Genomic DNA, 43,937 nt, shown 5'->3' on the forward strand with positions numbered 1-43,937 from the left:
ATTCTGGGCGAGGTAAAAAAATGACATTTTCCCCTACATAACGCCGACATGGCCAGAGGTCTGCAAACCCTTTCGTACCAAGGGTTTGAGACCTCTGTTTCTGACTATAACTGCAAAAGATGGGATTATATCCCTTTCGGTGATTTCCAGCAAGTGCTCTTTATCGGTTCAAGGCGGACCGGAAAATGCTTACGTCCCTTGGGAAAAGAAGCGGCCCGCAGCCACTGCATAATCCCCTAATCGGGCGCACACTCTAAAGAAGAGATACGGAGCGCAAGGAGTGTGATCCCTTTGACCATTGGGTTAATTATTTTGTTTGGTGTGGCGGTCCTCATCTATTTCGGCTTGTTACATCGGGTGTTGGACCGGATGCGGCTAGATGACCGCCAGGCCCTGCTAATCATTGGGCTGATGGTGGTGACCAGTTTTGTGACCCTTCCTCTGTACCGGCGGGGTTTGCAGGTGAGCTTGAATGTGGGTGGTGCCCTCGTCCCTGTGGCGGTGGCCATCTATTTGTTGGTCAAGGCCGACGAGCGCAGGGAATGGATCCGGGCCCTGTTGGCTACGGTTGCTACGGTGGTGGTTCTGACCATCGTCACCAATCTAACGGACTTTGATCCACCCGATGCGGACTTTATGGATCCCCTCTGGTTCTTTGGTTTGGTGGCGGGGGTTTCCGGGTACCTTGCGGGTCGATCCCGTCGTTCCGCCTTCATTGCCGCCACCTTAGGGATTGTGGCCCTGGACGTGATCCACCTGATTCGGGCGGTGGTGGAAGGGGTACCGGCCACGGTGAACCTAGGTGGGGCCGGTGTCTATGATGCCACGGTGCTGGCGGGAGTCATTGCGGTGGGACTGGCGGAACTGGTGGGTGAGGTCCGGGAGCGACTACAGGGGGGACCGGCGGAACGGGAGGATGCGCCCTTGCCCCTGCGCAATGAGGACTTTGCCCAGGAGGTTGCAAAGGAGGATGAACCCGATGCCTAGGTGGCTGCTTGTGTGCTTAGTGTTGGTCTTTGTGCTTTGTCCCTGTGGAGTGGAAGCAACTTCCCCTGGGGATAATGAAGGGATGGAGTTTGTGGGTCGATATTGGCAGCTGGTGGACGAGGAGGGCAATCCCCTGACTTTGACGGCGCGGTTGCCGGTGGAAGGGGACCAGTACATCGCCGCGGATAACCGGATGTACGAAGTGGTGGAGGTGGGGGAGGATGTGGCCTATTGCAAATACATTGAGACCATCGAGTTACCGGATGTCGCTTCCCTCACCACCGTGGGTGGCACCACCTTCTTCCAGGATGTCTTTGCGGCCTTGTCCGGTCGATGGGCGGCCAGCATGGGGACCAGTGGGCCCGTCGCCCTGTACCACACCCATAGTGACGAATCCTTCGTGCCCACCAGTGGTGTGTACACCAAGGATGTGGGGGATATTTACCAAGTGGGACGGACCTTCCGGGATGCCCTGGAGGAGCTGGGCTATAAAGCCATCTGGTCCCAGAACAACCACAACCCCCACGACGGCCAGGCTTACATGCGCTCACGTCGCACCGCCATGGAACTGATGAAGGCCAGCCCCTCTACTTTGATCGACGTTCACCGGGACGCGTTACCGCCGGAGGTTTACGCGACAGAGATAGACGGCACTCCCGCAAGTAAGGTGCGGATTGTGGTGGGCCGACAGAATCCAAATATGGCCACCAATTTGGAGTATGCCAAACGGATCAAGGCGGTGGCCGATGAGAAATACCCGGGGATTATCGAGGGTATCTTTATGGCTCAGGGGAACTATAACCAAGACCTGGGTCCGAAGGCCATCCTTTTGGAGATGGGCACCCACACCATTTCCCTGGAACGGGCCCAAAACGCTGCCAGGTTCTTCTCAGAGGTGATCCCGGTGGCTGCTGGGCTTACTGCCACGGGTCGGCCTAGTGTTCTGCGGCGCATAGGCAGTGCTGCTTTGGCCACGACGCTGTTTCTGGCGATCCTGTTGGTGGTGGGCCTGGTAGCCTTTACGGCCCTAAACTGCGGGTCTGTGGACGAGTTTAAGGAGAAAGTAGGGCAAATGTTTAGAGGCGATTTTCACGGGGTGCTGGAAGATGCAGGTCTACGGTTGGGTCCTAAGCGAGATTAGTCCCATGGACTTTTTGGTCTCCATACCCTTAGCCACCCTGATGGGGACCCTGGCCCGGCTGTACATGCTCCGGATCGATTACCGCCAGTATCCCAGCTATCCCCAAGGGTATATCATTCATCTGTCCCTGGGATTCATCGCCGCCTTTCTAGGGGCCATGGCTGTGCCCGCCGTGCTCAGCGAGGACTATGCCGCGGCTACCTTTCTGGCCCTGGCTGCCACCCAATTTCGGGATGTGCGGGAGATGGAGCGTAGGACCTTGCTAAATTTGGAGGAGACGGAGCTGGTGCGGCGGGGTACCGCCTATATCGAAGGGATCGCGCGGGTCTTTGAGGCCCGGAACTACTTGGCTATCTTTGTATCCCTCTTGGTAAGCCTAGGATATTTGGGGACTGGCTTCCTTTTGGAACCGGCCTGGCGGTTTACCCTGGCGGTTTTGGTGGGGATGTTAAGTGCGTATATGCTAAACAAACTTATGCGGGGCAAGGTGATCGGGGACATTGCCGAGGTGCGGCCGGGTAAGATCAGTTTTGACGGTCCGATGCTGAAGGTGGACAACATTGTGATCATGAACGTGGGGCTAAAGGAGTCCCGGGAACGGTACCTCGCCCATGGGCAGGGGGTGATCATCACCCCGCGGGACCCTAACGCCAAGGCTACCCTGGCCAACCCCGGCCAGATGCAGGCCATCATCCATGACCTTTCGGTGGTACTGGGACTGCGGTTGGACCTTGGGGAACCGGAGTTTCTACCCTTAGCCCGGCGGGACGCCCAAACCGGTGCCATCGGCATTGCCATTATTCCCTCTAGCCCCAGTGAAAGGGCCATGATCCAAGCGGCCCTGAGGGTACCGGTCCTGGAGGCATCGGTCCGCAGACCCCTTGATGCCAAGGCCGGGTTAATGGTGGATTAGAAAAGGGGTATTGTGATGTCTGGAGACGTCCGGATGACGAAACAAATCATCGCCATTGTGACTTTGCATAGGGACCGGGTGGGAGGCAGTGCGCCCATCTTCTATGCCAAAGACCCCGCGGCCTTGGAGGAAATTGCCCGGTACATCAGTCGGGTATCCGGGGGGATGGTCCATGAACTTGAGGAAGGCACCTACTTCATCGTCCTACACTGAGGAGGAGGGCTATGGTTGAAGATTATCTATTGTTGTTTTGGCGGTGCCCACTCCTCTCCTGTGGCCGCCGCCATTCACCTGGGGATCTTGCCAGCGGACCGCCTCCCCACCAGACAGGAGCTTCTGCAACTGCCCCTCTTTGATCGTAACGACCAGCAGGGTACCCTTCACTGCATGGGCAAAGATGAAAGGGGACATGAGGTTTACGTGTTGGGACGGGGCAGAGGGGGGAAAATCGCTGAGACCACCCTGATTAACGGATACAACCTGGCCGGAGGACAGGCGGACAGGGAGCTGGTCATCGTGGATACCTTAAAGTGCGTGAACCTGATCATGCGGATCGGTGGATACCTGTCCCGGCGGTTGCGCCTGGTCTTCCTGGGACGTCCCCTGGTTTTGGTGGGCACCCAACGGGCCTTTCGATGTCTTGTGGCGGTGGTGGAGGCGGTGAAGGCAGAGGTTAGATAGGTTTGCCTTCGTATACAGCTTATGGTATAATTCTCTCGCAAATACCCCGTGGTGGTGGTCCAAAAACAAAGTGGCAGGGAAGATTAAAGAGATCGCACCCGGTTCCTTGGCTGAGGAGCTGGGCCTGGAACCAATGGATGAACTGGTGGCCATTAACGGTCATCAGTTGCGGGATATCCTTGACTATTACTACTACTCCAATGTATCCGATCTGGTCTTGACGGTGCGCAAACAGGAAGAAACGTGGGTGATCGAGACGGAGAAAGACCCCGATGAACCACTGGGTATTACCTTCACCGATGTCCTTTTCGATCGGGTCAAGACCTGTGCCAACCGTTGTCTGTTTTGCTTTGAGGATCAGATGCCCGCCGGGATGCGTGCCTCGTTAAGGGAAAAGGACGATGACTACCGGCTATCTTTTCTCTATGGCAACTTCATTACCTTGACGAACCTGAAGAAGTCCGATTGGGAGCGGATCGCCACCCAAAGGCTGAGTCCCTTATATGTGTCGGTCCATGCGACGGATCCCAAGGTGCGGGCGCGGCTTTTGCGGAATCCCAAAGCCGCTTTGATTCGTGAACATTTGACCTGGCTGCGGGAACACAATATCCAAGTACATTGCCAGATTGTACTGTGTCCGGGGGAGAACGACGGTGAGATCCTGGACAGAACCATAGAAGATTTGCGCAGATTTTGGCCGACGGTGCTATCCGTGGCCGTGGTCCCAGTGGGCTTAACGCGATTCCGTACCCATTTGTCCCCGTTGCGGTCTGTTCGCCCACCGGAGGCAAGGCAGCTGATTGCCGCCTGTGCAAAGGTGCAAGACCGGTGTCTGGAGGAATTCGGTACCCGGTTCCTGTGGCTATCCGACGAGTTTTACTACCTGGCCCAGGCTCCTGTCCCTAGGGGAGACTTTTACGAGGAGTTTGCCCAGCTGGAAAATGGTGTGGGGATGGTGGCCGCCTTCCGGGAGGAGCTGGCCCAGTGCACTTGGCCCCGACGTCTGGGGCGGGAGAAGTCGGTGACTATCGCTACGGGCAAGATGGGTGCCTATTTTCTTCAGGATTTCTTTGTACTTTTGTCCGGCATTGGCAACCTCCGGTGTAATGTGGTGGTGGTGGAGAACCGGTTCTTCGGTTCCTTGGTTACTGCCACGGGTCTCATCACGGGAGAGGATTTGGTGGCGGCCTTGCGGGAGCAGGAGCTGGGAGATTATCTTGTCCTGCCCCGGGTGATGGTGAACCAGGACCTGTTCTTCCTGGACGATTGGCATCTAGATGATGTGGCGAAGCGGTTGAACGTGCCGATTCGGCTGGTGGATGGGGCCGCAGAAATGGCTGGATTCATTGAAGAATTAGCCGCGGAGTAAGGAGGAAATCCCATGGGAAAACCGGTTGTGGCCATTGTGGGTCGGCCGAACGTGGGAAAGTCCGCGTTGTTTAACCGGCTGATTGAACGCAGAGTGGCGATTGTGGAGTCAGAACCGGGCATTACCCGGGATCGGCTGTACCATGAATGTAATTGGTTGGGGCGCAGCTTCATTCTGGTGGATACGGGCGGTATAGATTTCTCCGATGATGACGATTTTGCTGCCAGCGTCCGCAAACAGGCCCAAATGGCCATCGAGGAGGCCGATTTGGTGCTGATGGTGGTGGATGGGCAAGCCGGTCCCCAAGAGTTGGACCAGGATGTGGCCGAACTTTTGCGCCGGCAGAACAAGCCTGTACTCCTGGTGGTGAACAAGGCAGATAATTCCGAGCTGGAACTGCATGCGGTGGAGTTTTATGCCCTGGGTTTGGGGGACCCCATCGCGGTGTCTGCTATGCACAATCGGAATATTGGGGATCTATTGGACCTGGTGATGGAGCAACTTCCCCCCGCGGAGGAGGAGCCCGCGGATGAAAGCAATGTACGCATCGCGATCGTGGGCCGACCAAACGTGGGAAAATCTTCTTTGGTGAACAAACTCCTAGGTGAAGAGCGTACTATCGTCAGCGACATCGCCGGCACCACCCGCGAGGCTATTGATATCCTCCTGGAACGGGAGGGGAAAAAGTATCTCCTGGTAGATACCGCAGGGATGCGGCGCCGATCCAAAGTGGAGAAACCGGTGGAGCGCTACGGGGTCATCCGGAGCCTGCGGGCGATCGATCGTTGTGATGTAGCAGTATTATTGATGGATGCCACCGAGGTGGCCACGGATCAGGATGCGAAGATCGCCAGTTACATCCACGAGGTGGGCAAAGGCCTCATTTTGGCCGTGAACAAATGGGACTTGGTGGTAAAGGACCACCGGACCATGCGGGAATTTGAGGAGTTGATCCGGTATCGCTTTGCCTTTGTAAGCTATGCACCTTTGGTGTTCATCTCCGCCGCCACCGGGCAGCGGGTCCATGAGGTGTTGGAAGTGGCCGAGTATGTTCACGAGCAGGCTTCGCTCCGGATTACCACCGGTAGACTCAACGATCTGCTAAATGAGATTACCTCCCGGGTGCAGCCGCCCAGCCGAAAAGGCAAGCGGCTAAAGATCTACTATGCAGTGCAGGTGGGAGTACGACCGCCGAGATTCTTGTTTTACGTCAATGATCCCCGTTTGATGCATTTTTCCTACGCACGGTACCTGGAGAATCAATTGCGGGAGCACTACGGTTTCCACGGAGTGCCGGTGGTCATTGAGACCAGGGGGCGAGGGGAAGTTTAGGAGGTCAGAAGTATGGCGACAGTGGTCTCGCTACTCGTTATTCTCGGAAGTTATTTAATGGGAAATATCCTCACCGGGCCTTTGGTGGCTCGGTATCGGACGGGGATCGATCTCCGTCAGGTGGGCAGTCGCAATGTGGGGGCCACCAATGTGGCGAGGAGTCTTGGGATCCGATTGGGTTTTTTGGTGTTATTTCTGGATGCTTTAAAAGGTTTCATTCCTCTTTTTGTGGCGAGACTGTTGAACCAAAGTGATGTGGTGCTGGCGATTGCGGCGGTGGCAGTGGTTCTGGGGCATGACTGGCCCGTCTTCGCCCGTCTTCAGGGAGGCAAAGGGGTGGCCACCTCCCTGGGGGTGCTGGTGGCCATTGCCCCAAAGGTGGCTTTGGTTCTCACTTTGATTTGGCTTTTGGTGGTCTACTTCAGCCGTTTTGTGTCCCTAGGTTCCCTTGTGGTCGCGGTTTTGTTACCCTTCACCATGTTGGTGTTCCGTATGTCCACCGCCTATGTGGTGGCGGGAGCCATCCTGGGGATCATGGCTATCGTGCGTCACTGGAGCAATATTCAGCGGCTGCGCGATGGCTCGGAATTGAAGTTCAAATTGGGTCAGCGGCAATGAGGAAGGCTGTTTTCAAAGAGGAAAAAGCGCGGCTTGGGCCGCGCTTTTTTTGTTCCCCGGTTATATTCAAAGGTCCAAGCTAATATAGATATATTGAATGTGGTCAAGGATATCCAGTGACTGGGATCTTTGGGTATTAGGACGGTGAGGAGGGGACCTACCGATGGAAAAGTTCGATATCTTCCAGGACATCACGGAACGAACCGGCGGCAGCATTTACATAGGGGTGGTAGGGCCGGTTCGTACTGGTAAGTCGACGTTTATTAAGAGGTTCATGGACCTTATGGTGCTACCTAGAATAGAGGATGTCCATGAAAAGGAACGTACCATTGATGAATTGCCCCAAAGTGGGGCTGGTAGAACCATCATGACTACGGAACCGAAATTCGTGCCCGACGAGGCAGTGGAGATCGGTCTTACGAACAATATCAAGTGCAGGGTACGCTTGGTGGATTGCGTGGGGTACACCGTGGAAGGGGCGAAGGGTTACGAAGAGGAGACCGGGCCCCGGATGGTGCGCACCCCCTGGTTTGATCATGAAATTCCCTTCCAAGAGGCCGCAGAGATCGGCACCCGAAAGGTGATCGCAGAACACTCCACCTTGGGTCTGGTGGTGACCACCGACGGTTCCATCACCGAGATTCCCCGGGAGAATTACGTGGCCGCAGAAGAACGGGTGATCAGTGAACTGGAGGAATTGGGTAAGCCATTCCTGGTGGTGCTTAATTCCATCACCCCCGAGAAGGAAGAAACCAAGGCCCTGGCCCGGTCCTTGGAGGAGAAGTATAATGTGGCGGTTATTCCCATGGACTGCTTGCGCATGACCCAGGAGGATATCATGGAACTCATGCATCGGGTTCTGTATGAGTTCCCGGTCCGGGAGATCGTGATCCGCCTACCCCAGTGGGTGGACGAATTGGCCGAGGATCACAAGCTAAGCAAGCGCTTCGGTGCGGCGGTCTTTGAGACCGTGGAGAACATCCATAAACTGCGAGACGTTACCACGGCGGTGGAGGCTTTCCGGCAGTACGAATCGGTGCAGAGTGTGAAGCTGGCCACCATGGATTTGGGTTCCGGCAAGGCGGTTATTGACCTATTCGTGGACGGCAGCCTCTTCTACCAAGTGCTCCAGGAGATGACAGGCTTTGCGGTGGAGGGCGACCATCACCTGATGCGCTTGATGCAGGAACTGTCGGCCGCGAAGAAGGAGTACGACTTGATTGCCCAGGCCTTTGCCGATGTGCGGGAACGGGGCTATGGGATAGTCAGTCCGCGTCTTGAGGACATTACCTTCGATGAGCCGGAGCTCATCAAGAAAGGTAACCGTTTTGGGGTCCGCCTTACCGCCAGTGCTCCGTCCTTCCACTTGATCCGGGCCAATATTGTCACCGAGGTCACTCCCTTTGTGGGGACGGAAAAACAGGGGGAGGAGATGGTGCGGTACCTCACCGAGGAGTTTGAGGCCGATCCCAGCAAGATCTGGTCCTCGGATTTCCTGGGGAAATCCCTCTATGAACTGATTCAGGAGGGGATCTCCAGCAAGCTGCACCGGATGCCCGAACACGCCCAGGAGAAACTGCAGGAGACCTTGAGCAAGATTATTAATGAAGGCAGCGGGGGTTTGATTTGTATCATCCTCTAAACAGCCGATATCTGGGAAGGAAAGAAAAGGACGTAGATTTGGTATCTCCGTCCTTTTTCTTCGTTATACCGTCTTGGTTTTGCTATAGGAGCGGGCGTACAGATGTGGGTCGTAAGGGGCCCGCCGGCCAGGGCAGTTCTCCCGAGGGCAGAGCATGCAGTTTTCGTAGTCCACGGTGGTGGAAAAACGAATTCCCGACAGGGACTTGATAGGCAGCATCAGGAAGGAATCGGTCAGTCTCAGTCCGATGGTTGCTTCCGTATCTCCCAGCAGTTGAAATAGAGGCTTTTGTTCGCTGATAGGCCAGTCCTCTAGGGAACCTGGGCTCATGTGGGCGGTCTTGCCCATGTGGAAAGTGGTTTCCAGATGGCGGTTCAGGTATTCCACCGCCTGTCTTAGGACCAGTTCATTGATCCGCTCTGCATAGTATTGCATCAAGAGATCGGGAATCTCCTGGGCCCAGGTTTCCAGCTCCTGTCCGCAGGTGACCACATAGGCGATAAACCGGTGGGCGTTTTGCAAGTTGACCGCCAGCACCCGGCTACGGAAGGTAATGCCCTCGGCCACGATGCTTTCGTCGGTGCGTGTCTCGATATACGCTTCTTTGTACAGGGCCTTAGGACGGGCAATGGTCTGGGCCTGTTTCACCAGTTCCGCGATGGACGGCGCTTCAGGATGGTCTTCGGTCATCTTTATGTATTTTAGGACTTTGGATAATTCCAATTCTACTGGTATCTGGTCTAACACCGTGGTGCTCATGACTGATCGCCTCCTGCGTTGAGTATACACCGAGTAGGTTGCTAAGATCAATCATTGCTATCAAATCCTGACAAGACCGGAAATGAACCTCATTAGCTGCGAAATTCTCGGAAATTCTTGTTAGGCAAGCAGGATATTAAGCCGATTGGTAGAATATACATCAGTAGACGAGGGAGAGCCGGAAAGCCCATGGTTATTTGGGTTGAGACTTATAATGTCCCTTTTGGGTGGACAACCTATCAAAGGAAAGCGTGGAACTACGAGGGTTAGATTAGCGTGTAACAAGGGAGGTGAACTGAGATGACCAAAGCCGAATTGGTGGATCGGGTGGCAGAGAGTACCGGGTTGACGAAGAAGATGGCCAGCGGTTCGGTGGATGCGGTGTTTGCCGCGATCACCGAGGCGTTAGCCCGTGGCGAGAAGGTACAATTAGTTGGTTTTGGCAGCTTTGAAGTTCGGCAGCGGGCGGCAAGGAAAGGTCGTAATCCCCGCACCGGAGAAGAGATCGAGATCGATTCGCGGCAAGTTCCCGTCTTTAAGGCCGGAAAAGCCCTAAAGGATGCCGTAAGATAAGGAACTCTTGAGTTGCCAGGTTTCAAAAAGGAGAAGACATTCGATGTCTTCTCTTTTTTTTGTGGGTTTTCTTAGATGCCGGAAACTGTTATAATATGTACTTGAATGTTGATGGAAGAGGTGTACCCATGGCTGTCCGTGTGAAAGTGCCTGCGACCACTGCCAACCTCGGTTCAGGTTTTGATTGTCTAGGGCTTGCCCTCGGTCTTTACAACGTCTTCACTGTGGAGGAAGGGGAAGAGGGCCTGCACGTGGAGGTGCGGGGAGAATCCCAGGGCATTGCTACCACCAAAGAGAACCTGTTTGTGCAGGCCATGGAGCAGGTCTTTGTGCGGGTAGGGTATCAACCTCGGGGCTTGCGGGTCGTGGCGGAGAACAACGTTCCCCTGGGCAGGGGCTTGGGCAGCAGCGCCACTGCCATCGTAGGCGGCTTGGTGGCGGCAAACAGTCTCAGTGGTAATCGCCTGGGGGAAGGGGAGCTGGTGGCTTTGGCTTCGGAGCTGGAAGGCCATCCGGATAACGTGACGCCGGCCCTTTTAGGCGGTTTCGTCACTGTTTTCACCGACGCTTCTGGCAAGGCCCATTATCAGCGGATTGTGCCTACGGTCCCCTTGAAGATCTGTCTGGCCATTCCTGATTTCGTTCTCAGCACCCGACGGGCCCGGGAAGTGTTGCCCCGGGAAGTGCCCCTGAAGGATGCGGTGTTTAACCTGGGGCGGGTGGCGGTGCTGGTGGCAGCCCTTTGTCAAGGGAACCTGGAGATGCTGAGAAATCCGGAGTTGTGGGATGATCGTTTGCACCAGGGTTACCGAGCGGGTCTGATCCCCGGGTTCGATGATGTGATGGCGGCCGCAAAGGAGGCTGGCGCCTATGGAGTGGCCCTCAGTGGGGCTGGCCCCACGGTGGTGGCCTTTGCCGGTGAAGAGGGTGACGATGTTTCGCAGGCGATGGCCAAGGCTTTCGCAAGGCATGGGGTGGCCTGTCGGTCTTTGGTTACCGAGGTCTCTGTTCATGGTGCGCTGACATCAACGGAGTTCATTTGAGCGGAAGGTGGAAGAGATGGAAATCGTAGTACAGAAGTACGGTGGTAGCTCAGTTGCTAATCCGGAATTGATCAAGAATGTGGCGCGGCGGGTTATTGCCACAAAACAGGCGGGTAACAAAGTGGTTGTTGTCGTCTCTGCGATGGGGGACACCACGGACGATCTGATCGCCCTCGCAGGAAAACTGAGCAATAATCCTCCTAAACGCGAAATGGACATGTTGATGTCTACTGGCGAACAGATTACCATTTCCCTGCTGGCCATGACTTTGCAGGCCATGGGGCATTCGGCAATCTCCTTAACCGGGCCCCAAGCGGGGATCTACACCAATCGGATGTTCAGCAAGGCGAAGATCCAGGAGGTCAACCCTGAGCGGGTGCTCGAGGAACTGGAGAAGGACAATATTGTGGTGGTGGCTGGCTTCCAGGGCAAGACTTATGATGGAGAGATCACTACCCTCGGACGTGGTGGTTCCGATACAACAGCGGTGGCCTTGGCCGCAGCCTTGAAGGCCAAGGTGTGTGAGATTTATACTGATGTAGATGGGGTATACAGTGCCGACCCGAGGATTGTTCCCAATGCCCGGAAGTGGCGGGAGATCTCCTACGGGGAGATGTTGGAGATGGCCAGTCTGGGAGCAGTCGTCCTGCAACCCCGGGCTGTTGAATATGCAGCTATCCATGGGGTAGTTATTCATGTGCGGTCCTCCTTCAAACAGATAGAAGGGACCTTTGTGAGGAGTGAAGCTGACTTGGAAAAAGATGTATTGGTTACCGCAGTGACAAAAGACGAAGATACCGTGCGGGTCGTCGTGGTGGATGTGGATGACAAACCGGGGATTGCGGCCCGACTGTTCTCTGCCTTGGCGGATCAGGGTGTGAACGTGGATATGATCGTTCAGACCTATACGCGTGGTGGGAAGACCGATATGCTCTTCACCGTGTCCCGGTCGGATCTTAATCTGACCCTCGAGGTAGTGAAGGGGATCAAGGAAGAACTGGGGGCCAGTGATGTGCTCTACGACGACACGGTGGCCAAGGTTTCCATTGTTGGGGCCGGTATGGTGAGCAATCCCGGTGTGGCTGCAAAGATGTTCAAGGCTTTGTACGATGCGGGAATTAACATCCAGGCCATCAGTACTTCTGAGATTAAGGTATCTTGCCTGATTGACCAGAAGTATACCTTGGATGCAGTGCGTGCAATCCACAAAGAGTTCGAATTAGACCTTTCCGCGGAGCAGAGCGCGTAAAATCACGGCAAAACGGGGTTGCACATCGGGAGCAATTGTGGTAGTATAACTGGTGTCGGGCTGTGGCGCAGCTTGGCTAGCGCGCTTGACTGGGGGTCAAGAGGTCGCAGGTTCAAATCCTGTCAGCCCGACCAGTTTTGAACATAGTTAACCACGGAGCTTTTGAGCTACCGTGGTTTTTTTGTTTGTCCCGCGGTCAACCTCACACTTGGGCAAAATGGGGCAAATCCGAGTCTGGGGGCAGATGCTCCTGAAGGCACTTGGCCACCGCAAGGAGGCACTGAGTCAAGTATCGGGATACAATACTCGTATGGTCCTGGGTTGCCCGGCCAGTTATTCGAGTATAGGCAACGGTATGCCCAGGGTATTAAGCAGGCTAATATGGATAGTAAACAAGTTCGTCGGAGCGTGTATTGTACATCGGCGCCGCCCGCGTGTAGTTCCAAAGCCGCTTCGCCAGAACATGACAGCCACTTTCGGTGAAACTCGTACTCAATCAGGCAGGGATTCGTGCTCTTCGGTGTCGAACTATTGTTCATCAGAGAGGTGCTTCCTTTGGGGAGGCGAGGGGTCGTAGCCCTCGTAGACAATTCCCCCTGGGGAGGCGCTTTTCCCTCATTTTGCGCTGTTTTTCAGCTTTCGACTCCTGAGCGATCTTGAAAAGGGAACCTGGGAGAAAAAGATGCTCGATTGGAGCGCGTAAGATGATGGACTTTGAGCGTATCGTGTCAATTCAAGAATGCGATTTGCCTGCGGCGTCAAAAGAGCGTTGAGTGGAAACGACATTGCTCAACTCGTAGATTGGTTAGCATCAAAGAATGAGGATGTGCGCTATCAGGCATTTCTCCTGCTCCAGCACCGGTCGGCGCTTTTTGACGACGTTTACCCGTTTTGGGACACTTTTTACGAAAAGCTGAAAAGTCTAAACTCCTATCAACGAAGTATTGGTTTGATGCTCATAGCGGAAAATGTCAGATGGGATACGGAAAACCGGATGGAGGAGATCCTTGACGGGTATCTGGTGCTTCTGAACGACGCGAAACCCAACGTAGTACGACAGTGTATCCAATCGCTGGGGAAAATTGTCTCTGCAAAACCGAGTCTGAGTGATATCGTCGCCTCTAGGCTGATCTCCTTTGATATCATGGCCATGAAAGAGACCATGCGAAAATCCATACTGCTTGATATCCTGAACCTATTGCTTATCATTCGCGAAGAACAGACGACAGCTGAGGTTGAAAGCTTTATCTCGAATGCGCTTTCCGGTGAGATATTAGATAAGAAAACAAGCAAACAAATCGAGAATCTTTTGGGTTAGAGACGAGCGGAATTCTCCGGATGTAGTTGTTTTCCGTTGCCATCTGTGCCGGCTTTGCTGAGGTATATGGATCCATCGCCGATGGGGTCAGGGAAACCAGGATAACACGCAGCAGGTTCGGAGCAAGCCTAGTGATGTTGTGACCTGCGGCATAGGCTTCCCGGCATAACCAATAGGGCCAAACCCGCCGGCGAAGAGGATTTGGGCGCACCCGACCCACTGAAGGTTGTCCGTCCGCGACGTCAAGAACGGCCGATTTCTAAATAGGGGGTGAAAGACGATTGTCCACGTATTTATCAAGATGGACAGGAAGAGACTGACCCACGGAACCATATGCTGTTTCATATTGTAGTCTCACTGGATATATTGATTGATTTACCCAAGTTAGCCCAGACCGGAGCCACACGTCTTTGAACAACCGACAGAACAACATGCCGAAACCCAGTGGAAACGGGTACTTGATGACCTTAGCGTCTTTTCCCAGCGCGTCTGTCCATTTCGCGGGCTACTGCGCTGGCCAATGCCTTCCTTTTGGATACTACTCTGCACCCCGCAGGGGCAAGGAGAAACTGACCCATTCGAACATACACAACGGCAATCGGTATCCCGACGATCGTTAGAAAGTAGAGGATGGCCAAGGTGAAGTAGACCAGAGTCAAAGCCAGGCCAATGGGGAACCAGATTATGTTAAGGACGGTATTGACAATTCTCCAAACCCAACATATGTTCTCTTTTCCTTTCAGTTCGGTTTCCCGGATGATCTCCTTTCCGTAGGGAAAGGCTGATAGTTTCGCAAACTCCAAACACGCCCTGCCAATGGGTATCCCCACTATGGTCAGGTAAAAGAGGATTCCGATCACCAGCCACAATAGAGCCAAGGCACCTCCGCCCAAGACGAACCAGATAAGATTTCCTAACGTTGTCATCGTACTCCCTCCGGACTTTTCTTTTCAGAACACGTGGACAATACGGTCCGTTTCCCTGTGGATCTGATTTCAATGGTCTTGGTTTCCCGCCCAGATGAAGCTCACCCTATAGTGTTCCGTATTTCAACTCCATCCCACAGCCCCTTGGTGGGTACTGAGGAATAAACGACAGTATGACCTCTCGAAGCCCCTCTGGTCCGGGAATCCGTGTGGTTAACGAAGATACTAGCTTGATCCCAACTCCATAGGGCGACATCGAATATCTGTACCATGTTTGTTCTTATTCTTCTTGGGTGCTCACTGGTTTCGGCCATTGCTCGGTAGGGGTGGTTGCCCCCTGTGGATTCCCCCTTAACCCCTAAGGGCGTGGAGTGTGTCGGAATCCCTGATTTCAAGAATATTATACCATGACACGGGGAGTCGGACCCGAATGGGTCTACCCTTCGGCGGGGTTTGTTACCGATGACCCTGAGGAACAAAGCGTTAAGGATAGCCTTCGGAAAGTCGCTAAGGAGATAAGAAGTCATGTCGTCTAAGGTCCGGGGAATGATCACGTTAGGGTGATGGTGGTTACAATCGCTGTTTTGCCGTCGCTATCGATACAAAGAACCAATTGTCCTTCGTCGAATAGTGGCAATTGGCTATACTGAGGGGGTATGTGTTGTGGCTGATGCATTGGCTAAGACCTAGATCTTTTTTATCGAGGTTCCTATCCCTGATTAGCTGAGAGATATGCTGACAGAACAGGAGGAGCCTTTGTTTGCGGTCAAGACTTTTCGAGATGCGGCAGTATTCACGGACAAGAGGATTCAGATTGCCGATAGACAGGGGCTGACCGGCAAGAAAACCGAGTATTGCACCATACCGTACAAGTCGATTGTCGCCTATGCCATGGAGACGGCCCGGATGCTTGACTTGGATAGTGAGATCAAGCTTATCCTGTCCGGGGGCATCAGGGTCGAGTTACAATTCCTGAAGGACAAACGCATGTCTGAATTGCTTTTCAAGGTATACGACACTATTACGAGATTTGTGTTGGGGTAGGGTTCTCCATAGGAGTAAGGTGCTAAACGGGAATTAGCCAAGGGCTTCGGTGGCTATGCTTTGCGCAAGTCCGATGGCTTAATAGGGAATGGTCCCACCCGAAAGTTGTTTGCCTCGGCGATCTCGCGGATCCTCAGGGTTAGAATTGTGGATGTTCTCGGTGTTCATCAGGGAAGGGGTGGAAAGAAAAATCCCGTTTAGACTTGCGATATCCCTCTGGGTCAGCGACGACATCTGTCTTTCTCCCCTTGGACGTTGGCGGTTGCCCTTCCGCTGTTTACCGCGACACAGGATGATAGATCACGCAGTATTGCTGCAATTCCAACGGGGATATGAGTTTCATCTGGGTCTTCCGTCTGTTAGCCGCTAGGACTTGGGGCCCAAAGGAGGAAACGCGACTTTGGTGGGGAAGATCAAGGGGAAGACAGTTCCGGAGCAAACTGACGATAACGTACGTCTAATCTACAGGGGCCCGTTACTGGAGCCTGTGGGTGAGTCTTTGAGACGAAAGTCATGCCCGTATACGCGGGGATTCTCCTGGTCCCGGGTGGCACAGCAAGACCAGGACACATAAGGGAGTGGCGGTTTTGCGAGTAATGGCAGGCATTTTGGGCGTGCTTGTGGTGGTGGCACTTGCTGTGTTGATCTACCTATCCTGTGGTTTGAGGCAAGGGGCGATCCTTGCCATTTCCAATGTCGATTTCAGTGCTTTGCCCGATGGGATCTACCGCGGCACCTACCAGGGCGGCCGCTGGACCAACACCGTGGAAGTAGCGGTGCTTAGTGGGATGATCCGGTCTATCCGGGTGATCAAAGATGTCCAGTTCCAGTTGGATCATGTACGGGAACAGGTGCTTGAACGTATTGTCGAAGAACAATCGACGGTGGTGGATGCGGTTTCCGGTGCCACGGTGACCTCCAAGGCCTACATGAAGGCGGTGGAAAACGCGCTTACTCCCCAGGAATGAGCGGAGCGGCGCATCTTTGCCGCTGGATTTCGTAAAGAAAGATCGAGGCGGCACAGGCAATGTTCAACGAACTGGTGGAACCGAAGATGGGAATCTTAGCGATTTCATCGCAGATTTCCCGGAAGTTGTGGCTGAGTCCGCTGGTTTCATTGCCTAGGATTAGCGCGGTGGGACGGGTGAAGTCCACTTGGGTGATTTTTTTGGTGGCTTTGGCGCTAGAGCCGATGATCTGAAAATCGGGATAGCGCTCCCTGATCCGGGCAAACCAAGGCAGCAATTCCTGGTAGGAAGGCACCCGGACCGTCGGCAGGGCAAACAAGGAACTGATGCTGCTGCGTACCGCCTGCGGATCATAAAGATCGGCGCTGTGTCCGGTGATGACTAGGCCCGCAGCCTGGAAGCTGTCGCAGGAACGGATGATCGTCCCGATATTCCCCGGATTGCTGGGTCGATCCAGGACCACCATAAGGAAGCCTTTCCTGATAGGAATCCTTGCCAGGTCATCGGGCGGGATCGCGGCCAGGGCCAATAATTCCGAAGTCTCTTCCCGGTCGCTGAGTTCTTCCATGAGCCTAGGATTCAACTCATAGTGCACCGGTGCCCTAGAATTCTGCAGGATGTCCTGGGCCCAACGTGAAAGCTCCACCTGCGCAGGGTAGATGAAAGCCTGGATATCCCACCGATACTGGAGGGCCGCATTGATCCCCTTTACGGTCTCTACGAGGAAGACACCGTAACGGTGCCTTTTTCGTCGGTTTCTGGAGATTACCTCCAGATACTGGAAGTTGTTGTCTGCTTTCGTCACCCGGATCACCCTCGGTTTTGCCACCAGCAACCACCTTCTCAACCTAGTCTTGACTTGAAACCAGAATAGGATTCGTCATTTCTTGCCCGAATCCCTTTGCGGGAGAGGTAATCTTCCGGATTTGTCGAATGCATCATCTATTTAGTGGAGAAAACCCCCAGAGGGAGGTATCATGGTGGACGTACTGATCACATATAACACCCCAGTGAACCGAGCCGATGAACATTACCTGGCCCACGCCGGGGTGATGCAGGAAGTTAGGGACGTGGGGCGGGCTTGCTTGGAATTGGGATACCGCTTTAAGGTCTTGGGTATTGGCAGGAATCTCCCCGAAGAGCTAAAGCGCCTTGCGGATACCAACGCGGATGTGGTGTTTAACCTCTGTGAGAGTATCAGGGAAAGTAGCAAGGCCCAGGCCCTTTTTACCGGGTACTTAGAACTACTGGGGTTCAAATTCACCGGTTCAGACAGTGTGGGTATGTTCAATGCCGTAAACAAGCAGGTTTCCTATGCACTTTTGCAAAACGCTGGTCTGCCCGTCCCCAAGACCTGGCCCTTGGACCGGTGGCAGGCGGTAGACTGCTTCCCAGTCCTGGTTAAGCCTGTGGCCGAAGATGGCAGTATCGGCATCACCCAGGATAGCATCGCCACTAATCCGGAAGAACTAAAGGCCATTGTTATGAAGAGGAAAGACCCGGTGAAGTGGTTGATTCAGCAATATGTGGAGGGCAGGGAGTTTTATGTCAGCATCCTGGAGGATGAACATCTGCGGACCTTAGCCTTGGCTGAAGCAACCTTCCAAGATCTGCCACCGGGGTACCGGCGGATCCTCTCCTATGATGCTAAATGGATTGAGGGGTCTGTAGAGCAGGCGGCCTATCGGCGGATTTGCCCTGCGCCTGTTGGGGCCGAAGAGGCTAAGTTGTATGAAAAGCTGGCCTGCCGGGCCTTTCAGTTGATCGGTCTGCGGCATTATGGGCGGGTGGACCTGCGGGTGGATCAACAGGGACAGCCTTACATTATCGATGTGAACGCCAATCCGGACATTACGAAAGGGCAGGGTTTTCCCTTCGCCGCGGAGGCGGCGGGTATTACCTACCCTGAGTTAATCGATAGCATCCTGAAGCTAGCTTTAGCCGATAAACAGCGGGGTCCCTGGTCCTAGCTATTCCGCCCGGTAATTGGGGCAGGGATGTAACCAGTCCTTCATTTTCCCGTATTTCACGAACTTGTCGAACATGTCCAGTTCCTGTAGCAAAAGATCTTGGAAGATATGCCGAATCCGATCATTGACCAAGGTGTGGGTGGCTGCTTCCGCGTGGATCTGCATGGCCCCTTGCAACCCTGCCAAGATGCTCCGATAGATCTTATCATCGTCGATTACCTCCGAGCTGCTAGGGGTGATGAAGACCTCCGCAGGTCGCTTGGGCAGGGTTATACCAAATGTCTTGCACTCTTTTTCTAGCACTTCCACTTGTTTGGCCAGTTTGTCCAGTCCGCGCTCCAGGATGATGCGAAAGTCTCCATCGTGGACCACCTCCCGGAAGACCTTGGTTAACCAGATGTTGTCATATCGGAAGGTGAGGTGATCCCACAGCTTGCCCACCGCGGTGACGTCGATGATCTCCGTGACATCGGGAGGAGTGCTCGGGTACAGGGGTGGGGTTGCCAGCCAGCCCTTCAGTTTTAGGTAATTCACCAAGAGCTCCACGTGGTCGAGTTCTGGTTTGATCATCTTGAGCAAGACTTTGCGGACCCTATCGTTATTAATACAGACCCGAATGGCCCGCAACATGCCATGGACCCGGCTCTGAAGCTGGGTCAGACTGTTTAGTGCAATGAACTCATCCCGCAAGGCCTCCGGATTGCCGGCCCAGTTGGAAGGTCCCCGGTACTGATCGGGACCGGGTATGGAGAACTCCTTCATGATCTTTTCCAGGCTCTCCTTATGCTGGTTAAAGGTTTCAATCAGCCGGCCCAAAATGAATTTGAGATCCGCATCATGGGCGAAGGTTTGGTACATTTCATTCAGTTCTAGGGCATCATACTTGCCCTTCAACAGATCCCAGAGGACGAAGGCTTCCTGGACACTAAGCTGCCGTTGCCTGGCCTCTTTCTTCATTGATCTGATGGTTAACACCATATTTTTCACCCCGCCCTTAGTATGAGAGCGAGGACGGCGGTTATGCGGAAGAACACTGGCAAATGTCGGTGGGGTTGGCAGTCTGTATTGTAGTTACCGACATTGTTCTCATCAGGGCATGGGAGCGTAAAGATACAATAAGCAGGCTTGGTATGGGTGTGTTACTGCCCTGAAGCGAAGCCGAAAAAGGGTCAGAGTCAACTGGACCATGGCTTGGTTCGCGATAGTGATGGGGTTCGACCTCTCTTTGTCAGTCGCAATACCAATGTATCAATTAACTAGCCTACTAGCCACATGATATTACTATCCCACTTCCCCCCTCACCGGGTCTTGGCTGATTAAGCGTAGGTCGAAGGATCTGGAGATATCGGTGAGTAACCCAGATACTAGCGAGGCCCAGCCAGTGAGGCGGTGTCGTGCGGACAAGTTTCGCTCCCTGGGAACCCAAAGTTAATTGTAGGAACCGACTAGAGTGGCCAAGTCGTAGGCTGGGATTTCCCGCCAGGTGGATGCCCGGAGAGGATATGTCTGTGACCACCAGGCCGTGGATCCAGGGGTCTACGCAAAGAGCCTTTAGGCTTGGAAGCTTGCTATAGCCCCAAGGGTTCTCTTGGAAAGGTGAAGGGGGAAGACAGTGATTGTAACCCAAGTGTACTTACCGATGATCCCTTGGTCGGTTCCCAATTACCTTGATGGTCCTTCGAAGGAAGGCTATCCCACGGGTTCGGGGGGAGATGGGGGTCCCACCTCCCGGCGCCGTGAGAAAAGGGGGATCTACTCCAAACCCTTTAAGATCTCTACCACCATGGAGTAGCGACCAAGGGGAGGCATGAAGTACACACCCTGCACCAGTTCCCTAGCCTGGACTAGGAATTCCCGGGCAATTTCCACGCCCATCTGGGCCTGACGATCCGGTGGGGCTTGATACATCCGGGCCTGGACCCCTTCGGGGATGACAATTCCCGGTACCTCATTGTGTAAAAACTCCATGTTTCGCACACTGACTAAGGGTAGTACTCCCACCAGGACTGGGATCTCGATGGATCGGGACCGCAGACAATCCAAGAAGCGTTCCAGGAGCTTAATGTCATAGATGGGTTGAGTCTGCACGAAGTGGGCTCCTGCCTCGATTTTTCCTTCTAGCCGTTGCATCTCCAAATCTAGATTCGCCGCGGCGGGGTTGGCGGCCACGCCGATGCAGAAATTGGTCTTCTGGTCCAAGGGATTGCCCGCCAGATCGGTCCCATTGTTCAGCGCGGCAATGATCCGCACTAGACCCAGGGAATCCACATCGAAGACACCACTGGCCTCGGGATGATCACCGATGGTGGGCGGATCCCCAGTCAAGGCCAGAATGTTCCTCAATCCCAGTGCGTGGGCCCCCAACAACTCCGATTGGATCCCCAGGATGTTGCGGTCCCGGCAGGTGAAATGAAGGATGGACTCGGTGTTTACTTCCTCTAGTAACCGATGGCCAATCGCGATAGGACTTAGGCGGACCCGGGCCATGGGACTGTCGGAGATGTTGATGGCATCGACGCCCACATCCAGCAGCATTTTGACTCCGGCGAAGACCTTGTCTAGATTGGTGCCTTTGGGAGGATCGATCTCCACGGTTGTAAGAAACTGGTTACCCAGCATCCGGGCAAAGCGGGACTCCCGTGGGGTGGGTAGTGCTTCCGGTTCGGTGGATGGGGTTGGGACACGCTCCGTCACCACCGTTACCGGCCGCAGGGCCCGTAGGGCCTTGGCCATGGCACCGATGTGTTCGGGTCTTGTGCCGCAACAGCCCCCGATCAACCGGGCGCCGCCCGCCACAAATTCGGGCACTTTACTGGCGAAATAGGCCGGGGAGGAGTAGTAGTATGTGCGACGGTTCACAATTTCCGGTAATCCGGCATTGGGTTGAATCGACAGGGGCAATTGGGTCAAGGAGTGTAGGGCATGTAATACATCGATCAGTGCTTGCACCCCGGCCCCGCAATTTACCCCCAAAACATCCACGCCCGCCTTTTCCAGCTCTTCCACCATCGTCTGGGGAGCAATTCCCATCGCAGTCTTCCCGTCCCGCAGGAAAGACATCTGACAAACGATAGGGATGTCAGCATCTAGCTGGCGGGCTGCTTGTACCGCCGCCAGGGCTTCCTCGGTCTGGGAGATGGTCTCAATGATCAGCAGATCTACGCCCGCGGCCAATAAGGCCTTGATTTGCTGGGAGTAGATCTCCGTCGCCTCCCTTTGGGATAAAGACCCGAAGGGACGCAGCAGTTTCCCCGTGGGGCCCACGGATCCTGCTACAAACACATCCGTACCCGCAGCCTTCCGGGCAATTTTCACCGCTTCGCGATTGATCTGTTCTGTCTTGTGGTGTAACCCGTACCGGGACAGTTTCCCCGCATTGGCCCCGAAGGTGTGGGTCTGGATCACTTGGGCTCCTTGCTTGATGTATTGTTCATGAATGCTTTGTACCAAAGTGGGGTTAGTCAACACCACTTCTTCTAAACAGCTGCCCGCGGGAACTCCGGCTTCTATGAGCATCGTGCCCATGGCACCATCGGCTAGTAGGACCTGTTCTTTGATTATCTCCAGAAACTCTTTGGACATGAAACCCCCCCTGTGTTGGCAATTTATAAAAAGTCTAAGGTAAAGGGCAAGCTTTGTCAACGTTCCGATCCGGCAAAGTACCATGTTTACGATAACAAGCACCTGCTTTGGCACAGGAAATGGGGAAGAGAGTGATGCGTAACGTCGTGAGGGTTATAGAACATCTACTCCAGTGAGATACTAAACCCGCACTTCATGGAAGGATGGGCGTGGCGGGATGAAACTACTACTTCCCCTACTGGTGGTTTTACTTGTGAACGGGACCGCGGCAAGCTCCCTTGTAAGTATTTACGACGAAACGGGTAATCTCCTATTCGAAACCGGTCTGGAGGTGGCAGTGGGGGATTACTTCCTTGATCCGGACAACCGGAAGTATATTATCTTCGAGGTGCAGGAGGCAACTGCCCGAGCTAGATATCTGGAGACGGTTTCTCTGGAGGAACGATTCCCAAAGGACACTTTCCAGCGGGGCTTGCTCGGTGCCGCAGCCGATGTGGTACGGTTCGACCGGATCGGACTGTACCACACCCATGATGCGGAGGCCTATCTGCCCACCAGTGGGGTCCAGGCCAAAGAAGAAGGGGATATTCTGCAGGTGGGCCGAACCATGGCCCAGTGTCTGGAAGAGGAGGGTGTCCAGGTGTTGCACAGGGATACCAGCCACGCGCCCATCGACGGCTTAGCTTACCAACGGTCCCGTCGGACCGCTACGGAATTGACTCAACAGAAGGTGGACGCGCTTTTCGATATCCACCGGGACTCTCCTCCGGCCCACGTCTATGCCCACCGGTTGGCCGGGGAGGATCTCACTAAGATTTTACTGGTTATTGGAGCCGGCAATCCCATGATGTCGCTGAACGAGGAATTCGCCCTGGCCTTGAAGCATTATGCGGATCAAGAATACCCCGGACTCATCCGGGGCATCTACTATAGCCGGGGCAGTTTCAACCAGGACTTGCATCCTCGGGCCCTCCTACTGGAGGTGGGAACGGTCCACAGTAATCTCGAGGAGGCCCAAAGGGGCGCCCAGCTGATGGCCCAGGTGGTTACCACCGTTCTTTACGGGGCCGGGGTGGGGCTTTTATCCGAGGCCCAAAACACCTCGGCCGCCTGGTTGGTCATCTTGGTCCTGATCCTCGTATCGATCGCATTGCTGCTGGATAGAGAACGTTACCAGCGGTTTAACCAATGGGTGCGCCGACTCCGGGACCGACTTTTCAGGCCGAGAGTTTAGTCTCAAAATCAGCACTATCGCGGGGATTTTCAAACTTTAGGACCTTGGCCGGGCAATTGGCTATACATAGTCCACAGCGAATGCAGCGGGGATCCGTGAGTTGCTCCTGGGGAGGAAGGTTGATCCCCATGGGACAGACCCGGGCGCAGATCCCACAATTCCTGCAGGCTGCCAGGTTTACCGGTGTCACCCGCTGGTCTGTCCGGTGATTGAGACCGGTTTTGTTGCCGAGCCAGTGGATCGCCTGTTGCATGGTACCCATCGGACAGATCCAGCACCAGGCCCGGCGTCCTACGGTGAGGGCCAGCAAGATGCCCACCAGGGTAGGGATTAAGTAGTTGATGGCCAAAAGCAACCCAAGTTGATCCCAGAAGGAAAGGGTGCCAAACAAGGGGAGGACTTTGATGACTCTGCGGATGAACATGGCCATGTAAAAGACGAAAAGGCCCAGACGCAAGGTTTGGGAACCGATCAACTTGACTGAGGTCTTCGGTGGTGCAAAGGGCCTCAGGATGACATCAAAGAGGCTACCATGGGGGCAGAGCTTTCCACACCAATACTTTCCTCTAAAGAATCCCAACAGGATCAAGGTCAACATAATAGGCAAGAGAAGTAGTCCCAGTTTGTGATAGTATAACCCCCCGAAGGCGATGATCGGCACCAGGATCCATGCAGATCGCTGCCAGAAACTCATAGGCATTTTTACTTTCATCTGTACCCCTCCAATACCCGTACTGGTATGGGTATATTATGGACCGGTAGGGGTTGTCCTGTCAAGTGCTAAAAGGGTCTTGTATTTAATGTCACTTGTGATGAAAATTATCTATATAGTATAATGTATAATACATAATACACATCATTCAAAAATATACGTACGATACCGGCCATTGATGCCCCCCAACATCAAACCTGGAGGGAAACCACATGGTGATTTATCATAATTCTCACGATCCTCTTTACCGTACACCCTTTGGGGCGGTCTCCGAAGGGACTGAGATCACCCTTCGGTTGAAGGTAAAGACGAAAAGACCTGTCCAACAGGTTTTTCTGCGTCTTTGGATCGATGAGGGGGAGCAACTAATTCCCATGGAACTTAACTCCCAAGGCCTCTATGAGGCCAAGTACCGCCCCGATAGGACAGGGCTAATCTGGTATTATTTCATCCTTCATACAGACGAACAAACCCTCTTCTATTGCAACAATCCACTGCAGCAGGGTGGGGTGGGGAGGGTGGTTGATCATCCGAGCAATTCCTATCAGATCACGGTGTATCGACGGGACTTCACTACTCCTGCTTGGTTCAAGGATGCAGTGGTTTACCAGATCTTCGTGGATCGTTTCTGTAACGGCACCGAGGACGGTTCCATTTTAAATCCCAAGGAGGACGTGGTTATTCACAGGGAATGGGACGAAAAGCCCTACTACTGGGACAAAAGGAATAACGATTTTTTCGGCGGTAATCTGCTGGGCATCATCAAGAAGCTACCTTATCTCAAGAAACTGGGCATCACTGCCCTTTATCTCAATCCGATCTTCGAGGCTTACTCCAATCACAAATACGACACCGGAGATTATTACAAAATCGATCAAATGTTTGGGGACAATGATCTGTTCCAGGAGCTTTGCACCCAGGCGGAGGCGCTGGGGATACGGGTGATCTTGGACGGTGTCTTTAGTCATACTGGTAGCGACAGCATTTACTTTAACAAAGAGGGGCGTTATCCTAGCATCGGGGCTTACCAGGGGCGCCATTCGCCCTATCATTCCTGGTACCGATTTTACAACTACCCCGACCACTACGACTGCTGGTGGGGCTTTTCTCATCTACCCAATGTGAATGAGCTGGAGCCCTCTTTTCTGGAGTTTGTTTTGCATGGCGAAGACAGTGTGGTGAAATATTGGTTGAGGCGAGGGGCCGCCGGTTGGCGCATTGATGTGGCCGATGAACTGCCCGATGAATTCTTGAAGCAACTGCGGAAAGTGGTGAAGGAGGAAAAACCCGACGGGGTCCTCATCGGCGAGGTGTGGGATGATGCCTCCAATAAGAAGGGGCCCGATGGTAGGTTTAGGGAATACCTATTGGGTGAGCAATTTGACTCGGTGATGAATTATCCCTTCCGAGGTCTTGTCCTGGATTTTCTCTGTGAACGGATCGATGGTCAACAGCTGCACCAGGGACTGATGAGCCTTTATGAAAACTACCCTAGGGAGAGTTTCTACGCCATGCTGAACTTGATTGGCAGCCACGACGTGGTCCGGGCCCTGACCATCTTGCAGGGAGCGCCGGATCCGGAGACCATGACCATGGATGAACAAGCGGCGTATCATCCTGCGGAGGAGCAGCGGATCCTGGGGAAGCGGCGGATGAGATTGGCGGTGCTGTTGCAAATGACCTTCCCTGGTGTACCCAGCATCTATTACGGCGATGAAGCGGGTATGGAGGGCTACAAGGACCCCTTGAACCGGTGCACCTATCCCTGGGGCCGGGAGGATCAGGAACTTCTGGAGTGGCATCGGAAACTGATTCACCTGCGACATCGTTATCCCTGCCTGCGCACAGGTCACTGGAAGACGGTCTACGCCCGGGGCGACGTCTATGTCTTTCAACGGGAGATCACCGGCGGAAAGGATGTCTTCGGACAAAACAGAGAAGATGGACAAGCCCTGGTGCTACTCAATCGCAATACCGATATGCCCCATCATCTGAAGCTGGACTTGGGAAGAGAGGGTACCTTTGTGGACTTGCTGGAAGGCCAACGCTTTCTTACGGAAAAGGGCGCCCTTCCGGTGACATTACAGCCTTTGGAGGGCAAGCTTTTGTTGGCCACAGCTTAAGTCTTAGGTTTGGAGCGGGGTGGCCCCCTGGTCGAGGGAGTGGACAGGGGGCTTGTTGCCCCGGGGGGATCGTGCCCGGATTACCGAAAAAGTCTTTTATCCCTCTAGAGGCCGTAGTATAATAGGAATCACCGAGATAACATCTAGTCGTACATATTTGCTGCCGGACTGGGTGATATTAGAGCCTAGGGAGGAAGAGTTGATGTCAGACCGTAGTGCAGTAGTCCTCAAAGTAACCTTAGACGATCCCTTCGGCCGAGCTCCGGATAAACCCTACCGAGTGCTGGCGGTGCCCGGAGAGTGGTCGTTATATGACTTGGCCCATTTGATTGTCGACAGCTTCGATTTTGACTTTGATCACATGTTCGGGTTTTACAATAACTTGAGGAATTATGCTAAGTCCACCGAAGGCTACGAGTATTTCAGCGACATCGGGGAAGGAAACGAGTTTGGAAGCGTCACTGAGACTAGCGTTTTATCTGTCTTTCCAGAGAAGGGGAAGAAGATGCTGTTCCTCTTCGACTATGGCGACCACTGGTGCTTTACCATAAAGGTGGAGGATGTGCAGGATGCAGAGGAATTCGAAGACCTGCCTGCAGTGGTGAAAAGGGTCGGAGAGGCACCTCTGCAGTATGGGGACATGGTGGATTGGGACGACGAAGAAGATTGGTCCGAGGATTGGGATGATGACGATTGGGACTATGACTGGATGGAGGATGACGAATAAAGGGAGCATAACGACCGGTGACGGGACCGGTCGTTAGTACCTAAAGTTCCTGACGGTAAAAGATCTGGATGCCGATGGCCCCGAGTCCCAGGGCGAGGAGGACGGCAACTCCCACTGCCGGTAGGGCCTCCTGGAGGGGGATTGCTCCGGTGAGGACTTGATCCGACAGACCGGTGAGGGCCCCGGGTGAGTAGGTTTTCAGGACCCCGGGCAGTGCCGGAAGGGTGACGGTTATGATAAACCCGCCAATGGCCAAGCCCCCGGCGGCCAGGCCACTTTTACTGATGGTACTGGCACAGAGCGTCAAAGAAGCGATGAAGAAGATGTAAACCAGGGACAGGAAGGCTGCTTGTGCCGATGCCTTTGTATTCAGTTCCGGAAACAGCACGGTGGTGTTGTACAAGCATCCTAAGTAGCTTACCAGATAGACCACAGCCAAGAATAGCAGGTTTGCCCCGTATTTGGCCAAAACGAAGCTGCGTCGCGAGATCGGTTTGGCTAATACTAAAGCCGCGGTACCCTTGTCCTTTTCCTCTGCGATGCTCCCCATCAGGGTCAAGATGACCACGATGACTCCAATCTGGTGCATGTTCTTGAAAAACTGCCGAAAGGCATCTAGCCAGGTGGGCGGCGGGATCTCTATGGTGAATTCCGTGGCAATGGACTTGAGCAGTTCCGGTGTTAGTTTGGCGATAATAGGACTGGTCAATCCAAAGAGCAAAAAGATGGTGGGGATTACATAGATCCGATAGGTCCGCAAGATCTCCTTGAATTCCTTCTTCAGTAATGTAATGCTACTGCCCATTTTCCCTCACCAACCTTACAAAGATATCTTCCAGGGTTATCTCCTGCATTTGGAAGTCCACTAAGCCAAAGCCCAGCTCACTGATGAGCCTAGGCAGTCCGTACTGGGCCGCCGCGGGATCCTGGACTCTCAGCCTAAGCTTGCCTGATTCCAGACTAGCCTCCAGTACCCATTGTGCTTCCTTCAGTCGCTCAAGCAGGGGAGTGGGCTCTTCGGCTACCTGCAGAGTGAACACAGAATCGAAAAACCGTTTCTTCAGTTCTGGCATCGTTGCGTGGACCAAAAGTCTTCCTTTGTCCAGGATGGCCACTTGATCACAGATCCGTTCCGCATCGGCCAGGATATGGGTGGAGAGGACTACCGTGGTTTCTGCGGCGATGGAACGGATGAGCTCCAGGATTTCCTTGCGACCGATGGGATCCAAGGCGGAGGTGGGCTCATCCAAAAGCAGCACCTTGGGACGGTTGATGAGGGCCTGGGCCAGCCCCAACCGCTGTTTCATGCCCCGGGAAAAGCCGCCAATCCTGGTCCTTATCTGGGACAACCCGACCAGTTTTAGTAATTCTGTCACCCGTTCCCGCAGGGGTTGGCCCTTCATACCCACCAGTTCTCCCATGAATAGTAGAAACTCATCGGCCCTCATCCAGTTGTAAAAGCTAGGGACGTCGGGCAGGTAGCCTATGTGTCGACGGTAGGTACCCGTGTCCACCTCTTCTCCCATGATCCAGGCTCTACCGTTGGTAGGTTTGGTAAAACCCAAAAGCATCTTCAACGTGGTGGTTTTTCCTGCGCCGTTGGGACCTAAGAATCCGAAGACTATACCCTGGGGGATCTCTAGGCTGAGATTATCCACCGCGGTGAGGTTACCAAACCTTTTTGTTAGGTCTTGGGTTACGATCGCCTTCACCGACTAGGCCTCCCTTCGGCCGAAGAGGAAATAGATTAGGGGGCCGATGATGGAGAAGCACAGGATGACAATCCCCCAGATCAGCTTGTTACCTCCGGTCACTTCCTTGCGCTTTACCAGATCTAGCATGGCTGCCACCAACAGGACCACCTGCAGGAAAATGACGGGAATCAGCAGCTTGAACAGTGTTGCATCCATAAGGTTCATCCCTTCTTGTAACGATACTCAACCAGTTCGGTGTGGAATTGACCAAACGATCCACCGTGGGCAAGTCACGTGGAGTTTACACCTTAAGGATATTCCATTGTGGATCCATTGTCTAGGGTAGCGGTGGCCTTCGGTCACTGTGTTGTCATCGGTTTCCCAAACCGGGAACCAGTAGGGTATTCTGCTACCGATTTCCCGGGCTATGGGATGACTTGAACGGTGGTAAGACTGGCAGCACACAGAAGGTGAGGACAATTGGCAGCGGCACTAGGCCGAATCCAGCTGACCTTGGAGGAAGGAAATAGACGGTGAAGGATGAAGATCTAATAGGAAGATGGAAGCAGGTGATTGCATTGATTCCGTTCCGTTTCGTCCACATGGCCGATTGTCACTTGGATGCACCCTATGCCACCAAAAATGAGAGCATCAGGAAGATTCTTCTGAATGCGGCCTATACCTCCTTTCGGCGGGCCGTTGCCCTGGCTTTAGCCGAAGGGGCCCATGCCTTTCTCATTGCCGGAGACCTTTTCGATGAAAACTATCTGTCCTTTCGTGGTGAGACTTTGCTGATGGAGGAATTGGGGCGGCTGGTAGATGCCGGTGTGCAGGTGGTGTATGGGACGGGCAATCACGACTACGGCGGACCGGACTCCAAGGCCCGGAGCCTACCCTGGCCCAATATTGTGATCATCGATGATGCCTTTCAGCTGGTGGAGGTACAGTCCGATGGCAGACTAGTGGGTGTGGTGGGAGGTGCCGGACACAACGGGCCTAAGGTAATGGAGAACCTAGCGGCCACCTTTCCGAAGCTGAGTTACTCTGTACCCACGGTGGGTCTGCTCCATTGTCAAGTGGCATCTAGCCTTGCGCCGGAAGAACCCTATGCCCCCTGTACCAAAGGGGATTTGCAGAACAAGGGCTATGACTACTGGGCCCTGGGGCACATCCATAAGCCCCAAAGGGTCCTGGAAGCTCCTTTGGCCCATTATTCCGGTAGCTTGATTGGTAACAATCCCAAGGAAGAGGGCCCCCGGGGCGTGCTGTTGGTGGAGTTGACCAAAGACTACGGTCGCGTGAAGTTTTGCCCAACGGCACCGGTCCAGTGGTTGAGGTTGACGCCGGATCTCAGGGACGTGCGGAGTTTCGAAGACCTGTTCCGGGTGCTTAGGGGCCTTGTACCTAAAGATGCAGAGAATTTGCTGGTGCGGGTAGAGTTCGCTGGGCCAAGTCCTTTGAGTAAGGAATTAGGCCGGATGGCTGGCGAACCAGACCAGTGGCTGGAGTTGGGTGAGGAGATCAGAAGGGAGACCGGAGCCCTAGGGGTGGAATTGAAGCTAGGTACTTTGACCGGTTCTCTTGACCCGCAGGAGTATAAGCACGCTCCCCATGTGCTGGCGGAGGCTTTGAGCATCTACGAGGAATTGCAGCAGGACCCCCAAAGGACGTTGGAGCTATTGCCCGTTTTGGCCGGGGAGAGGGAAGGCTTCGTCAACGAAGAAAACAAAGCACAGTACTTGGCTCAATTGCTGGACAATTTGGACCAGGATTTAGCTTTGAAAATGGTGAAGGAGTAGTAGGATGGGGTGGGACTATGCAGATTGCGCGGATTGAGATCGAGGCCTTTGGGCACCTGAAGGACTTAACGGTGGAGCTGGGGGAAAGTACCCTGGTGCTGGTGCAAGGCGCCAACGAGGCTGGAAAGTCCACCCTGTTCAACTTCCTAGTAACGATGCTCTATGGTTTTTCTCCGGCCAACCAGGCCCAATTTCCCTATGTGCCCTGGGCCGGTGGCCGTCCCGCAGGGGCAGTGGAAGTGGTGTTGGATGATGGGGCCCGGTACCGGATTGAGAGGAACCTGGCCTCGCGTCCGGCGGGTAGCCTGCTCCGGCAGGGTATAAGCAAGTCTCTCCGGAACCAGACGGTTCCCTGGGTGGTGTCCATCCCCCGGGCCCTGTTCGGGGAGATCTTCATGCTCACCCAGGAACAGATGCAAGTATTCGGCCCCCGGACGTGGGAGCAGGTTGGTGATCAGCTGGTTACCGGCATCGGTACCAGTTTTCTTAGACCCGTCACCGAGGTGGCAGAGGAAAGCGCCAGGGAGGCGAGAAAACTCTGGCGGGAGGACCGTCGGCGCACCAGGGTCCGGGACTTGAGAGAACGGGTGAAGGAACTGCAGGGACAACGGAGTACCCTTGTCACGGTCCAAGATGAGTTGCGCGGGATCCAAAGGCAAGAGGAAGAACTCCGTTTGCAGGCCAAGGCGTTGCGGGAGGAGCGAGAACAACTGACGGCTTTTCTAGAAGAAGCCCGCTTGTTAAAACCGGTCCATGAACAACTGCAGCGGATCGAGGAACTGTCGAAAACCCGGTGGAAAGAGGAAGTGGCTTCCCTTCCGCAGCAAATCGAAGAGCAGTTCCAAGGGGTTACAGACCAACTGCGGGAAAACGAACGGCAGCAAAGGGAGTTGAGGAGCCGGATAGAGCAACTGGCCCCGCTGGATCCCACCCTTGAACAGGCGATGGGTTTATCGGAAGAGATTAGGGCCCTGCAAAAAGAGGAGCCCTTCTATGCGGAACAGCAAAGACAGCTAGAACGGCTCCAGGAGGACTTACACCGCCTTGATGAGAAGCTGAAGGGAACTGTAGAAAGCTTAGCTGGACCAGGTGACCTGGTTCGACGGGTGACCGCCCTGGAAGCTGGCCTTTTGGACGCTATTACCGCCAGGATCCGTCAGCTTAATGCCGACTTGGAGGCGACTTCTCCGCCGACCATGGTTTTAGGCTGGGTGAGCCTTGGCTTGGCCTTTTTATGTATCCTGTTGGGGATGAGTTTTTCCCCGTGGTTTTACCTGGCCGCGGCTCCCTTGGCGGGAGTGAGCATTGCCCGGTCCTTAGCTTGGAAGGAATGGTACGATCGCCAAGCAAAACTACTCCAAACCCAACGGGAGGAGATTATCCGCCTAGCGACCTTGACAGGGCTTCCCGAAGACCCTCTGGCTGAGGAGTCAACCCTGGCAAGGATAGAGAAGTTGTACAACCTTTGCCAAGAACGAGCTCGGTTAGAAACAGCTTGGCAAGAAGCGAATCGGGCCTTGACTGCGTTTTCCCAGAGGGTCAATATATTGGGTGAAAAGTTGTGGCTTTCGGGGCCGGTTTTCGCACAGTTGCAGCAGATGGGTGAGCTGCTTAGCAAGGGACAGGAGGCGCAGAACCAAAGGCTTCTTCAAAAACGGGCCTTGGAAGAAAGGTTAGCCTTGTTACAGGATCAGCACCGGACCCTCGCGACAAGAAAGGCACAGTGGCAGGAGGTACTATTAAGGATTGGTCAAGGGGATCTGAGCCAGGGGTTGGCAATTGCCAGCCAAGCTCAAAAAGATTTGCAGGCCTGCGCCCTTTTGACCCAGCAGCTTACACAATCCTATCCCGATCTTGACGAGTTACGGGAAAGGGTCCAAAGGGCCGTGGCAGCTGGGATCCTCTCAGGTGAAAGGATCAAGGAAGCCAAGGACAGGCTCCAGGCCATTGAAGGGGATGGGGGGTTACTTGAACAGTGTAAAGACCGCCTGGCGGATTTGGCGATAAAGCGTGCCGAACTGGAGCGGTATCCCACCTTGGGAGAGGTGGATGGTGAAATTGCCGCTTGTCTGGAAGAGTTGCGGGAGGCAACCCTGCTGCGGGATCGGTTGGAGTTGGTCAGTGCCATCCTCCTGGAGGCGGAGCGTCGGTTTCGTCAAAAGCATCAACCCAGCGTGTTGAGAATTGCCAGTGAATACTTAGCTACGATCACCCAGGGGCGCTACACCCAGGTATTCTTTGAAGAAGGTGGTTCTTCACCTCAGTTGGTGGTGAAGCGTTCCGATATTTACGCGCCAATCTCCATTACTGATCTCAGTTGTGGGACCCAGGATCAGGTGCATTTTTGCCTGAGATTAGCCATCGCCGAACATTTGGATGAAGGGCAAGAACGCCTGCCGGTCTTCCTCGATGAGATCTTCGTAAATTGGGATCGGTCTCGAATTCTCCAGGCCCTTTCTCTGTTGGAGAAGATCAGTCGACAACGCCAGGTATTCGTTTTCACCTGCCATGATTGGCTGGCAGAACTATTGGCGCAGCGGCTTGTGGTTTACCGGTTGGATCTGGATAAACGGGTGGAGCACCAACGGGTTGAGGGCTCCCAAGCCAGGTGAGCACACAGGAGACACAGGATATGAAGAGCTCGGTTTTTTGTCGATCTTCTGAAGCGGGATATACCCTGATGGAATTGTTGGTGGTTATATCTGTCTTGGGTATTGTGGGAGGGATCATCTTGCTGGTGGTTTCTTCCGGTGCCTTTGTGCCCAGGCGCGTAAGTAGCTGGTACGAGGCGGAGCAGAACCTCTCCGCGGTGTTGATGGAGCTATCCTATGGCTTTACCTACGATGAGGTTCGCTATTTGGGTTTGGTACAAGCCAGCGAAGCCACTCCCTTAGGTGCGGGTACGGGTTTGGCCTACAAAGACCTCGCAGGACGAGAGATCGTCTACCTTTTCCGAGAGGACACTCTTTACCGACAGGTGGAAGGAGGAAAGGAAGTATCCGTCCTTTCCGGCTTGACCTCGGTTTCCTTTCAAATTACCGATGGGTCCCTGTTGGAGATCACCCTAGAATTGGCTGCGGTGGGCGCGGGCAGCAAACCGCGTCGGGTGATACACTTTGTGGCTTTGCGTAACGCCCAGCGGAGGTGAGTTCATGTTAGAACGTGCCGAGGGTTTTTCTCTCATCGAAGTGCTGGTGGTGATTCTGCTCATCGGCATACTAGTACCGCCCCTGTATGGTGTTGTGGCGATGATGCATCGGGGGATGCAAGCTTCATCTGATTTAGCGGAAGCCTACCGGATTGTCAGCAATGTGGTGGAGTACACCACAAGCCAAGGCAATACGCCCGGGCCGGATGTTCTGGCCAGGATCTCCGATAGATTTTCCGTGGAAATCGCTACTACCGATACGGACTTGCCAGGCCTTAAGGAAAGCACAGTTCGGGTCACTCAACAGGATAAGGAACTGGTGGTCTACACTTTCCTGTGGCTTTCTGCCGACTGAGCTACAGGGTATGCTCCTCAAGGAACTGGAGGATATCCAAAGCCTGGGGCGGACAGCCGGGCAGGTAGTGGCTGTGGCCTCGGGTACAGGAACCAATGCCCAGTTCGTTTCCCTTCTGGCCTTTGTATCCTTGCCCAATTAAAATCTTTTTGCCCTGGGGCCAAGCCCCATGACGTTCTTCGTATCGTTTCAGGGCGTGGAGCAGACTGCCGTAGCATGCGGAGCAGGCATCCTTGGCTTCCACGTACCTAGCCAGCCTTTGATGTAGCCGGGTGGGTTTTGCCTCGGTCATCGGCCTTGGGGTTCCGAAGGAAGTCACCGTATACCTTTGGGTTCCCACCCCTAGTTCCGTTGCCAAGACGATATACTCGATTTCCGTCGGATCGTATCCAAGGAGCCTAGCTGCGTAGGCGTCGATGGCTACAGGATCGTGTCCGCAGATGATCCGGTCCATGTGCACCGGGTTGCCGCCTTCTTCGAAGGTGAGGTCCCCGGCCAAGGCGTCGACAATCACCAAATGCTGCGGCAGAACCTTATTTAGTACAGCGATGGGCCGATGCAAACCCAAGGTGTGGAAACGCCGTTTTTCCCGGTCGGGAATGCAACCCTTCATGTTCTTGAGGGCACAGGTGATTTTCGTCTGACAATGGGCCTTTAACACCGGGAGATTGATGAGGTAATCCACTTCCAAAGGTGAGACACAAACTTCCAGTTCCAGATCCTGGTAGGTCACTTTTCGGGTTTTGTCCTTCTTCAGATCCACCAAAGGGACTCCAAAACGCTTGCTGATTTCGGTATATCCGCATACTTTGAAGGCCCGTTCTGTATCGTCCCCTACCCAGGAGCTTTCCATGATGGTGATGTCCTTTATGCCAACGTCCTGGAGGAAAGCAACCAACGCCGCCACTAGCCGAGGGTCAGTGGTCGCACCACTGTCGGCGGGTTTGGCCACCACCAGGTTGGGCTTGATACCTACCTTCATCGATGGGGTCAACCTGGTGTGCAAAGACAGATTGAGTAGGACAAGGTAGAGTTGGTCCTTGATCTGGTCCATATTGTAATGAACGAGAATCTGTTCCATGGGATTACCTCCTCAAGACTCCAGTCTAATTCTAACAAAGGGCGGAAATTAGCGCAAATGATCGTGGAACCATCGAAGAATCTGTTGCCTTGGAAAAATAATTGGGAGTGAGGATAGAACAAGGTTTCCTAGGGTCAGGGACTGGGAGGACAGGGTCTTAAAGTGGGCAAGGACAGACATGGGGCACTCTTTCCCCAGGGGTTTGAATATGATATAGTTATTGCATAGTTGTGGTTGTCAGACGAAGGGATGACGGTTAATGAAAAAGGGTGTACGGATTGGGTTAGGGGGGGTGTTAATACTCGTTCTCCTGGTGGGGAACGTCTTTGCCGCCTTTCCCCGGCCTGTGGGCTTTGTGAATGATTATATCAATGTTATTGATCCGGAGAGTAAGAACGAGATGGAGGCCCTGGCCCGCAAAGTACGAGAGGAACAGGGCATCGAGATTGCCGTAGTCACCCTGGATTCTACCGAGGGGATGAGTATTGAGGAATACGCGGTGGAACTGTTTAATGATTGGGGCATTGGTTCCAGTACCGAGGACAGTGGATTGTTGATGCTTCTGATCCTAGGGGAGGAGCAACGGGAGATTAGGGTGGAGGTGGGCTACCAACTGGAGGGTATCTTGCCAGACGGTAAGGTAGGTGCCATTCTGGATCAATACGTCCTTCCCTATTTCTACGAAGGACAGTGGGGGCAAGGTCTGCTAACCGGAATGAAGGCCTATGTGGCCGAGCTTTCCGGAGAAGAATTTGAGTTAGCCGAGGAACGGGACAATGATTTCGTGAAGACAGTGGTGAGCTTTTTCATACTCATGATGTTGCTAATGATCTTTGGTTCCCGTACGCCCTTTATCATGGGACCCGGGAGACGGAGCAGCCGAGGTTACGTACCGCCCACGCGCGGTCCCCGTGGCGGCGGTGGGTTCGGTGGGTTTGGCGGATTTGGCGGAGGTCGAAGCGGTGGTGGCGGAGCAAGCCGCAGATTCTAAGGAGGAATGATGGTGAAAAAAGGTCTCATTATTGCTGGTATTGTGGTATTACTATTGGTGATTGTGGTGATTGGTCAATACAACAGTCTGGTGAATCTGGAGACTGGTGTCGATGCCGCTTGGGCCCAGGTGGAAAACCAAATGCAACGCCGGGCGGATCTGATCCCGAACTTGGTGAACACAGTCAAGGGGTTTGCCAGCCACGAGCAGCAGATCTTCGAGGATATCGCCGCGGCGCGGAGTCGTTTGCTAAACGCTCAGACTCCGGAGGACCAGATGGAGGCCAATAACAGCCTCGATACGGCTTTGGGTCGGTTGTTAATGGTGGTGGAAAACTATCCTACGCTGAAGGCCGATGCCAGCTTCATTCGTTTACAGGATGAGTTGGCAGGTACTGAAAACCGCATCGCCTATGCCCGGAAGGAATACAATGAAGCGGTGGAAAAATGGAACCGCAGTATTCGCCGCTTTCCTACGGTCTTGATTGCTCGTATGTTTGGTAAAGATCCGTATCCCTACTTCCAGGCTTCGGAACAGGCCAGGGAAGTGCCACAGGTGCAGTTTTAAGGCTTGTATTCCAAGTCTAGGGGCACCATGGACGGTGTCCTCTAGACTTCTCCTCTCATTTCGAGTTTCCCACACATCAAGTTCAGGGAGAGTTCAAGATGAAACTGGGGATTTGTTGCAATCCTGATCAAGCCCGTTTGGTGCAGGAGATAGGCTACGACTATGTGGAGTTGAATGTAGCAATGACCTTGTCCGGTGATTCAGACGATTTTGAACGACTGTACAAGCAGTTCCAGGATCTCGAGATTACAGTAGATGCCTTTAACTGCTTTATTCCCGGCAATCTAAAGCTAACCGGTCCGCAGCGGGATTTTGCGGCCATAGAGACGTACATAAACTTGGTGCTGCCACGGGCGAAGGCCCTGGGTGCAGAGTTGATTGTCTTTGGTAGCGGTCCTGCTCGATCCTATCCGGAAGGATTTCCTCCGGACCAAGCCTGGGAGCAAATCAAAGAGTTTCTGGTTATGGTTGCTCGTCAGGCCACTCTCAACGATTTGCATATCTGTGTCGAACCCCTACGGAGAAAAGAAGGCAACATCATTAACACCCTTCGGGAAGCCCATGCGCTACTTAAGGAATTGAACCAACCATCCCTGGGATTGACGCTGGACATCTGGCACATGATGGAGGAAGAAGAGCCCTTCGAGGTGATCAGCGAGATTGGCGATCTTTTGTACCATGTGCATGTGGCAGACTCCGGTCGACGGTACCCTGGGAGTGGTAGCTATGACTTTGCCTCCTTTTTTGCAGAGCTAAAGAGCATTGGTTATGACCGCCGGATTTCCTGTGAGTTTTCCGTGACCGATTTTCAAGAAGATGCCGCAAAGGCATATGCGTTTTTGAAGCAGATGATCAAGAGAATTTAGGAGGGTAAGTTCCGGTGGATGTACGAAGGCTTTCACCGGGCTATGTAGATGAGATTGGGGAATTATCACAATCATACCGGTAATCTTGGTTTTTCCTATTGTGCCGATTCGGATCTCACTTTGGAATGGTATTTGGCTCAGGAGACGGAGTGGTCCCGTGTGGCCATTACGGATCACGGTTTTAACCTTGCCTTTCCAAATGAGATTGCCTGGGGTTTCAAATGGCACAAGGATCCTAGGTATTTTGAGGAGTATAGGGACTATAGACTGGAGAAGGTAGAGCGATACTTGGAGATGCTATCCAAGCTGGATGGAGAATTCTTCCTGCCTGGAATCGAGATTGAGGTGACCAGTTGGGGAGATCTCACCATCGAAGAGCAGTACCTTCCCCATTTCCAGATCATACTAGGTGCAATTCATCACTTGTCGGGACAGACGGAAGAAGAGATTCTTGCTTCCTTTTGGCAGCAAATCAATGACCTGCTGCGCTATCCAGTGGATATTATTGCGCACCCCTTCCGGATCCTAGAGCGCAAACTCGGGGAGATTCCACTCCAGGTATTGGACAGGGTGGTGCAGCAAGTTACGGCGGCTGGCGTTGCACTGGAACTGAACTCTCACTATATTTGCTCTTGCGACGAATTGATGCTAAAACTTGTCTGTAAGTATGGTGGCAAGATAGCCATTGGGACCGATACGCATGCCAGGCGTGAATTGTTTGATGCGTCCTATCATTTGGGGCTGTTTGAACGACTAGGGATTGTTCAGGAGAATATTTTCGTTAAATAGTGCAGGTGGGAAACAGTGTTCTGGAAGGAGTTGGGCCGGAAGAGGAGAATATAGAACTATCCGTTTGGTTTTTCGCGTCGACCTCCAATAGCGCAAAATCCCTGGGGGGTCGACGCGAATCAAGAAGGATGACAAAAACCATGAAAGGACTTAATCAAGCGGTTTTTCGACATCTGTCCATCTTAACGCATATCGAACAAGTGTTCTGGTTCTGTAGCAAAATCCCAGTGTAACGAGGGTTTTGGATCTTCCTATCAGGGTTGGAAATTCCTCCATCAGGGGGATAGCCACGCGGGGCTCCTGCGTTTTGGATCTTCCTATCAGGGTTGGAAACGGAAATACCCGATCGTATAATACAATTGCTTTCCGTCGTTTTAGTTGACAGGCCATGGAAGCGGAAGTTTCTGGGGTTCAGCATGTACCACCGAAAGAGTGGGATGGGAATCAGGCTTGCCTCGGAGACCCTCAAACGGGCACAAAACCAAATACTGGAGATAACCTCTCGGACCAAACCAGAAAGTATGACGGACCGTATTCGGAAGCTTAATTCCTATCTTAGCGGATGGCTAGGCTATTATGCGTTAGCCGAAACACCGAGCAAGTTCGAACTGCTCGAAGGCTGGATAAGACGAAGGCTAAGAATGTGTGTCTGGAAACGGAACCGCGTCCGAACCCGATACCGCGAATTGCGGGCCTTGGGTGTACCCGAATGGGCCGTACACAAACTGGCCAATGCCCGGAAAGGACACCGGCGCGTGTCTCAGATGCTAAGTATAGCCCTGGATAATCGATATTGGAGCAGCCAAGGGATGATGAGCTTCACCGAACGTTACCATCAAATTCGTCAAGCTTGGCAAACCGCCGTATACCGAACGGTACGTACGGTGGTGTGAGAGGACGGGGGCTTGCCGCCCCCTCCTACTCGATACGAAATAGAGTTTCTGTCTTATAATCAGTCAACTTGAGTCGTCAGGAATATGGGCAGTCCCATCTGCTCAATCTGGTCTATGAGTTCCTCAAGTTCATCCATATGGCGATCCTCGTCGTTGAGAATCTGAACGAGGATATCCCGTGTCGCATGATCGCCAACTTCAGCGGCAAGCGCAATAGCATCGTTGTAAGCCTTGATTGCCATCTCCTCGGCAGCCCGGTCAAACTCTAATTGTTGGGGAACGTTCTCACCAATGTGGATTTTGCTCAGGTTGCTCACGATTGGTTTCCCGCCAAGGAACAGAATTCTACCGATCAGTATTTCAGCATGCTTCATTTCCTGTATTGACCGCTTTTCAAAACCCTCGTGCAACTTGCCGTAACCCCAGTCCTCACACATCTCGGCATGTACAATGTACTGGTTGATGGCCGCAAGTTCGTCGGCTAGCAGAGCATTCAACGTCTCGATAAGCTTTGGATCTCCCTTCACAGTGGTACCTCCTTTTGCTTAGAGATTATGAGCAGGTTCGCTTAAGGTTGACCTTATGCTGGATTTGACACCGGTATTACAGCATCCCACGACGATACTGGTGAATGTTTCCATGGTACAACGTCTTTACTAGTTATGATAGAACAACATACCATATCTTGTCAAATTGTACAGACCCTAGTCCTAGTTCACTGAGAATCTGTCTCGTCCGATAGTTCTTTAGCGAGAACTGTCAAGAGCACCTTAGTTAGCCAATGTGTATGGTTCAATCTATCGTGTGACCGCCAAATTGCCGGGGCCTGGGGTAACGGGGCAGGCACGGTAACCTTATTGTGCGGGACCAAATACGAGGTGTAAAGCACCACCAAATACTGCAAGAGATTCCTTTCCGAGGATACTAGTTCGACACGGGTAACTAGAAATTCCTGCTTTCTGTCTACAAACTTGGGAATATGCTCCGACTGGTGTGTTTGGACCAGGGCCGCTGGAATTGATGCGCTTCGTGGCGTTGCGTGCTCTGGATGCGGCGTGGAACTCGTTGAGGATGTATAGGTGTAGATGGTAGTGCACGACTATTGAGCCCAGAAAAGAACAACATGCAACCGTTACTCGTATGGACCCGGATAGAACCGTCAAACAGGAGATTGTGAAAAGGGGGCTGTGGGTGATAGACATTGCTGGAGAAAGTGCACTGGGGATTCCTCAGAATGACGTCCGCAGCCCCCGTGTAGTCGGTCCGTGTGAAGGATTAGACGTTGAATCGAAAATGGATGATGTCTCCGTCTTGAACCAGGTATTCCTTTCCCTCCAGGCGGATGAGTCCGGCCTTACGAAGTTCCGCCATACTTTCTTTGGTGATGAAAGTATCGTAATTCACTACTTCGGCGCGGATGAACCCCCGGGCGATGTCGGAGTGGATCTTTCCAGCGGCCGTCAAGGCTGTGTCTCCTTGGCGGACGGTCCAAGCCTTCACTTCGTCGTCTCCCACTGTGAAGAACGAGATAAGCTTCATACTGTCGTAGATCGTTTGGGCCAAAAGGTGGACGCTGGGTTGTTCAATTCCCGCGTCAGCCAGAAAATCCGCCTGTTCTTCCGGCTCTAATTCGGCAATCTCCTTTTCCAGTTGGCCGCAGACCTTGATGAGGGGAATATTCAGGTCTTGGCACCATGTCACCAGTTCATCATCAGCTGGATCGTTGACATCTTCCACGTTTAGCACCACGATGAAACTCTTCATGGTCAGTAGTGCGTAGTTTCTTAGAATTGCTTCTTCATCTTCATCAAAGGTGAGGTCGAAGAGCGGTTGTTCAGCCTCCAAGGCTTCCTTACAGCGATTCAACACCGGAAGTTCCCTTTCCCAAATGGCCCGCTTCTTGGGGTTCTTTTCCTCTCGCCCTCGGGTAATTCTGGTCTCTAACAGCTGCCAGTCGGCCAGGATAATCTCAGAGAAGACCTGCTTAGCATCGCGTAGGGGGGAGATACTGCCCTCAACGTGAGGGACATGGGGTGCACTGAATTGGCGAACGATGTGGACGATGACGTCCATGTCCTGCAATTTATTGAAGATCTGGGATTGATTCTGGCTTGTCAGACCAGGATGATCCACGATCGTGATCTGGGCATAGGTAGTCTTTCGGGGATTAAAGATTTCGCTGAGGCGTTCCACCCGCGGGTCGTAAACCTTGGTTACGGCCATATGCGAGGCTCCCTTGCCTTGCGCGGAAGCCATTGCTTCGAAGATTGTTGTTTTGCCCACTTGGGGTAGTCCTATTAGACCAACTTGCATGTGCTCAAGAACCTCTTTTCCTTGGAAGATAACACTAGATATCTTAGCACAAGAGACGTGGCTTTGCTATCCCAGCGATGCCTACGCTCGGTGATGGGAAATCATTGCTAACATTGATTGGTTTCCGTCGGGGGAAAATGTAACTGAAGACAGTTTGGACAAAAGGAGGTGCACAATCCCCATGGTGAACACCCAAACAGTCATGACTAAACCGCCCGAGGTGCTGACCGGTAAAGACCTGACGTATATAGAAGACGCGATGTCTTGGGAGTTGTTGGCGATGAAGAAGTGCCGGCATTACTCCAACTTGTGTCAGGACCCAGAAGTGAAAAGCCTATTAGACGAAGCGGGTCGGATGCATCAAGCCCATTATGTTAAACTGCATCAACACCTCAATCCCCAGAAAGTGTGGCAGTAACTGGAAAGGAGGAAGCCTGAGTGTCGCAGCGTATTCAAAACCCGGAGCCGACCCCTGCGGTGAAAGGTCCGGAACTGAACGACCGTGATCTGCTCAACGATATCTTGGCTACGGCGAAGTACCTGACGGACGGATACAATGTCTTTGCTCGGGAAGCTAGTCACCAGACTCTGCATCAGGATGTCTTAGGAATGCTCAACCAGACCCACGAATGTGCAAGAAAATGCTATGAACTGATGTTCCGCAAGGGTTGGTACGCTTTGGAGACCGCTGAACTGCAGCAGGTTCAGCAGGCACAGCAACAGTTTGCTGGGTATATGAATCAGTTTCCCTACCAATAGAAGCTGTTCGGAGAGGGGTTTGTCCCTCTCCCCAGGTAGTCCTTCTTCGCTGTCTTCCTTGGTTCACTTCTTTTTAGGATCCCTTAGTTTTTGCCACGAGGTCCCACTCGGATGCTGCCAAGGTTCGTCTGGAATAGGGTGGAAGTGCATGTTGTCCAAGGTAAGCCTTGGTGCTTCCCTATTCGTCCTCCGATTGAGTCAAGTCTGTTCCAAAAACTCTTGCGAATCGGTTTCACCTGGTGGTACACTGGAAGACAAGGAGGCAGATTATGTCGCTGGATAATTCGCTTTCCGATACACTGGCCGGTGTATTGGAGCAAGATTCCATTGAACTGAGGGATTTGTTCGCCTGCGCTGGGCAGTACAGCTTTAGTTTTCTGTTCATCCTGGTGGGCTTGTTTGTTATGATCCCGTTGCCACCGGGGGGTGGTATTCTGCCGGGACTCCTTGTTTTTTTCTGGGGATTGCAACGGGCCCTTGGTTTGGAGGCACCGTGGTTACCCAACTGGCTGCTGAACCGAAGGATTGATCAGAAGACTGCGGCCCTGTTGTTGACCAAGGCCTTGCCGGTGATGAGAAAGCTAGAGTTGCGATTTGCCCAGGAGGGACCTTTGGTACCGACGGAGTTGGAGATGAGGTTGGGCTCCTTTCTGGCCGGGGCTATGGGGTTGTTCATCGTGCTGCCGACACCCTTTCTAAACAGGTTTCCGGCCTTGGGTGCGATCTTAATTGGTCTATCCCAGATTAACCGGAACCGCCGATTCTTGCTTCTCAGTATATTGTACTCCATCGTGACCAGTGTTTTTATGACCATGTTCCTGGTGACCAGCGGTGCTTTCCTCTGGAAGGAAATCGATGAACGAATCTAGGAAGCTATTTGTTAGGAGTGGGACGTATGGCTCAGGTACGGATTATGCCGTGTTTGGATCTGAAGGATGGACGAGTGGTCAAGGGAGTCAACTTCGTGGAATTGCAGGATGCCGGAGATCCGGTGGAATGTGCCCGTACATATGCGTTGAACGGTGCCGATGAACTGGCTATGTTGGATATCAGTGCCACGGTGGAACAGCGGAGGACTACCTTGGATGTGGTGCAGAGGGTAGCAGAGGTCATCGATATTCCCCTTACTGTGGGTGGGGGTATCGGCAGCGTGGAGGATGCCAGGCGAGTGTTGGAGGCTGGTGCAACCCGTGTATCGGTGGGGAGTGCCGGTTTTAACAAACCCCAATTGTTCAGGGAATTGGCCCAGGCCTTTGGCCAGGAGCGGGTCGTGGCGGCAGTGGACGTGGACCTGAATCCTAATTTACCTTCCCACTATGAAGTTTATATAAACGGCGGTGCCACTGCTACGGGGAAAGATGCCCTTGAGTATATGGCGGAGGTGGAAGCAGCGGGGGCTGGCTGGTTGCTGGTGACCAGTAAGGCCTGCGACGGAACGAAAAGTGGGTATGATCTGCAGTTGCTGCGACTGATCAAAAGCAGATTGACTACTCCGGTGATTGTCTCCGGTGGGGCCGGTACCCTCGAGCATTTTCTTGCCGCAGCCCAAGCGGGGGCCGATGTGCTATTGGCGGCATCAGTATTCCATTTTGGTCAGGTGCATATTGGTGAATTAAAGCGCTTACTAGCGCAGCATGGTTTTTGATACTGAGGTTTTGACATAAGGTTTGTGGGGTTGGGACGGTTTTTCGTTGTCGCGAGAAAAAGTTCTGTGGCGTTGCAGGAGATCCAGAAAATTCCGCGAACTTATCAGATAATTGCAGTTTCGCGG

The 43,937-nt window shown here is 53.4% G+C and carries 44 protein-coding genes, 1 tRNA gene and 1 pseudogene; 33 read left to right on the forward strand and 13 right to left on the reverse strand.

Annotation, left to right across the window (positions count from 1 at the left end; all coding sequences use genetic code 11):
- Positions 1-282 precede the first annotated feature (282 nt).
- From GXX57_04170 to spoIVA, 9 genes are all read left to right on the forward strand, one after another.
- Positions 283-987 carry a DUF1614 domain-containing protein gene (locus GXX57_04170; GenBank protein ID HHV43849.1) on the forward strand — a complete coding sequence of 235 codons (705 nt, stop codon included), beginning with the start codon at positions 283-285 and terminating at the stop codon, positions 985-987.
- Positions 980-2,128 (forward strand): hypothetical protein, encoded by a 1,149-nt coding sequence (locus GXX57_04175; GenBank protein HHV43850.1) that lies wholly within the window; start codon positions 980-982, stop codon positions 2,126-2,128. The genes GXX57_04170 and GXX57_04175 overlap by 8 nt, the downstream gene beginning before the upstream one ends.
- Positions 2,129-2,132: 4 nt before the next feature.
- On the forward strand, positions 2,133-3,041 hold the full coding sequence (locus GXX57_04180) for a hypothetical protein (GenBank protein HHV43851.1): 909 nt from the start codon (positions 2,133-2,135) through the stop codon (positions 3,039-3,041).
- Positions 3,042-3,056: 15 nt separating this feature from the next.
- Positions 3,057-3,254: a hypothetical protein gene (locus GXX57_04185; protein ID HHV43852.1), complete on the forward strand. Its 198-nt coding sequence runs from the start codon at positions 3,057-3,059 to the stop codon at positions 3,252-3,254.
- Between the two features lie 15 nt (positions 3,255-3,269).
- The gene (locus GXX57_04190; protein HHV43853.1) at positions 3,270-3,722 is read left to right on the forward strand and encodes a DUF3189 family protein; all 453 of its coding nucleotides are present in this window, start codon (positions 3,270-3,272) and stop codon (positions 3,720-3,722) included.
- A gap of 70 nt (positions 3,723-3,792) precedes the next feature.
- Entirely contained in the window at positions 3,793-5,091 is a 1,299-nt protein-coding gene (locus GXX57_04195) for a DUF512 domain-containing protein (protein ID HHV43854.1), read from the forward strand.
- Positions 5,092-5,103: 12 nt separating this feature from the next.
- Positions 5,104-6,423, forward strand: coding sequence for a ribosome biogenesis GTPase Der (locus tag GXX57_04200; protein HHV43855.1), 1,320 nt, complete (start codon positions 5,104-5,106; stop codon positions 6,421-6,423).
- Positions 6,424-6,435: 12 nt separating this feature from the next.
- The gene (gene plsY, locus GXX57_04205; protein ID HHV43856.1) at positions 6,436-7,041 is read left to right on the forward strand and encodes a glycerol-3-phosphate 1-O-acyltransferase PlsY; all 606 of its coding nucleotides are present in this window, start codon (positions 6,436-6,438) and stop codon (positions 7,039-7,041) included.
- A 163-nt stretch (positions 7,042-7,204) separates the two neighbouring features.
- The gene (gene spoIVA, locus GXX57_04210) at positions 7,205-8,683 is read left to right on the forward strand and encodes a stage IV sporulation protein A (GenBank protein ID HHV43857.1); all 1,479 of its coding nucleotides are present in this window, start codon (positions 7,205-7,207) and stop codon (positions 8,681-8,683) included.
- 63 nt (positions 8,684-8,746) lie between these two features.
- On the opposite strand, the gene GXX57_04215 is transcribed toward spoIVA, so the two are convergent.
- Complete coding sequence (locus tag GXX57_04215; protein HHV43858.1) at positions 8,747-9,442, reverse strand: vitamin B12 dependent methionine synthase; 696 nt, start codon at positions 9,440-9,442, stop codon at positions 8,747-8,749.
- Between the two features lie 300 nt (positions 9,443-9,742).
- Here GXX57_04215 and GXX57_04220 point away from each other — a divergent pair, with 300 nt between their 5' ends.
- The 5 genes from GXX57_04220 (at position 9,743) to GXX57_04240 (ending at position 13,625) form a co-directional block, all read left to right on the forward strand.
- Entirely contained in the window at positions 9,743-10,015 is a 273-nt protein-coding gene (locus GXX57_04220; protein HHV43859.1) for an HU family DNA-binding protein, read from the forward strand.
- A gap of 128 nt (positions 10,016-10,143) precedes the next feature.
- A complete protein-coding gene (locus tag GXX57_04225; protein HHV43860.1) occupies positions 10,144-11,058 on the forward strand; it encodes a homoserine kinase in 915 nt (304 codons plus the stop codon).
- 16 nt (positions 11,059-11,074) lie between these two features.
- Complete coding sequence (locus GXX57_04230) at positions 11,075-12,307, forward strand: aspartate kinase (GenBank protein ID HHV43861.1); 1,233 nt, start codon at positions 11,075-11,077, stop codon at positions 12,305-12,307.
- A 56-nt stretch (positions 12,308-12,363) separates the two neighbouring features.
- Positions 12,364-12,441 (forward strand) — tRNA-Pro (locus tag GXX57_04235).
- A gap of 605 nt (positions 12,442-13,046) precedes the next feature.
- Positions 13,047-13,625 carry a hypothetical protein gene (locus tag GXX57_04240; protein HHV43862.1) on the forward strand — a complete coding sequence of 193 codons (579 nt, stop codon included), beginning with the start codon at positions 13,047-13,049 and terminating at the stop codon, positions 13,623-13,625.
- A gap of 467 nt (positions 13,626-14,092) precedes the next feature.
- On the opposite strand, the gene GXX57_04245 is transcribed toward GXX57_04240, so the two are convergent.
- Positions 14,093-14,551 carry a hypothetical protein gene (locus GXX57_04245; GenBank protein ID HHV43863.1) on the reverse strand — a complete coding sequence of 153 codons (459 nt, stop codon included), beginning with the start codon at positions 14,549-14,551 and terminating at the stop codon, positions 14,093-14,095.
- 663 nt (positions 14,552-15,214) lie between these two features.
- Between GXX57_04245 and GXX57_04250 the strand changes: the two are divergent.
- Positions 15,215-15,595: pseudogene (locus GXX57_04250) on the forward strand (PH domain-containing protein).
- 78 nt (positions 15,596-15,673) lie between these two features.
- On the opposite strand, the gene GXX57_04255 reads toward GXX57_04250, so the two are convergent.
- The gene (locus GXX57_04255) at positions 15,674-15,829 is read right to left on the reverse strand and encodes a hypothetical protein (GenBank protein HHV43864.1); all 156 of its coding nucleotides are present in this window, start codon (positions 15,827-15,829) and stop codon (positions 15,674-15,676) included.
- A 353-nt stretch (positions 15,830-16,182) separates the two neighbouring features.
- On the opposite strand from GXX57_04255, the gene GXX57_04260 reads away from it, so the two are divergent.
- A complete protein-coding gene (locus tag GXX57_04260; protein ID HHV43865.1) occupies positions 16,183-16,563 on the forward strand; it encodes an FMN-binding protein in 381 nt (126 codons plus the stop codon).
- On the opposite strand, the gene GXX57_04265 is transcribed toward GXX57_04260, so the two are convergent.
- Positions 16,547-17,392: an RNA methyltransferase gene (locus GXX57_04265; GenBank protein HHV43866.1), complete on the reverse strand. Its 846-nt coding sequence runs from the start codon at positions 17,390-17,392 to the stop codon at positions 16,547-16,549. The two genes, GXX57_04260 and GXX57_04265, sit on opposite strands and share 17 nt — an antisense overlap.
- 151 nt (positions 17,393-17,543) lie before the next feature.
- Between GXX57_04265 and GXX57_04270 the strand changes: the two genes are divergently transcribed.
- Positions 17,544-18,533 carry an ATP-grasp domain-containing protein gene (locus tag GXX57_04270; protein HHV43867.1) on the forward strand — a complete coding sequence of 330 codons (990 nt, stop codon included), beginning with the start codon at positions 17,544-17,546 and terminating at the stop codon, positions 18,531-18,533.
- Here the strand turns inward: GXX57_04270 and GXX57_04275 are convergent, their stop codons facing one another.
- Both GXX57_04275 and GXX57_04280 read right to left on the reverse strand, forming a co-directional pair.
- Positions 18,534-19,490, reverse strand: a complete 957-nt coding sequence (locus tag GXX57_04275) for a DUF3231 family protein (protein ID HHV43868.1) — start codon at positions 19,488-19,490, stop codon at positions 18,534-18,536.
- A 795-nt stretch (positions 19,491-20,285) separates the two neighbouring features.
- Positions 20,286-22,115 (reverse strand): bifunctional homocysteine S-methyltransferase/methylenetetrahydrofolate reductase, encoded by a 1,830-nt coding sequence (locus tag GXX57_04280; GenBank protein HHV43869.1) that lies wholly within the window; start codon positions 22,113-22,115, stop codon positions 20,286-20,288.
- Positions 22,116-22,332: 217 nt separating this feature from the next.
- Between GXX57_04280 and GXX57_04285 the strand changes: the two genes are divergently transcribed.
- Positions 22,333-23,349, forward strand: coding sequence for a stage II sporulation protein P (locus tag GXX57_04285; protein HHV43870.1), 1,017 nt, complete (start codon positions 22,333-22,335; stop codon positions 23,347-23,349).
- Here the strand turns inward: GXX57_04285 and GXX57_04290 are convergent.
- Complete coding sequence (locus GXX57_04290) at positions 23,333-24,061, reverse strand: 4Fe-4S binding protein (GenBank protein HHV43871.1); 729 nt, start codon at positions 24,059-24,061, stop codon at positions 23,333-23,335. The genes GXX57_04285 and GXX57_04290 overlap by 17 nt on opposite strands.
- 212 nt (positions 24,062-24,273) lie before the next feature.
- Here GXX57_04290 and GXX57_04295 point away from each other — a divergent pair, with 212 nt between their 5' ends.
- A complete protein-coding gene (locus tag GXX57_04295; GenBank protein ID HHV43872.1) occupies positions 24,274-26,184 on the forward strand; it encodes a glycoside hydrolase family 13 protein in 1,911 nt (636 codons plus the stop codon).
- A 202-nt stretch (positions 26,185-26,386) separates the two neighbouring features.
- Positions 26,387-26,911: a plasmid pRiA4b ORF-3 family protein gene (locus GXX57_04300; protein HHV43873.1), complete on the forward strand. Its 525-nt coding sequence runs from the start codon at positions 26,387-26,389 to the stop codon at positions 26,909-26,911.
- A gap of 40 nt (positions 26,912-26,951) precedes the next feature.
- On the opposite strand, the gene GXX57_04305 is transcribed toward GXX57_04300, so the two are convergent.
- Genes GXX57_04305 through GXX57_04315 form a run of 3 tightly spaced genes read right to left on the reverse strand, consistent with a single transcriptional unit; the run spans position 26,952 to position 28,821 of the window.
- On the reverse strand, positions 26,952-27,716 hold the full coding sequence (locus tag GXX57_04305) for an ABC transporter permease subunit (GenBank protein ID HHV43874.1): 765 nt from the start codon (positions 27,714-27,716) through the stop codon (positions 26,952-26,954).
- Positions 27,706-28,623: an ABC transporter ATP-binding protein gene (locus GXX57_04310; GenBank protein ID HHV43875.1), complete on the reverse strand. Its 918-nt coding sequence runs from the start codon at positions 28,621-28,623 to the stop codon at positions 27,706-27,708. Before GXX57_04310 ends, GXX57_04305 begins: the two co-directional genes overlap by 11 nt.
- 3 nt (positions 28,624-28,626) lie before the next feature.
- Entirely contained in the window at positions 28,627-28,821 is a 195-nt protein-coding gene (locus tag GXX57_04315; protein ID HHV43876.1) for a PLDc_N domain-containing protein, read from the reverse strand.
- A gap of 353 nt (positions 28,822-29,174) precedes the next feature.
- Between GXX57_04315 and GXX57_04320 the strand changes: the two genes are divergently transcribed.
- From GXX57_04320 to GXX57_04335, 4 genes are read left to right on the forward strand one after another with little or no spacing between them, the layout of a single operon-like run.
- Complete coding sequence (locus GXX57_04320; GenBank protein ID HHV43877.1) at positions 29,175-30,404, forward strand: DNA repair exonuclease; 1,230 nt, start codon at positions 29,175-29,177, stop codon at positions 30,402-30,404.
- 17 nt (positions 30,405-30,421) lie between these two features.
- Complete coding sequence (locus tag GXX57_04325; protein ID HHV43878.1) at positions 30,422-33,016, forward strand: AAA family ATPase; 2,595 nt, start codon at positions 30,422-30,424, stop codon at positions 33,014-33,016.
- Positions 33,017-33,036: 20 nt separating this feature from the next.
- The gene (locus GXX57_04330; protein HHV43879.1) at positions 33,037-33,552 is read left to right on the forward strand and encodes a type II secretion system protein; all 516 of its coding nucleotides are present in this window, start codon (positions 33,037-33,039) and stop codon (positions 33,550-33,552) included.
- A 4-nt stretch (positions 33,553-33,556) separates the two neighbouring features.
- Positions 33,557-33,907 (forward strand): prepilin-type N-terminal cleavage/methylation domain-containing protein, encoded by a 351-nt coding sequence (locus GXX57_04335; GenBank protein ID HHV43880.1) that lies wholly within the window; start codon positions 33,557-33,559, stop codon positions 33,905-33,907.
- A 1-nt stretch (position 33,908) separates the two neighbouring features.
- On the opposite strand, the gene GXX57_04340 is transcribed toward GXX57_04335, so the two are convergent.
- On the reverse strand, positions 33,909-34,988 hold the full coding sequence (locus tag GXX57_04340; GenBank protein HHV43881.1) for a DUF362 domain-containing protein: 1,080 nt from the start codon (positions 34,986-34,988) through the stop codon (positions 33,909-33,911).
- Between the two features lie 259 nt (positions 34,989-35,247).
- On the opposite strand from GXX57_04340, the gene GXX57_04345 reads away from it, so the two are divergent.
- The 5 genes from GXX57_04345 (at position 35,248) to GXX57_04365 (ending at position 39,094) form a co-directional block, all read left to right on the forward strand.
- Positions 35,248-35,979, forward strand: a complete 732-nt coding sequence (locus GXX57_04345; protein HHV43882.1) for a TPM domain-containing protein — start codon at positions 35,248-35,250, stop codon at positions 35,977-35,979.
- 9 nt (positions 35,980-35,988) lie between these two features.
- Positions 35,989-36,546, forward strand: coding sequence for a LemA family protein (locus tag GXX57_04350; GenBank protein ID HHV43883.1), 558 nt, complete (start codon positions 35,989-35,991; stop codon positions 36,544-36,546).
- 98 nt (positions 36,547-36,644) lie between these two features.
- Positions 36,645-37,412, forward strand: coding sequence for a sugar phosphate isomerase/epimerase (locus GXX57_04355; GenBank protein ID HHV43884.1), 768 nt, complete (start codon positions 36,645-36,647; stop codon positions 37,410-37,412).
- A 48-nt stretch (positions 37,413-37,460) separates the two neighbouring features.
- On the forward strand, positions 37,461-38,201 hold the full coding sequence (locus GXX57_04360) for a hypothetical protein (GenBank protein ID HHV43885.1): 741 nt from the start codon (positions 37,461-37,463) through the stop codon (positions 38,199-38,201).
- A 416-nt stretch (positions 38,202-38,617) separates the two neighbouring features.
- Positions 38,618-39,094 carry a transcription elongation factor GreAB gene (locus GXX57_04365; protein HHV43886.1) on the forward strand — a complete coding sequence of 159 codons (477 nt, stop codon included), beginning with the start codon at positions 38,618-38,620 and terminating at the stop codon, positions 39,092-39,094.
- A gap of 59 nt (positions 39,095-39,153) precedes the next feature.
- On the opposite strand, the gene bfr is transcribed toward GXX57_04365, so the two are convergent.
- Both bfr and ychF read right to left on the reverse strand, forming a co-directional pair.
- Positions 39,154-39,621: a bacterioferritin gene (bfr, locus tag GXX57_04370; GenBank protein ID HHV43887.1), complete on the reverse strand. Its 468-nt coding sequence runs from the start codon at positions 39,619-39,621 to the stop codon at positions 39,154-39,156.
- Positions 39,622-40,369: 748 nt separating this feature from the next.
- Positions 40,370-41,407 carry a redox-regulated ATPase YchF gene (ychF, locus tag GXX57_04375; GenBank protein HHV43888.1) on the reverse strand — a complete coding sequence of 346 codons (1,038 nt, stop codon included), beginning with the start codon at positions 41,405-41,407 and terminating at the stop codon, positions 40,370-40,372.
- A gap of 181 nt (positions 41,408-41,588) precedes the next feature.
- Here ychF and GXX57_04380 point away from each other — a divergent pair, with 181 nt between their 5' ends.
- The 4 genes from GXX57_04380 (at position 41,589) to hisF (ending at position 43,811) form a co-directional block, all read left to right on the forward strand.
- Positions 41,589-41,825 (forward strand): hypothetical protein, encoded by a 237-nt coding sequence (locus GXX57_04380; protein ID HHV43889.1) that lies wholly within the window; start codon positions 41,589-41,591, stop codon positions 41,823-41,825.
- A 20-nt stretch (positions 41,826-41,845) separates the two neighbouring features.
- Positions 41,846-42,166 (forward strand): spore coat protein, encoded by a 321-nt coding sequence (locus GXX57_04385; protein ID HHV43890.1) that lies wholly within the window; start codon positions 41,846-41,848, stop codon positions 42,164-42,166.
- Positions 42,167-42,435: 269 nt separating this feature from the next.
- On the forward strand, positions 42,436-43,035 hold the full coding sequence (locus GXX57_04390) for an exopolysaccharide biosynthesis protein (GenBank protein HHV43891.1): 600 nt from the start codon (positions 42,436-42,438) through the stop codon (positions 43,033-43,035).
- A gap of 26 nt (positions 43,036-43,061) precedes the next feature.
- Positions 43,062-43,811: an imidazole glycerol phosphate synthase subunit HisF gene (hisF, locus tag GXX57_04395; GenBank protein ID HHV43892.1), complete on the forward strand. Its 750-nt coding sequence runs from the start codon at positions 43,062-43,064 to the stop codon at positions 43,809-43,811.
- Positions 43,812-43,937: the final 126 nt, after the last annotated feature.

Source organism: Bacillota bacterium, assembly GCA_012839765.1.
Taxonomy (GTDB): Bacteria; Bacillota; Limnochordia; order DUMW01; family DUMW01; genus DUMW01.

What these genes read in the sequence shown, in the direction of transcription:
- GXX57_04175 (HHV43850.1), top strand. Translation starts at nt 980, where the DNA reads ATGCCTAGGTGGCTGCTTGTGTGCTTAGTGTTGGTCTTTGTGCTTTGT.
- GXX57_04180 (HHV43851.1), top strand. Translation starts at nt 2,133, where the DNA reads ATGGACTTTTTGGTCTCCATACCCTTAGCCACCCTGATGGGGACCCTG.
- GXX57_04185 (HHV43852.1), top strand. Translation starts at nt 3,057, where the DNA reads ATGTCTGGAGACGTCCGGATGACGAAACAAATCATCGCCATTGTGACT.
- GXX57_04200 (HHV43855.1), top strand. Translation starts at nt 5,104, where the DNA reads ATGGGAAAACCGGTTGTGGCCATTGTGGGTCGGCCGAACGTGGGAAAG.
- plsY (HHV43856.1), top strand. Translation starts at nt 6,436, where the DNA reads ATGGCGACAGTGGTCTCGCTACTCGTTATTCTCGGAAGTTATTTAATG.
- spoIVA (HHV43857.1), top strand. Translation starts at nt 7,205, where the DNA reads ATGGAAAAGTTCGATATCTTCCAGGACATCACGGAACGAACCGGCGGC.
- GXX57_04215 (HHV43858.1), bottom strand. Translation starts at nt 9,442, where the DNA reads ATGAGCACCACGGTGTTAGACCAGATACCAGTAGAATTGGAATTATCC.
- GXX57_04220 (HHV43859.1), top strand. Translation starts at nt 9,743, where the DNA reads ATGACCAAAGCCGAATTGGTGGATCGGGTGGCAGAGAGTACCGGGTTG.
- GXX57_04225 (HHV43860.1), top strand. Translation starts at nt 10,144, where the DNA reads ATGGCTGTCCGTGTGAAAGTGCCTGCGACCACTGCCAACCTCGGTTCA.
- GXX57_04230 (HHV43861.1), top strand. Translation starts at nt 11,075, where the DNA reads ATGGAAATCGTAGTACAGAAGTACGGTGGTAGCTCAGTTGCTAATCCG.
- GXX57_04240 (HHV43862.1), top strand. Translation starts at nt 13,047, where the DNA reads ATGCGATTTGCCTGCGGCGTCAAAAGAGCGTTGAGTGGAAACGACATT.
- GXX57_04245 (HHV43863.1), bottom strand. Translation starts at nt 14,551, where the DNA reads ATGACAACGTTAGGAAATCTTATCTGGTTCGTCTTGGGCGGAGGTGCC.
- GXX57_04255 (HHV43864.1), bottom strand. Translation starts at nt 15,829, where the DNA reads ATGTCGTCGCTGACCCAGAGGGATATCGCAAGTCTAAACGGGATTTTT.
- GXX57_04275 (HHV43868.1), bottom strand. Translation starts at nt 19,490, where the DNA reads ATGAAGAAAGAGGCCAGGCAACGGCAGCTTAGTGTCCAGGAAGCCTTC.
- GXX57_04280 (HHV43869.1), bottom strand. Translation starts at nt 22,115, where the DNA reads ATGTCCAAAGAGTTTCTGGAGATAATCAAAGAACAGGTCCTACTAGCC.
- GXX57_04285 (HHV43870.1), top strand. Translation starts at nt 22,333, where the DNA reads ATGAAACTACTACTTCCCCTACTGGTGGTTTTACTTGTGAACGGGACC.
- GXX57_04290 (HHV43871.1), bottom strand. Translation starts at nt 24,061, where the DNA reads ATGAAAGTAAAAATGCCTATGAGTTTCTGGCAGCGATCTGCATGGATC.
- GXX57_04295 (HHV43872.1), top strand. Translation starts at nt 24,274, where the DNA reads ATGGTGATTTATCATAATTCTCACGATCCTCTTTACCGTACACCCTTT.
- GXX57_04300 (HHV43873.1), top strand. Translation starts at nt 26,387, where the DNA reads ATGTCAGACCGTAGTGCAGTAGTCCTCAAAGTAACCTTAGACGATCCC.
- GXX57_04305 (HHV43874.1), bottom strand. Translation starts at nt 27,716, where the DNA reads ATGGGCAGTAGCATTACATTACTGAAGAAGGAATTCAAGGAGATCTTG.
- GXX57_04315 (HHV43876.1), bottom strand. Translation starts at nt 28,821, where the DNA reads ATGGATGCAACACTGTTCAAGCTGCTGATTCCCGTCATTTTCCTGCAG.
- GXX57_04325 (HHV43878.1), top strand. Translation starts at nt 30,422, where the DNA reads ATGCAGATTGCGCGGATTGAGATCGAGGCCTTTGGGCACCTGAAGGAC.
- GXX57_04330 (HHV43879.1), top strand. Translation starts at nt 33,037, where the DNA reads ATGAAGAGCTCGGTTTTTTGTCGATCTTCTGAAGCGGGATATACCCTG.
- GXX57_04335 (HHV43880.1), top strand. Translation starts at nt 33,557, where the DNA reads ATGTTAGAACGTGCCGAGGGTTTTTCTCTCATCGAAGTGCTGGTGGTG.
- GXX57_04340 (HHV43881.1), bottom strand. Translation starts at nt 34,988, where the DNA reads ATGGAACAGATTCTCGTTCATTACAATATGGACCAGATCAAGGACCAA.
- GXX57_04345 (HHV43882.1), top strand. Translation starts at nt 35,248, where the DNA reads ATGAAAAAGGGTGTACGGATTGGGTTAGGGGGGGTGTTAATACTCGTT.
- GXX57_04350 (HHV43883.1), top strand. Translation starts at nt 35,989, where the DNA reads ATGGTGAAAAAAGGTCTCATTATTGCTGGTATTGTGGTATTACTATTG.
- GXX57_04355 (HHV43884.1), top strand. Translation starts at nt 36,645, where the DNA reads ATGAAACTGGGGATTTGTTGCAATCCTGATCAAGCCCGTTTGGTGCAG.
- GXX57_04360 (HHV43885.1), top strand. Translation starts at nt 37,461, where the DNA reads ATGAGATTGGGGAATTATCACAATCATACCGGTAATCTTGGTTTTTCC.
- GXX57_04365 (HHV43886.1), top strand. Translation starts at nt 38,618, where the DNA reads ATGTACCACCGAAAGAGTGGGATGGGAATCAGGCTTGCCTCGGAGACC.
- ychF (HHV43888.1), bottom strand. Translation starts at nt 41,407, where the DNA reads ATGCAAGTTGGTCTAATAGGACTACCCCAAGTGGGCAAAACAACAATC.
- GXX57_04380 (HHV43889.1), top strand. Translation starts at nt 41,589, where the DNA reads ATGGTGAACACCCAAACAGTCATGACTAAACCGCCCGAGGTGCTGACC.
- GXX57_04390 (HHV43891.1), top strand. Translation starts at nt 42,436, where the DNA reads ATGTCGCTGGATAATTCGCTTTCCGATACACTGGCCGGTGTATTGGAG.
- hisF (HHV43892.1), top strand. Translation starts at nt 43,062, where the DNA reads ATGGCTCAGGTACGGATTATGCCGTGTTTGGATCTGAAGGATGGACGA.